Raw genomic sequence first — 56,778 nt, 5'->3', positions numbered from 1 at the left:
GAGTTCCGCCGCTGGGATCTGGTGAAGATATTGACTGTTGAGCCAATCCAGTTTGTCCCAGTCAAACTTCGCGCCCGCTTTGTTGACGCGATCGAAGCTAAATTTCTCAGCGGCCACAGGTAGCGTAAACACCTCTTCCCCATCGGGAGCTGACCAGCCTAAGAGAGTCATATAGTTCGCCAACGCCTCAGCCGTAAAGCCTAGCTTTTGAAAGTCCGAAATCGAGGTGACGCCATCCCGCTTCGAGAGCTTAGCGCCCTTTTCATTCAGAATCAGGGGCGTATGGGCAAACTCGGGCACCTGACCGCCTAGCGCTTCGTACAGCAAAATTTGCTTGGCAGTATTCGCAATGTGGTCTTCACCGCGAATGACGTGGGTGATTTGCATATCCATATCGTCTACCACCACGGCCAAGTTATACAGCGGCTGGCCAATGCTATCGACCGATGAGGCGCGAGCGATCACCATGTCGCCACCCAGGTCACTACCCTGCCAGGTCATGGTGCCGCGCACCAAATCCTGCCATTGGATGGTGCGATCGTCATCAATTTTGAAACGAATCACCGCTTGCCGACCTTCCGCTTCAAAGGCTCGCTGCTGCGCTTCGGTCAGGTCGCGATGGCGATTGTCGTAGCGGGGCGCTTGATTCTTGGCTTTTTGCGCCGTCCGCATGGCGTCTAGTTCTTCGGGCGTATCGTAAGCCCGATAGGCTAACCCTTTGTCCAATAAAGTTTGAATGGCTTGGCGATACAAATCGAGCCGTTCGGACTGAAAGAAGGGGCCTTCATCCCAGTTGAGCCCTAGCCACTGCAAGCCTGCGGTGATGTTTTGGGTAAATTCGGGGCGCGATCGCTCGGTATCGGTATCTTCCACCCGCAGAATAAATTGACCGCCGTGATGACGAGCAAACAGCCAGTTAAAAACAGCGGTGCGGGCGGTGCCAATGTGTAGGTTGCCCGTGGGGCTGGGCGCGATGCGAACGCGGACAGTCATGAAATCCGTGGGTAAAAACGACAGTCTTTTATTTTAGGGGGTGAGGTTGGTCATTGGGAGCGATCGCGAGGAGTTCCCCAGAAAAAATCGCCGCTGCGACCTTCCCCCATTCAACCGAGAGCCTCTTTGCAATGGCTGCGGACATCTAATCGCAGTTGACTTACGACAGCAGCGCCCTGGATGCTGAACTCTACAGAGTGATGAGTTCTGCCCACTGTGCCATTATTTCAGCACCGCTTGATATCTGTGCTCAAGCTGATCCGTCGCCGGTTTTGGCTCGCGGCGACGACCTGGCCCAGCCGCCAAGACGGCATTTTGATAATCCAGCTATTGGGACTCTACGCATTGGTGTCCACGCCAGTGGCGTTGCTGAGCGACTTAACGACGCTGGAATTAGCCCAGTTAACCTGGCAGCAGCAGGGACTCATTATGCTCCGGGTATTCTTGTTTCCTGCGTTGATTGAAGAGGGTTTTTGGCGGGTGCTATTACTGCCTCACAAGACGGAACGAGTCAGCGATCGCCGCCGTTGGCTCATCGGCCTGCCCAGCCTGATACTATTCGTGGCAATGCATCCCCTGAATGGCCTGACCCTTTACACCGATGCAGAAAGCACGTTTACCAATCCGTTTTTTCTGTCTTTAACGACGCTCCTGGGACTCATGTGCATGGTGTCTTATTGGCGATCGGGGTCATGGTGGGTGCCGACCATCATTCACTGGGTGATCGTAGCGGCCTGGCTGTTAGTCTTTGGCGGCTATGGACAACTTCACGCTTCGTAACCGCAGGCATCCAGTCATAAAAAAAGAGGCCCATATGGACCTCTTTCCAAGTTATTTCAAGCAATCAGAGACTAAACCAGCGGGGCCATTCTCACGGGGTTTGTGGTGAGCAGTTCCTGCAATTCTTCAGAATCCACAGTCTCTTTCTCCACCAACATGCCAGCGAGCTTATCGAGAATCGCGCGATTCTCAACCAGCACTTGCTTGGCGCGATCGTAAGCTTGGTCTACCAAAGAGCGCACTTCAGCATCAATGATGGCTGCCGTTTCTTCCGAGAAATCACGCTCAGCGGTAATATCACGACCGAGAAACATGTTGCCTTGTTGGCGACCTAATGCCACCGGACCCAGCTCACCGCTCATACCGAAGCGCGTAATCATTTGGCGGGCCACGCGAGCCACCTGCTGCAAGTCATTGGAAGCACCCGTCGTGACTTCTTCGTTGCCGTAGACGATTTCTTCCGCAATGCGGCCACCCAGTGCTACTGCCATCTGGTTTTGCAAGTAAGCACGGGAATACAGCCCCGATTCCAGACGCTCTTCGCTGGGAGTAAACCAGGTCAAACCACCGGCACGACCACGAGGAATGATGCTAATTTTCTGCACCGGGTCGTAGTCAGGCATCAAGGCACCCACTAGCGCGTGACCCGCTTCGTGGTAAGCCACTAGCTCTTTGCGGCGCTCGCTCATGACGCGATCCTTCTTCTCAGGACCCGCCAGCACCCGGTCAATGGCGTCGTTCACCTCGTCCATTGAAATCTCGGTGAGATTACGACGGGCCGCGAGAATGGCAGCTTCGTTCAACAGGTTGGACAGGTCAGCACCCGTAAAGCCAGGCGTCCGACGAGCGATTTTGTCGAGGTCAACGTCTTTGGCAAAGGTTTTGCCGCGGGCGTGAACTTGCAGAATTTCCGAACGACCCGCAAAGTCGGGGCGATCAACCACTACCTGACGGTCAAAACGACCGGGGCGAAGTAGAGCGGAATCTAGCACATCAGGACGGTTCGTAGCCGCAATGATGATAATGCCAGTGTTGCCCTCGAAACCGTCCATTTCGGTCAGCAACTGGTTCAGCGTTTGCTCACGCTCATCGTTACCGCCGCCGAGCCCAGCTCCCCGCTGACGCCCCACGGCGTCAATCTCGTCAATAAAGACGATACAAGGAGCATTGTTCTTGGCTTGTTCGAACAGGTCGCGGACACGAGACGCACCCACACCCACAAACATTTCCACAAACTCAGAGCCGGAGATGGAGAAGAAGGGCACGCCAGCTTCGCCCGCGACGGCTTTTGCCAACAGAGTCTTACCAGTACCGGGAGGGCCTACTAGCAAAACGCCTTTGGGAATCTTGGCACCAACCGCAGTAAAGCGATCGGCGTTCTTGAGGAAGTCCACGACTTCGGTCAGTTCCAATTTGGCTTGCTCAATGCCAGCCACATCGCCAAACGTCACCTGAGTTTGAGGCTCCATTTGTACGCGGGCTTTTGACTTGCCAAAGTTCATCGCCTGGTTGCCGGGGCCACTCTGAGCTCGCCGCAGCACAAAGAACAGGACAACTAGCAACAGCACCGGAATCAAAAGGGTGCTGAAGAGCCGAACGATGACGCTGTCATCATTTTGAGGAAACACAGCGATGTCAACGTTATTGGTTTCCAGAGTGCTGATTAACTCGGGGTCATTGGGCAAGTTGACCGTAATCTGACCGCCACCAGCGGGATCAGTAAAGCGAGCCTGACTGCGATCAGCACTGATACTGACGCGCTCAACTTGGTTATTTTCAACCGCATCCAAAAATTGGCTGTAGCGCCAAGTCTGCGATTCTTGACCCGAGTTATCGAAAATTGCAGTTGCCAGGGCAATTACGACTACGACCAGTAGTGCATATAGTCCTGCGTTTCTCCACCGTTTATTCACGGGGTCATGCCTCCAAACACTTCAGAAAGGTGAATCTTCTTATTGAAAGTCTTGCCCTTGTTGGGCTGTCGTCACTTCGAGATAAACAAATAATCCTTATGATTGTTTCGATTATTAACTTATGTTAACGCATCTTCAGGTTTCATGGGTCCCAGCCTGCCAAGCGTTCATGAGCTGCTGGGTTTGATCCTGATCAGGATTGTAGTTCACAGACGCAGTGCCTTGCAGGACGGTATGGATGGGGACGACAGGCATGACGCTATTGGTGTAAGCCAGGTAGGTAAATTGACTGACCTGGGTCGGAAGCCAGGGAGCTGTTTGCACGGTTTGATGCTGCGCCTGGAATCCTTGCATGACTAGCGATCGCATAATCCCTGGCAAAATCCCCTCGTCCAGCGGCGGGGTGAACCATTGCCCATTTGCCCAGCCCCAGAGATTACCCGTACTGGTTTCTAGCCAATCGCCTTGCCCAGTCAACAGAATGGCTTCTTGCGCCTGAGCCCGTTGGGCAGCCTGCAGGGCGAGCCAACAACCCAGGTAGTTGCCGGTTTTGTGGCCCGGTAGCGATCGCTGAAAGTCTGAACCTTCTGCCACCCAAGCGGTTATCCCTTGAGTCTGCCAGGTATGTAGATGAGAAGGGAGCGATCGCCCCAAAATCAGTTCTCGACCATCGGGAAAAATTGTCACCCGCAGCACCGGGAATGTGGGCGCAAGCTTTTCTGCACCTTGTCGGATGCGTGACCAGTCGGGTTCTGGCCAATGAAATGTCTGCAGCGATCGAGCAATTCGCTGGCAGTGGCGCGACCAAGCTGTCCAGGGATGGTCGAGAGCTTGCTCATAAACTCGCAGGGTGGTGAACACCGTGGCCCCAAACAACAGCCCTGGCTCATGCAGCGGCAACGACAGCCTATCGCCTGTCAGGAGTTGCCCAGCATACCAGTAGCAAGATTGGGCGGGCTGGGCAGACGGCCTTGACATCATTAACACCTATTTCTGGCCTGCGATTCCTCATTAAATTGACGGCTATGATGGCAGAACGGTAAATACGGCACCGCTTTTCTACTGGCTCATTCGTTACGCTGCCGAGCAGTGACTGCTTGCACTCATCAACTTAGGGAGCAGATATTATGCTACCGGATTACCTGAAGTCGGCTAAAGGATTGCTGCTCGACCTGAATGGCGTATTTTATGTGGGCAGCCGAGTGCTGCCCGGAGCCCAGGCGGCGATCGCGGCGTTGCAAAAAAGTGGGTTACCGTACCGATTTGTGACGAACAACACGACCCAGTGCACCCAGTCGATGAGCCAGAGTTTGGCGACCATGGGATTAGCGATCGCGCCAACCGAGATCATCACGACCGCTAGTGCAGCCGTCTTGCAGTTGCGGCAAATGGGCAATCCCAAGATTTATCCCCTCGTAGCGGCGGATGCTCAGCAAGAGTTTGCCGAGTTCACTTGGTCGGACATGGATGCCGATGTCATTGTGGTCGGTGATATCGGCGACGACTGGAACTATCGCATCATGAATCGAGTATTTCGCCTGTTGATGAAGGGTGCCCAGCTGATCGCGTTACATCGCGGCAAGTACTGGCAGTGGGAAGCAGGACTGCAATTAGATATTGGTGCATTTGTTGCTGGCTTGGAATATGCGACGGACCAAAAGGCGATCGTCAGCGGCAAGCCCGATCCTTTCTTCTATAAGATTGCGTTGGCAAACTTGGGCCTGCCCCCCGCCGAGGTCGTGATGATCGGGGATGATCTGGAAGCCGATGTGCAAGGTGCCCAGGCCATGGGCATGAAGGCAGTCGTTGTGCAAACGGGCAAGTATCGCCCTCATCTCGCCAGCAAAATGGGCATTACACCAGATGGTGAGTTGACAGGCATTGGAGCGATCGCCGATTGGTTTGCCTAAGAGCAGGTCCACTACCCCCAAACCTTGGAATACCTTCTCCACGCCTCTTAAATCATGGACTGTTGAGTGGCTCGATGCGTTGACGCGGCTTGCATCTCAATAATGCCCATCATGCCTTGATCTTCGTGGTCCAAAATATGGCAGTGGTAGACGGTTTTGCCCGCAAAGTCGTTAAACGGTACCAATAAATCGACGGACTCATAAGCGGGAATATTCACCACGTCTTGCCACATAGGGGTTGGTACAGGCTGGCCATTGCGGCGCACGATCTGAAAAGCGTTGGTATGCAGATGAAAGGGATGATCCATACCGGCCTTGTTAACGATATGCCATTCTTCGACGGTGCCGAGTTGCACTGTCGTATCAACGCGATCGTGGGCAAACCCGCGCCCATTGATCAAAAATGCCTGGTCACCATCAATCCCGTGATCCAGCACAAATTCACGGCGACGGCTTGGGGTAGGCAGTTCGGGCGAGGTCAGTAAGGTTTGGGGCAAGGGTACTTCGGTCGTCGCATCGCCATACTGCAATTGCGCGATCGCTCCGGTGGCAGCATCAACACTCGGCGCAGCGTCATCTTCCATGGCCGCCATCATGTCGCTAATGCCGCGATCGTAGGGCAGGCTCATGAGGGTATAGGCTCCGGGTTCGCGATCGCCCGCCACCAATACATCCGCCCGATTGCCGGGAGCCAGGATGAGGTCGTCTAACGCAAGCGGAGCGGCCAGAGTGCTGCCATCCATGCCGATTAAGTGCCAGGGATGATTTTCCAGTCGCAAACGATAGATGCGAGAGGGTGAGGCGTTCAACAATCGCAGTCGCAGCAAGCCTCGTTGAGGGATTGTGAGCCCTGGCGCGCGATCGCCGTTAACCGTAATTAAGTCGCCTTGACGGCCCCACCGGCGAAAGATCGGTGTTGGCTCTCGCCGCTGACCCCGCCACGTCAGATCAAAGTCTTGCAGTACCAAGATTTCTTCCGATGCCGCCTGAATTTCTGGAATGGCATCCACGGCACCACGCACAATTAACGGCCCGGCCAAACCGCCTGCCAGTTGCGCCGCAACCAAGCCATGGTGGTGGGGATGATACCAAAACAAGCCACCAGGATGCGTGGGAGCGATCGCAAATTCATACCGAAATTGCTCTCCTGACGGCACCGACACAAACACATTATCGGCCCTGTCCGTCGGTGGAATGTGCAACCCATGAAAATGGAGATTCGTTGGCTGAGTGAGGCCATTGGTAAAGTTAACCGCCAGCGTATCCCCCGCCTGCACTTCCCACAGCGGCCCAGGCATTTGACCGTTATAGGTAAGCAGCTGCGCGGAACGGCCCGCCAATGTCACCGTTTGCTCGGTCGCCGTCAGGTCAACGGTCAAAGCACCATCCACACTCACCAAGGGCGGACTCGGGCGCTGATGCTTAGCCGCTCTCGTGCATTGCACCAGGGCGATCGCGGCGATCGAACTGCCCGCATATTGTAAAAATTGACGACGTTCCATACTGTGCCGAAGGGAAATCAGCCCACGTGAGTAAGATCTAGTTTTACCGTATAAGCTCCAGTCTGCTGGAGAGACAACTTAATAGGCTTTACTCAAGCCTCATCCAGAGCTGGACGAAACGTTAAATAAGCCGTCAGACCCACCAGTGGCACAGCACTCACCAGCCCAAAAACGAGATTATTCTTGAAGCCGCGACGGGCCATATCGTCGCCCAGCAAGCTGGGCACCAGCAGCCAGAGCAGACAAAAATCGAGACTCATTACGTGAATAAACCGACTGGTCTGCCACTGAGCGATGAAATCGGCCCAGTCCCCGGCATAGGCGGCATACCCCATCAGGACGACCGAAGCGACCAGTAAACTGAGTCCTAACCAACGAGAATCCGCCAGCGCGATCATGCGCGACTTCGGTCCATCAAAAGTGGGATTCGGCTGCCGCAGCACTAGATAAGGCAAAAGCAGAAACGCCCCTAGACCAAAACTACCTGCCACAAACGGCCACGCTGGCACCGACTGTCCCTGGCCATCAATCAACGCTAGACAGGCATACGCCATCGGCCAGATGCCCATCAGGTTAAACAATGCCACGATCGCAGGGTTGATCTCGTCCCACTGACCGGTCGACAGATGCAGGATTAATTCGCCCGTGTCAACCTGATCAGGTGGCGCAAAGCCAAAGGCATAGACCACAAATGCCACCCAAAGGGTTGCCAACAAAGACCGACGCAGCATTTTCAACCATCCCTTCGCGACTACTAAGTTTTTCTCTGAATTATCAATCAAATTAACAAAATCTTCCAATTTAGGCGTTGGCCTCTTACCGTGAAGATGAGCACTTGATCTTTGCGCTCTTAGTCAGGCGATCGCAATTACCCCAACTGACACAACATTTGGTCATTGCTCGCCTGGTCGTCATTCGTTGCTCTCTGCAACGGCTCACTGTACTACCACACAGACATCCGCGTCGCCCATAAAACCCCTTATTTATGCCCACCTTTAGTACCTACTTTTAGTTACCAATACCTGCCATTCCTCAACAGGAGTCGGATGTGTCGCTCAACTTTTTAGATTGCACAGCCGAACACTGGCAAAGGGGCAATTCATCATGAATGCCAATTATTTGTTTGAACTGTATGAATCGGGGTACCGCGACTTTGCGGGCATTCACCTCAGTGGTGTCGATCTCAGACAGCGAATTCTTATCGACATTAACCTCCAACATGCGAGTTTAGTGCAGGCTAACCTCAGTCGGGCCTTCTTAACTAAAGCGAATCTCGCCAATACCAACCTGTACCGAGTCAACGCCAGTTTTGCCAAGCTGAGTGAAGTCAACCTGCAGCGTGCACAACTCAAGAAAGCTGACCTCAGGGGCACCTTCATGGTGAAGTCGGACTTATCCGATACCCAACTGAGTGGGGCCAATCTGAGTGGGGCCAATCTGCGCGGCGCCAGCCTCAGAGGCGCCAACCTCTGCGGCGCTAATCTTTGTGGCGCCAATTTACGCGGGGCCGATCTGCGCCATGCCAACCTCGCATGGGCTAACTTAAGCGGCGTGCGGCTGAGCGGTGCCGCCTTAGGACGCACCTTCCTCGACGATGTCAACTTAGAAGGCGCTTACCTCAATGGGCTAAACCTGACTGGCATGAACCTGAGTGGACTCAATTTACAAGAGGCCAAACTGAATGGCGCGCAATTGGATTACGCCAACCTCACCGCCGCCAACCTCAGTTTCGCGACCCTCAGAGAAGCCAGTCTCAATCAGGTAAATCTCACCGGCGCTAATATGACTGGCAGTATTTTGTGGCGAGCCAAAATGCTCGGCGTCAACCTTGATCGGGCCGATCTCTCTTGGGCCAACTTAGCTGGAGCCAAATTGGATGCCTGTTCGATCGAAGGCACCGAATTTACCGATGCGATTTTACCGCGAGGCTCTCAAGCCGACCTGCTTAATAAAGCCTGCGGCGATACTCGCTGGAGCCATCGGTCCACTCGAGAAACCTTAAGTGCATCACAATTTGTGGAATAAATACCGCCTACCTTGAACGTTCGGGCACTTACTATCCGGCTATTGAAGATCGTCCCTCAGACGATCTATCTCGCCCTAGTCTTGCACATGTCAACTCATTGAAGGAGGGCTGCAATCTTGGCAACATACGGCATTGTTTTAGTTACAGTAGATACCCAAGAATCAGCCCAGGAAATTGCCCAAGCGCTCGTGGGCGATCGCCTGGCAGCTTGCGTCAATCTTTATCCCATTCACTCGGTCTACACCTGGGAAGGAAAAGTCGAACAAGCGGCCGAATGGCAACTGATCATCAAGACCGATCTCGCTTTATTTCCCAAAATTGAGACAGCACTGGGCATGTTGCATCCATACGATGTGCCTGAGATTTTGGCGATCCCCATTCACCAAGGCAGTGAACCCTATATGGCTTGGCTGGCTCACAATACCCAATCGTCTGGCTAGGCGAGATTCAAAGTTTTGCTCGCGATCGCTCCGATCCCCTTAATTTCCAGTGTCCAAATCAGCTTCAGCATCTTCGGTCGCTTGCACCTGCTCTGCTTTGGCAAGCGCCTGATCGCTATTTTGCTGATAGCTCATCACGCGATCTTGGGCGATCGTGTAATTTTCATTTTCGGGCGGCACTTCCGCCATGAGGTCCGCTGCCCGCTGCCAACGCGCCGCCAGGTCCAGCCACTCTGCCGAGGTTTCCGCCGCTTGACCATCGTCAACAGCTTGTTGCGCTAATCGCACGGCCTGGGCAAACGACGCCTGGGCCGGTGCTGCCGCATCTGATGTAGCAGTCTCTTCCGCCACAGGAGTAGACGTACTGTCGATCTGGGCCCAAGAAATGCCTAGACGATGCTTAAGCACCCAGCCCAGCAGTACCAGCAATAGACATAGACTAGCGCCCCCGACAAGGCCACGCACAAAATACTTCTGGCTGAGTTGCTGATTTTTAGTGTTGGATACGACGATCTCCTGGCGACCTTTAGGGACTTGACGATCGCGCCAAAACCGCGTCACTGGATTCGGCTGCTTCAGCTTAATCAGTTCCGACCAGAGGAGTTGATTTTCGGGATCGCGAGTAATCTCTTCAAACCAGAGGAGTTGCTGCTCGCGAACGATCCGACTATTGATGTTGACTTTGCGAATGCCGCGAGGTGACAAATCTTCGAGAATGCTGCGGACGCGATCGACTACAGTATTTTGCTCTAACTGCTCAGGTTTGGGCGCTTCGCATAACAGCTGTAAAATGCCGTCGGCTAAGATTGCCCGCGTCCTAATTTGCACATCGGCCAGCCGCTCATTCAATATCTGAATGATCGCGGCAACGCTGCCTTGGCGCGCTTGGCCCAAAATATCGTTCACGGCTGAATTAGTTTGAGCAGTTTGCATAGCTGGTAGGCACACACTATACGAAGTAAAAAACAGTTTAGCTCTATTTACGGGGATCTCCATAATCTGCTAATAACAGCGCAGCTCGTCACGACCCCGCGACGACGTTGTGGGGTCGTGACAGCTATGGCTCCAAGGCATTCACTCTTCGGCGATCCCAAAGCAAACAAACGTGAACCAATGAAACGGAACAGCGGACATCGCGACCGCTGATTGGCCTGGCTCAATCTTGTTGATGGGAAAATTGATAAGCCCCGACATAGGCCAGTGCGATCGCCACCGCAAGGAGAATCGGAAAACTATACCAGGGAAACTCTGACAAGGGCTGGTAAGCCGCTGCTCGCAAACCGATCGTGGTGTAGGTCAGCGGCAGTAGATAAACAATTCCTTTCAACACGGGGGGCAAGGTGGCGGGATCAAAAAATGTGCCCCCTAAAAACGACATCGGCACAATCAAAAAGTTATTAAATAGGCCGACGCTTTCTAACGATTTGACATTTAGGCCCACAATCACGCCGAGCCCAGCAAACACGGCGCAGTTGAGTACCAAGAGACCCAGAAACAGCGGGTTGATGAAACTCCACAGCTTGCCAGTAAACAGCACTGCCACCAAAATTACCGACGCCGCCGTCATCATGCCCCGCACAATTCCGGCCATCATCTTGCCAAGGTGCAGCGCCAGGGGATGCACTGGATACAGCAGCATCTCTTCAAAGGTTTTGGTGAACAAGCGATCACCACAAATGGAGAAAGTCGTTCCCCCAAAGCTAATGACCATCGAAGACAGCGCTACCATTCCCGGCAAAATGAATTCCAGATAGGTCTCGCCAACGGTGGGTTGCGTGACGCGATCGAGAGAGCTGCCGAGCCCTAAACCAAACGCCAAAATATAGATCAGCGGTGACACCAAACCAGAAGCTGCCACCTGCGGAATTCGCACCCGCAGATCTAGCCAATCGCCCCAAAAGACTGTCAGGCTATCATCCACAAGCGCTTTCAAAAAGTTAACGGGGGCAGATCGACGAATTTTGATCGAGGCGTCAGCGTCCATATAGTGCCAGCTTTACAGTTATTCACACAGCTCCACTCTACCCTGAGAACTGATGGTTTGGCGCAGTTGTACCTGCGGGTTGCGATCGCCTACGATGCTGACGCAAACCGGATCTTTAGATAATCTTCCTCCATCTTGGCTCCAGCCGGATTCAGCGCGGCTAACGCCTGCGGCAATACCAGGTTACGGCGATGATTGCCGATGCGAATATTGAGCTCATCGGCCGATTTGCTCAGTTCGACCTGACTTTTGGGAATGCCGGGGAGGTAGACCTCAAGGCTGTAGTCGTTGCCCTGCTGAATCACCCGCAGCGTATTTTCTTTGTAAAACACCTGAGCTGGATCATCATCTCCGTAGAGGGTTTCCTTTAACCGCTCTAACGCGGCAATGCCGCACATTTCTTCGGAATATAAGGGGATTTCGCGAACGGGCAACGGGCGAAAATTTTCATGAATTTCATGGCGATATTGTTGCTGCTGATCCTTCCAACGCTGGAAAAATGGATCCTGCACAGAGTCAGGAATAATGCGATTAGCAATCACCAAATCTGTCCCCACGTTGTAAAGGCTCAGATAGGCATGAGCCCGCAAAGACTCCTTAATTACCATCTTTTCTGGATTCGTGACGAGGCGAACTGAGGTAGTAGCCGTGTCAGTTAGCACTTTCTCCAACTCGACCAGTTGCTCATAAAACTCGTAGGGCGCGTCCATCACCTCTTTCGTCGGCAAGGAAAAGCCGGCAACTGGACGAAACAGTGGCTCTACCAGGGGACGCAGGGCGGCGGAAACTGCCTCAAACGGCTTGTAAAAACGGCGCATGTACCAGCCAGCGACCTCGGGCAAACTGAGTAGTCGCAACGCCGTCCCAGTCGGCGCGGAGTCGATAATCAGAACGTCATACTCGCCCTCGTCATAATGACGCTTCATGCGGACCAGGCTAAAAATCTCGTCCATGCCCGGCAAAATGGCCAGTTCTTCTGCTTCAACGCCTTCTAAACCACGGGCTTGTAACACCTCAGTGATGTAGCGCTTGACCGCTCCCCAGTTACCTTCTAGTTCTAACAGGGCATCGAGTTCCGCCCCCCACAAGTTGGGGCGCACCGGCTTGGGATTGTGCTCTAGCTCCATATCAAAGCTATCAGCCAGGGAATGAGCCGGGTCAGTGCTGAGGACCAGCGTTTTGTAACCCAGTTCGGCGCAACGCAAACCGGTCGCCGCAGCAACAGAGGTCTTACCGACTCCGCCTTTACCGGTCATTAAAATTACGCGCATAATCTCGTCGCCTCTGCCTTAGTCAAAAAATGTAACGGTTTTTTATACTGTATCGGTTTTAACGGCTTTTCGCCGCTGCGGGCCACATTTCACCGTTGCCAGCGTGAGCTCTGATGGCCCTCGTCAGACCGTGACATTCCAAGCCGCGATCGCGGGCAACCTCTGCCTAAATAGGATGGTGCTGACTAAATAGAATGGTGCTGAGTTGTCAGCAACTTGTAACCCAGGCTCATGGAGCCGAAGGCCAGACAAAATTGCCACAAGCTGGTGGGGCTCAATACGATGCGACTGTTGAAAAAGATAAACACTATGCCAAAGCCGATCGCAATGCCGCCAGCAACGCGAGCCTCGCCTCGGAACCAAATTGCCATAAACAGACCGACACAGAGGCACACCCCTGACAAATCAGCCGCCATGCCCCGCCACCAGGAATACGGATGGGTGGTGAGCAGAATATTGCGGCTAAGCAGATACGTGCCCACCCCCATGAGTCCGACACCCAGAAACCAGTAAAGCGATCGCATGTGCGCCTTTTCCTGCTGCGAGAGTTAATTAACTCGGTTACCAGGGTTGACACGCGATCGCCCAGCTTATAACTCCGCTAGTTTCCATGCAGTCTGCCCAAAAGCCGCTGAGGCTAACTAAAGTCCCTAGCCTCAGCGGCCCTTAAAGGCGTTGTCACTGCCATGCCTCAACGGGCAGTGTGCTTAAACTCGGGCACGACTCATCGCTGCAGCAACTACATGAGACCCCTTAGAGGCGATCGCCGCTGTACTCACATCAAAACCAGCGACGTTAACTCCTTCGATGCAGGTACCGTCCAGGTTTGCCTGGTGCAGATTGGCCCGGTATAGGTTGGCATCCGACAAGTTTGCCCCTTGCAGGTCCGCTTGCGTAAAGTCGGCTAATTGCAGATCGGCCCGTATGAGACTTGTGCCATCGAGCTTGGCCCCGGTCAAAACGGCCCCCGCCAAATTCACTTCCTCTAATTGAGCGCCGCTGAGTACGGCCTGGGTCAAATCGGCCTTGGCAAGATTGGCATAACGGAGATTGGCCTGACTAAGATCAGCCCCTCTCAAATTAGCGCCACTCAGGTCTGCCTGCCTCAAATCAATGTCACTCAATTGGCAATGGCTGAGATCAGTGCCATGCAGGATCACCCCAGCAAAATTGCGATCGCCTCGACTGTATTCGCGCAAAAACTCTCGAACGTTCATGGTGGTGGCCTCAAAATGTGTTTTCTTACATTTCTTTAAAGTTGATTTTTGATATTTTCTTGCTGGAAAATCTTGACGCCAAGGAAAGACACCATTTGAAATTCAGCAGGGATCCACAAAAAATGGTTGAAAACCAATCTCAACACTTGTATCGTGGCAAATTCAAAGATACTCGTGGGCATTTATTCACACACTGAAAAGAAGCCACTGCAGTGAAGCATATTCTTCTCATCAGAGTATTTTAGCTGCACTCAAAATCCGAAGCTACTAACCGGACTAGGCGACATTGCAAAGTCGCTGTATCGCGTGAGCCACCACTCAGAATTTGGCCGCAGCGAGTAAAGAATTTGGCCACAGCAAGCAAATGGCCCACAACGTAAAGCAGCGGCTCCGTCAAGATGGAGTCGCTCAGGAGCTGGGGTGTTCTGGTGCACCATTGAGTGACCAACGGTAGTCAACCTTTAGACCCAAACGATGGCAATTTTCTTCGAGCTGGCGCTGTTGCGAAAGGGCTTTGCGCAGCGTAATGATGAGCTCATTGACATCACCCTTGAGACTGGGATGCTCATAAGCCGCGAAAAAAGTTTGCTGCTCTAGCAGTTGCAGCAGCAGCTCGTAGTGAACGTGAGACGGTAAGGGAAGCGGCTCTGTCATTGAGATGAAAAGGCTGTGGCCTTGTGAAAGGAGACAAATAATCAGCCGATTAAGCGTATAGGGCGGCGATCGCCTGTGTGACGTCAGCTTGTCGCATCAGCGACTCACCGACCAAAATGCCCTGGGCTCCAGCACTTTGTACCGCTGCGATATCCGCTGGCTTTTGAATGCCAGATTCGCTAATGATGAACAACTGCTTTGCCTGAATTTGTTCGCGCCGCTGGGCTAAGAGCTGAGCGGTGGTATCTAAGGAGGTGACAAATGTTTCCAAGTTGCGGTTGTTAATGCCGACCAGATGAATCGGCTCAATCGCCAAGACGCGATCCAATTCTTCTAAGGTGTGCACCTCTACCAAGGCACGCATTCCCAACGCTTGAGCAATTTTGGTGAAATAGCGCAAATCTTCATCACTCAAAATAGCCGCAATGAGCAATACCGCGTCGGCCCCTTGGACTCGCGCCAGATACATTTGATAGGGGTAAACGATGAACTCTTTGCAGAGAATCGGCAGTTCCGTCGCCGTCCGGATCGCTTTGAGGTAGTCAAAGCTGCCCTGAAAAAAGGTTTCGTCGGTCAACACCGAGAGACAAGCAGCGCCAGCCGCTTGATACGCTTGGGCGATCGCGACCGGATCAAAGTCTTCGCGAATCACGCCCCGACTGGGAGAGGCTTTTTTGACCTCAGCAATCAAAGCGGGCTGGCGATCGCTCTCCTGGAGAGCCGCCAAAAAATCACGGGCTGGCGGGGCACTCAGGACTTCACGTTGCAAATCAGCGAGGGGAACTTGCTGCCGCAGCCGAGTGACTTCCTTTTCCTTCTGCCAAACAATTTTTTCCAGAATGTTTTGGGGTTCGGCACCCGGTGCCTTGATTCGGTAAGTCAGACTTTGCACAGATACCTCAGGATACGGAGAGCGGCGGCGAATTTCCATAGAACCAGTCTTATGCACTAACGACAGCACGCTTAAAGGCCTCATCCATCACCTCTGAAAGTGTGGGATGAGTATGAACACAATAGGACAAAGCTGTGACAGTTTGCCCTTGAGCGATCGCATTAGCCGCTTCTTGAATCAGGTCGGAAGCGTGCAGACCGATGATGTGAGCGCCCAAAATTTCACCCGTATCTTTGCGATAAATTACTTTGGCCAAACCGTCAGATTCGCCCTCGGCCAGCGCTTTGGAATTGCCTTTGAAATAGGTTTTAACTGTCGCAATGGCAAAGCCTTGTTCATCGGCATACGCTTTGGCTTGGGGCTCAGTCATGCCGACAAAGCTCACCTCAGGGTGAGTAAATGCGGCCGCCGGGATGCTGCGATAGTTAACGGTGCGTGACTCGCCGCAGATGTTATCAACGGCGACAACGCCCTGGGCCGAAGCCGCATGGGCGAGCATCATCTTGCCTGTAGCGTCACCAATTGCCCACAGATGAGGCACAGGCTCACCATCGCGTACCACCCGCAGCTCGTCATCGACAGTAATGAAGCCGCGACGATCAGGCTCGACGCCCACACGCTCTAGCCCTAAATCCTTAGTGGCAGGAATACGACCCGTTGCCACGAGACAAGCATCCACTTCCAAAACGTCAACCACTTCTTTAGTTTCGCGATCCGCCAGTTCAATGACAACGGGGGATCCAGGAGTCACCTTCATGGCCAGCACCCCAGCCCGTGTTTCCACCGGACGTGGCTTGATCAGGACGCGCTCGGCGATTTTGGCAATGTCAGGATCAAAGGTCGGCATGATTTTATCGAGCGCTTCGATAATAGTGACCTCAGAGCCCAAAGCGGTGTAAACATCGCAAAACTCTAAGCCAATGTAACCACTACCGATGATGGCAATCCATTCGGGGAGCCATTCCAACTTGACGGCAGCGTCGCTGGTAAACACGGTTTTGTTATCGATTTCAATGCCCGGCGGCACAAAGGGCACAGAACCGGGAGATAGCATGATGTCTTTAGCCGTAATTGTTTGGTCGCCCGCTGCGGTGGTGACGACGACTTTTTGTTCGCCCGCGACACGCCCCCAACCGCGAATCGTGTCGACGCCCAAGCGCGTCAGGCTGTTGGTCAGGTCACCTTGGATTTTGCTGACAAGGTTATTGGCATGCCCCGCGATCGCTTCTCGATCAAAGGAAACGCCACCGACTTGAATGCCGAGGGATTCTAAATGATGAGTATCTTGTATCTCACGGACGCGACCGGACGCTGCGAGCAAAGCTTTGGAGGGAATGCAGCCGCGATTGACACAGGTGCCGCCCATGTCGGCAGCCTCAATAATGGCGGTTTTGAGCCCCCGACGCACCGCATGAATGGCCGCCCCATGGCCCCCAACACCGGCACCAATAATCACCAAATCGTAGTCAAAGGCTTGACTCACAGCTTTCTCCTCAGCAATCGTAGCGAACTCTAAAGTATCGTTTTGCAGGCTCTCTATGCGAGATTTCGCCATCGCGCGAAACTGCCCTTACCTATCTTGACGAAGGAGGGGAGTTAAGACAAGTTCTCAGAATTTTCCACATCTGGGTAACCTAAAAACAGTTTCATGCCGCAATGCGAGCTTGATGCATGACATCAACCCATTGCGGCTCATGGGTACAAGTGCGATCGCGCTGCGCCAAGTTTGTGTAGACACAGTCAGATGTCAGTAGCGGTAGCATCGCCTTGCCATCGATGACTGAACCCGCATTGTTTGACTTCCAGCTGGGGCCTACAGCCATGAATCATCAGCCACAAAACAGACGTCATCAGGCCGCGCGCAAGTTCGTGACCGCCCTAGATGAACTAGAGACCGTGCTGAACTCCAAATCTCGAGAATCGGGCGCTCATGAGGCTACCAAAGGTGATCAGCCGTCAGCTCCGTCAGAGTCTGAGATGGCAGCCCACAACACTGAGGACTTCGATCAACTGCTTGACGAGGCTGTGCAGGATATCGAACACTTCATGGCCGAGGTAGACCCCGTACAGGATGATGCCTGAATAACGGCAGCCACGAGATCACCACAAGAACGTCATCCCGCTGCCTGACGCTGGCGCAATGCCTCAAACAAAATGACCGCAGCGGCGACGCCCACATTCAAAGATTCGACATCATTCATCATGGGAATCGCGACCGTGTGGTCAGCAGCAGCGATCGCGCTCGCAGACAATCCCGCCCCTTCATTACCGACCACTAACACCATCGGGTGCGTCAAGTCGAGCTGCCAGTAAGGCACCGCCCCAGTGGCCGCCGTCGCCAAAATCTGGCAGCCCTGGTCGCGCCACGTCGACATTTGTGCCAACAGATTATCACCCACTTGCTTGGGCAGCCGAAACCACTGCCCTGCTGAAGCTCGCAAAACTTTAGGGTGGGTCAAATCCACGCTATTCTGACTCAGCCAGATGCCATCACTGCCAGCGGCTGCAGCCGTCCGCATGAGCGTCCCCACGTTGCCAGGATCTTGAATGTCTTCTAGCGCCAGCCCCAAGGTGGGGGCATCAACGGTCGTGGTTATGGTGTCACTGGGGGCGATCGCGACCACTCCATCCGGCGTCTCCGTCGTGGCGATCGCCCCCAGCACCTCTGGACTCACCGTCTCTTGCCGCGCCGTGCACTGACTCAACTGCTGCCATAAGGCTGGATGTCGAACCTGCCACGCCTCCGTCGCACACGCTGCCTGCAGCGGATATTGTGTTGCGATCGCCACTTGTACCAAATGCGTGCCTTCTAACAAAAACTGCTGCTGTTGCCGCCGATACTTCGCTAGATGCAGCTTACGCAGAGTTTTGATCCAGGGATTTTTCAGACTCGTCAGCACGGCAGCTCCCTCGGCAATTGGCCATGGCTTACAGAAAACTAATCACTCCGCCAGGCATTCATCAAATATTACAAATTTATGGTCATCACGATAAAACCACAGACAGTCTGACACACTATCCCAATCAGGTCGTGAGTTACATTTTGAGTTGAAATATGCGGAACCCGGGACTTGAACCCGGAAGTTCTTGCGAACACTAGAACCTGAATCTAGCGCGTCTACCAATTCCGCCAGTTCCGCTAACTGGAATGCAGTATTTCGAGACTTTATCAGCCCTTTTTCTACCGCAGTCTTATACAGTGCCCTAAAAAGCGTCTTTTCGTCAACTCCCCTCGCCAAAGATCAATCTTCTTCGCCCCATACCTACCGTAAGGATTATCAATTTCAGGAGCGCAAAAATTTCAGAAAAATGGTTGAATCAAGTAGAATTTAGACGAAAATTTACATCTGAGTTGTTCCGCTCAGGTTTTGGAGGATAAGCCCATCGTTACAGCCACTGGTATAAAACAGATGTCCAATTCCCCTGAAGCAGACAATTCGGTTTTAGAAATCTACGGTCAGCACCCGCTGTCGGGTCATGTTTCTATCAGCGGGGCGAAAAACTCCGCACTCGTCGTTATGGCCGGTATCCTGCTATGTTCTCAGCCCTGCCGACTGCGCAACATTCCCAACCTTGTTGATGTTGATCGCATGGCGGCTGTGTTGACGGCTCTCGGCGTCAAAATCAAACGAGAAGATGACTTTTGGGAACTGGATCCCAGTGACATCAGCCACACCCGGGCACCGTACGAAATCGTCAGCAAGCTGCGCGCCAGCTTCTTTGTGATTGGGCCGCTGCTGGCCCGCATGGGCGTGGCTCGCATTCCTCTACCAGGGGGCTGTGCGATCGGGGCCCGCCCCGTCGAGCTGCACGTTCGTGGCTTGCAGGCGATGGGGGCAAATGTACAGATTGAGCATGGCACCGTTCACGCCTGCATTCCTGGCATACGCAAGCGGCTACAAGGGGCCAATATTTATCTGGATTACCCCAGTGTGGGGGCCACCGAAACGCTGATGATGGCCGCCACGCTAGCGGAAGGTGACACCGTTATCGACAATGCCGCCCAAGAGCCGGAAGTCGCTGACCTGGCAAACTTTTGTCGGGCCATGGGGGCTCGCATTCGCGGCGTTGGGACAAAGACTTTGACGATTTCTGGAGTTCCCAGTCTCCACAGTACTGATTACGCGATCGTGCCCGATCGCATTGAGGCAGGCACCTTTTTGATTGCGGGCGCCATCACGCGATCGCCCATTAGCCTCTCGCCCATCGTGCCCGAGCAGTTAGGGGCGGTCATTGCCAAGCTGCAAGAAGCCGGCTCGCAAGTCGTTGTGGAATCACCCAACCGCATTTCTCTCATTCCAGGGGATGAAATTCTGGCCACGGATATCCAAACCCTGCCCTATCCCGGCTTTCCCACCGATATGCAGGCCCAGTTTATGGCGCTCATGACCCTGAGCAACGGCAACAGCATGGTGACTGAAACGGTCTTTGAAAATCGCTTACGCCACGTGGCTGAGTTCAGTCGCATGGGGGCCAATATTCGAGTGAATGGCAACTGCGCCATCATTCAAGGGGTGCCGATGCTCTCTGGTGCCCCCGTCATGGCAACCGACCTGCGAGCATCCGCTGCGTTGGTGTTGGCTGGACTGGGTGCCCAAGGCAAAACCGTCATGAGTGGTCTGCAACACTTAGATCGGGGCTACGAGCAGCTAGAACGTAAGCTGACAAAATTGGGCGCCAAAATCACTCGCATCGACGGTACGACTGGTGAAGTCATCGCCGACAGCGCAGAGCTCTCAACCTCTCGTTCGTCACTGTAAGCCACAACGAAGCGTACTCAGATTCAAGAACCCAGTTCAGCGACCATGACTGAACTGGGTTCTTGCTAGATAGGCAAATTTCCTGTGCCCAGCAACGGGCTATGAGCCGTCGAGGGAAGTTTTTCAGCGATCGCGTCACTGTTTCATCCAGCTATTTTGCCGAGACGATCGATGAATAATCTGGGGCTATCTGCTGCGTTGCCATTCCGGCCTCGAGGGCTTCCACAAAGTGCCGCACCCGAATCGGATCAATCGGCTGCTGAATATCACCCTTGCGTTTCAAAGAACTGGCAACAATGACGCCGTCAGCCGATTGCATCAGCTTGCCAATGTTTTCCCAACTCGCGCCACTGCCGATGAAGACGGGAATTTCCCTGGCAGCCGCTTTCGCCAATTCCAAATCTTCCAAACTCGGGGGGCTGCCCGTCGCCCAGCCCGAGAGAATGATGCCGTCAGCCAAACCACGATCGATCGTCTCTTGCACTGCCGTGGTGAGATTTGGGGACCCCAGCGGACGCGCATGTTTGACTAACACGTCGGCCAAAATCTTGACTTCACTACCCAGTTCACGGCGATAGCGCAGCAGTTCATACGCACACCCTTCGATCAGTCCCTGATCGGTGGCCATGACGCCCGTCAGCACATTGACTCGAATAAATTGGGCATTCACACAGGTGGCGATCGCTAACGCGCTGCGAGCGTCATTACGCAAAACATTGATACCGACAGGAACCGCCACCAACTGCTGCAAGCGCTGCACAATCAGGCTCATGGCACTGACCACCGCCGGATCAACTTGACCTTTCGTAAACGGGGCATCAAAAAAGTTTTCCACAATGATGCCACTCACCCCGCCGGAGGCTAACGCAGTGGCCTCTTGCTCAGCCCGCGCCATGACTTGTTGCAAATCGCCTCCCCACTGAGGAGACGTGGGTAAGGGCAGTAAATGGACAACCCCAATGACTGGCGTTGCGGTCTTAAAAATTGTCGTTAAGCTCACGTGAAGTTGATCTCGAATGCGAAAACAAAGTCGCTAAACAGCCAAGATGGCACAACCACCACCTTACACCTTGTGCCTTCCCCAATTTACCCTAAGCGCTCTCATTCTTGAGTGAGCAATTTGGCTGTGTTCTGACTTTAACGTTAGAGATTTTCCTAAAGTCTGATTCAGGTCTTATGATGAAGGTTTGCATAGATCAACGTCATCCGTTCGCTGCCCCGAGAACTGAGCTGCAGCGAAGATAGCCTGACGCCAAATCTACGTCGTATACACGAGTGTTATCACCGCCTTATGACTGCCGCTGCTACCCAACCCACGATCGCCGTTACCCATTTGGGCTGTGAAAAAAATCGGGTCGATACCGAGCACATGTTGGGCTTGCTGGTGCAGGCTGGATATGGGGTTGATGCCAATGAAGAATTGGCGGATTACGTCATCGTCAACACCTGTAGCTTTATCGAAGAGGCACGGGCGGAATCGGTGCGGACGCTGGTAGAACTGGCCGAAGCTAAGAAAAAAATCGTCATTACCGGATGTCTAGCGCAGCATTTCAAAGATGAGTTGCTGGAAGAAATTCCGGAAGCCGTCGCGCTGGTGGGCACGGGCGACTACAACAAAATCGTGGATGTCATTCAGCGGGCAGAAGCCGGCGAGCGGGTGAAGGAAGTCTCGGCAGAGCCCACCTATATTGCGGATGAAACCGTCCCCCGTTACCGCACGACGGCGGAGGGCACCGCCTATTTGCGAGTGGCCGAAGGCTGCAACTATCGCTGCGCGTTCTGCATTATTCCTCACCTGCGGGGTGATCAGCGATCGCGCTCCATCGAGTCCATCGTGGCGGAGGCCCAGCAACTCGCGGCAGAAGGTGTGCAAGAGCTGGTACTGATTTCTCAAATCACGACTAACTACGGTGTGGATCTTTACGGTCAGCCTCAACTCGCGGAACTGCTCTATGCCTTAGGCGAGGTGGATATTCCCTGGATTCGGATGCATTACGCCTATCCCACGGGACTGACGCCAAAAGTGATTCAGGCTATCAAAGATGTGCCGAATGTGTTGCCGTATTTAGATTTGCCGCTCCAGCATTCTCATCCTGAGGTGCTGCGGGCGATGAATCGTCCCTGGCAAGGGCGCGTCAACGATGACATTATTCATCAAATTAAAGACGCACTACCAGAAGCTGTGATGCGCACCACCTTTATCGTGGGCTTCCCCGGTGAAACGGAAGAGCATTTTGAACATTTGGTGGAATTTGTGCAGCGCCACGAATTTGATCACGTCGGCGTCTTTACCTATTCCGCTGAGGAAGGCACTCCGGGCGCGACGATGCCGAACCAAATTCCCCAGGCGGTGATGGATGCCCGTCGCGATCGCCTGATGCAAGTCCAGCAACCCATCTCTCTCAAGCGGAACGAAGCCGAAGTCGGCAAAGTAGTTGACGTGCTCATTGAGCAGGTCAATCCGGGCACTGGCGAGATGATCGGGCGATCGCTCCGATATGCCCCCGATGTCGATGGCCTCGTTTACGTCAAAGGAACAGCCGCCCTCGGACAACTCGCTAAAGTCCATATTGACGCCGCCGATTTCTATGATTTATTTGGCCATGTTTGCTAGCTTTCTCTGAGACTTGTAGACAAATCACAACTTGGAGGTTTTAGCTGCAATCTCTCGCAAACTTTCATAACGTATCACGCCTGCCTCTATGCTGGTCACCTGACCTACAAAGGCTTTTCCTCCGTACTGCATGAAAAATTCGCCAACTTTATTGAGATATTCATAATCAACATTCGCCTGCAAAAGTGAGAGTAGCTCCTGGCCAATAGCTGTGAACTTCCAAATCGGAAGACGGATCTCTTTTTCAATCTCATGGCGCTTCACAAGCAATAATTTATCTTGATAGATAAATGGCAATTCTTCTGGCTGGGGCTCATCAAATACCGGCTTGGCGAGTTCTGATGGATATAAAAAACCTATTTCACTCAATTCCACAAAGAGCCCAAAAGTAATATTTCGATTTTCATCTAACCATTCCTTGTTGTGAGTGACAACAACAAAACTCTCACCAATTTGTATCGCCATATTGCCTATAAGAATGAACTTTTCTGCTTCTTTTTGACTTAGGTTTCTAACAAGTTCAAGTGTTCGAAGCGAGTAACTGCCTGGTTTACGGATTTCTCCTGCAAGAATGCGTCCCCACAAACTTTGCATCTGTTCAGATGAGACATCCTGGGCTGATCCAAAAAATCTTGCAACCCAGTCTTCACTTGGTTTTTCCTCAGGTATGAACTTCTCACCGGCAAGTTCTGCAGCTGCGACAGATGTCACATTTTCGAGATTAGTTTGTCGCTTACGCTCTTGATAATCGAGGCGAAGGTTCGAACGTTCATCAATTGAACCAGAATTAAGAATTAGGTTGCTATCATCAGGTTTTTGCCATACTTTAATTTCTCCGTGCTTGTAAGCAACTGGAAGATTATTCTGTTCAGACGCTTCCTGGAGAGCAGCTGATATAACTCGTATTTCATAAGCTCTGGCATCAGCATTTCGACGAATTAAATAAGAGCTTGATACAGCTCCGACACCTTGAGAGATCACCTCAATCAGTCGTGTTAGTGGTTCACTGATACCAGCTAAATCTTTAATCTCCATACTTAAATATTGTATGTGGTGAGAGTTCGTCAAATTTAAGGAGCGAGGCGGGCTTTTTTGAGGCGGTTTTCTTCGTACCAGGCAGCGATCGCGGGTACCCAAGCTTGGAAGTGAGGCCAGATTTCCTCGCACATTTTCTGCGCTTCAAGCTGGGCATCTGCTTTCCAACGCAGATCGAGTAGGTGCATCAGCGATCGCGGGTTGGCCGACATCACCCAATGCTGCCGCACATCAAAGGGAATCAAGCCCCGCGCGTGTTCTTCCGCAAATCCAGCCTCAATTTTGGCCTGATAGCGATGGCAAGCTTCGAGGCACCATTCGATATCTTGCTGACGCTCTTCAGCGGTGTACTCATATTTTTTGCCCTGGCGATCGCTATACATGCCCACTGGGCGGAGATAAAACACCTCTTCGACCTCGCGCTTGCCACTCACCACATCTAAAATGCGGCTGCCCGTATAGCGAAAGCTCTGCACATCGAAGCTAACGCCGACCCGGTGAGTGCGAATCTGTTGCATCGTACTGTGGGGAAACCAGCCAACATTCAACACAATTTGCGGATGTTCCAGCGGCCCATAGTGGCCACGGCCCCCTTTCAGTAAATTTTTGATCACCACTTCTCCCGCTTTTTCTTCGCTGGGCCAGGTGTCGCGCTCGTGGGCCACAAAGCCCTCGGCGTAGTCCTGGTGCATGGCAGCGTAGATGGTTTGCTGAGGATTGGGGGTTTGCGAAATGACCTCAACGGTAAAACGATCCATGGGGCTCTGGGGAAGGTGAACAACAGCGTCGAAAGAACCGACCGCGATCGCAGTCAGTTCTAAATGCCTCGCTAGGCTACCCCGATCCGGTTCATTTTGGGATCGTTTCCAGGTTCTTTTAAGGCTCGACGTATTCAACCGATCGCTGCCGTACCGGAGTTTGAACGGTTTGCGGTTTGGACTTCAGAGGCGCGATCGCCGGTTGCCCAGCAGGTAACTGAGGTTTGGGTTGCAGCGCCTTCAACCCTTCTACCAGGGCAGCCCGCACAATCGGTTCTGACTCGTGGGTCAGCATGACGCGAAAGCAATCCACCAGATGCGATCGCACAGTGACGTCTGTGCCCGGCAAATACGTTTTCGTGCCTGCGTCCGAACTCAAACACCAGTGGAGCAGCGATCGCACCGCCCGCAGACGCTTCAGCGGGTCAGCCGCCGACAGCTCGTCCCAAGTAGGCCCAAAGCTTTCTGCAGTTGACCCTGGCATTGCCGTCTCAGACCCTACCGTAGACTGAGCATTCACCTCTTTGAGAAAAAAGAGCAGATTACCCGCTCCCAAACCCAGCAGCGTCATCGCCGCCCAACTGCCCCCAAGTTGTGACCACGCGGCAGCAAATCCGTACGTCGTGGCAAAGGCCAAGGTGCTCGCCAGCAGAGGCGTTTGTCCCAGTCGAGATAATCGGGTGCAACATTGCTGATACAGCGGCTCCACCGTTTCCCAGGGCAGGCGATCTCCGGATGCTAGGAACTGATAGGTGAGCGTGCTGGTGGCGATCGCCAAAAAAATCTTGCTGTCGGCCATGGCTCCCAACCAAGCCACCAAGAACCAACGGCCATAGCGATTCACCGTTGCACTATTTTGTTGATAGAGAGCGATGGGCAACGCACTGAGCTGGCGGCTCCAAGGCTTCACGGGTGCAAGCATTGACTGGTTGGAAAATCGCTGGGCCACGGCGGATACACAGAATAAACACGGTCAAACGGTAAAGACGATGCTCAGTCTAACGCCTGACTGGGAAAACAGCGCTAAACCGTCACCTCAACAGTATTAAACACCCTGGGCGGGATTGCAGTCGCCAATCGAGCATTCATACAAAATGCAAACTCTACCCGGCTGCAAATCTGGTCTTAGCGATGACGAGAGCGCCCGGATTGCAACATCCATCATGCTGTGAAGCAGCGTCGCGTGCCTCACCCCGGTCCACGATCGCCAGTCTTCAGAGACTAACCACAATGGGGAGCAACAGCCTAGCCACATAGAAGCATGAGCATCCCAGTTTCGCCTTCAAGGCTCAACACAACAAGTGGCGTTATCATCCTGCACGGCTTGATTTGGCCACCAACCCACCAACCGGGATGACAAAATTATATTTTTCTGGACAGGGGTGTATTACACGTGTAGTATTGACCCAGATACGCAACTGTGTAAGTGCATTCCCTTGAGAATGCTTCATAGGGAGACTGATGCCATGCTTAATCAGTTCATTCAGATTTGCATCCAAATTCGCAACGTTGGCCATGCCGCCTTCGGATGCCTGATTGATGGGCTGATTGATGTGGTAGACGGCTTCTTTGGGCTTACCCTGCGGCCAATGAATCGATATCTGACGCTCCAGCGGCTGCCCCAGTATCGCCATACGAGCGAGAGGGCATGGCTGCTGGGTCATCGAGGTCGATTATTGCGACTCCAAACGAGTGACTTGCCACGAACTGGTGAGCTTTGGTTGCAAGGATAACTCCTCTTATTCCAATCAGCGGCTGCTGAAGCTGCCGTTCTCACAGCAACGGAGAACGTTAGCTATCAGTCGCACGGTATATGGCAATGGGCGATCGCAGCCTGGGGTTCTGACCATGCGTCAGGCTCAGCGCGATCGCCACCAGCCGTTTTTCCCGTCTTGGGAAAGACCGTGGTCATGGCCATTGCGCGCTCAGCATCGAGGCTGAGAGTGGGCATAGGCTGGACGCGAGTCACACCGGATTGGGTTGGCCTAAAAGATTTCGTCGATTTTTGTTTCTTTATGATTTGGGTGTCTCCATGTTGAAAGTGACTTACACCGAAACTGGATTGCATTTGGAATATAGTCCTGAACCGTTAAGCCAAGTGCTAAGTGATCGGGTGTATACCTATGCGCGGGCGCAGCGACCGATGACCATGCAGCCGATCACGGCCAACATTCCCCTGTCGGCGGTCCTGATACAGGCGCTAGCGTGGACACAGCTGCAAGACTTTGAGCTGACCCGTTGCGATCGCGACTGGTTTGAGGTGACCTTATCGGGCCTCTGGCTCACCGAAGAACCGGAGGCCGAGCACGGTATCTTTGTTACCGAGCTCGATCTGCGGCTGGAGCAGCGATTGCTGAGTCTCTGGCAATGGTCGCATCAATGTCAGGCGCAAAAGCTGAGGGTCTAATTTGAACAATGGCAGGATGAACTGGTTTCCGGGTGGGCGATCGCGGCGGCTATTCGTCGCGAGTCAGCTCACTTGCCTGGTGGCGGGCACGGTGGGGCTCACAGCCTGTGTTGAAGGAGCACCGTCAACACCGCTGTCGTCACCCTCGGTGACCGATGGCACATCATCCGCTGCGGTGATCGAGGCGGCAGTGCCGGCTGCAGCAGCGGTGGAACATCGCACCTACGAGCTGCCGAATAGCGTGGTGCAGGTAGTGACGGTGCCGCCGCAGAGCGACCATACCCTGGCGGTGGTCTGGTCAGTCGATTTGGCCACCCTATCGCAGCAAGCCCAGGCGGCCGGGGCGATCGCCGCCATTAACGCGGGCTTTTTTGACCCGCAAAATGGACTGACGACTTCATTCGTGATTGTGGACGGGGCGATCATGGCCGATCCGAGACAAAATCCTCGATTGATTGAGAATCCCGACCTGCAAACCATATTGCCCGCGATCCTCAATCGCTCAGAATTTCGGATCTACAACTGTGCTGACGGTGTGGAGTACGACATCGCCACTCACGGTGCGCCCATCCCAGCCCCCTGCACACTGGTCGATGTAGTCGGGGCCGGACCACAACTGCTGCCCGCTCTGACGGGTTACGAAGAGGGCTTCATGGCCGACAACAATGCTGGGGAAAGGGTGCGGGATGCCTTAGGGAGTCAGTGGCCTAATGCTCGCTCTGCCGTGGGCCTCAAGGCGGATGGCACGGTGGTGTTGGCGATCGCCACCCAACTGCGAGACGCTGACAGGGCCACCGGACTGACACTGGCCCAGATGGCCGAGTTTTTAGCCAGCCTGGGGGTAACAAAAGCGCTGAATCTGGATGGCGGCAGTTCCACCGCTCTGTATTTTGACGGCCACACCGACTTCGGCAAACTTGACGCCGAGGGAGCGCCCATAGAACGACCGATCAAATCGGTATTAGTGGTCCGCTAAATCTCATGAGCAGCGGCAAACTGACCGCTAGCAGGAGCAATGCGAACCATCACTCAATCCTGCGCATAGACATTCCGCTCACCTGCACCACAGGACGAAAGGCTGCGGGTTATAGTGTTAAGAACTGTTGCTACAACAGTGTTTGACGTGCTGGGTTTTTCACTATGCCTCGGTCTTCCTCCTCCACTGAAGCTGATTCTCAAGCAGATGTGAATAGCCAAAATGGCCATCACGCAGATGCGGCAATCGACGATGACCGAATTCGCGTGCGAGGTGCTCGCCAGCACAACCTCAAAGACATTGATCTCGAACTGCCGCGCAATCAACTGATTGTGTTTACCGGGGTTTCGGGTTCTGGGAAATCTTCCCTGGCCTTTGATACCATCTTCGCTGAAGGCCAGCGGCGCTACGTGGAGTCGCTGAGTGCCTATGCCCGCCAGTTCCTCGGCCAGGTGGATAAGCCCGATGTGGATGCGATCGAGGGCCTCAGTCCCGCCATTTCCATCGACCAAAAATCCACTTCCCACAACCCGCGCTCCACGGTGGGCACAGTTACCGAGATTTACGACTATCTGCGATTACTCTTCGGACGGGCGGGGGAACCCCACTGTCCCCATTGCGATCGCTCTATTTCGCCCCAGACCCTCGACCAAATGCTGGATTTGGTGATGGAGTTGCCGGAGCGTACCCGCTTTCAAATTCTCGCTCCGGTGGTGCGGGGCAAAAAAGGCACCCACCAAAAGCTGCTGTCAGCTTTAGCAGCGGAAGGTTTTGTGCGGGTACGCATCGACGGCGACATTCGTGACCTGAACGACAATATTGAACTGAACAAAAACCACGCCCACACCATCGAAGTGGTGGTCGATCGCTTGGTCATGAAAGCGGGACTGCAAGAGCGTTTAGCCGATTCGCTCACGACTTGTCTGAAGCGATCTGGTGGCATTGCCGTAATCGATGTGCTGCCCGATCGCAAAGCCGATGCTGAGAACAAAGTCGTGCCCATTGGGGCAGCAAAGAATTTGTCCGATCGTTTGCCCACAGCGGCAGAAAAAGGCGGCAGCTACGGCGTTCAACAGCAGGAGCCAGCCGCCCCCCCGAGAGAACTCGTCTTTTCCGAAAACTTTGCCTGTCCCGAACACGGGGCCGTCATGGAAGAGTTGTCGCCCCGCCTGTTTTCCTTCAACTCGCCCTACGGCGCCTGTCCCCACTGTCACGGCCTGGGCAGCTTGCGCACCTTCACGGCAGAACTGGTGGTGCCCGATCCGACCTTGCCGGTCTACGCCGCGATCGCTCCCTGGTCAGAAAAAGATAACACCTATTACTTTTCGCTGCTCTACAGCGTCGGGCAGGCGTTTGGGTTTGAAATTCAAGACCGCTGGGAAACCCTGACCCCCGAACAGCAAGACATCATTTTGCACGGTTCTCAAGAGAAGATTTACATCGAAACGGACTCGCGCTATCGCGACAAGAAAGGCTATCACCGCGCCTATGAAGGCGTGCTGCCCATGCTGGAGCGGCAATATCGGGAAGCGTCGTCCGAAACCTACAAACAAAAGCTCGAAAAATACTTGATTGATCAGCCCTGTGAAGTGTGCCACGGGGCGCGGCTGAAGCCCGAGTCTTTAGCGGTGCGCATGGGGCCGTACGGCATCGACGACCTGACTGATGTTTCGGTCCGCGAGTGTTTGGAGCGCATTAAGCAATTGGTGGGCGAAGCCGACGGCACGCCGCTGTTATCGTCCCGGCAGCGGCAAATTGGCGAGTTGGTGCTGAAAGAAATTCGCGCGCGCCTCCAGTTCATGCTGGATGTGGGGTTGGACTACTTGACGCTGCACCGCACCGCTATGACCCTCTCGGGGGGCGAGGCTCAGCGTATTCGTCTCGCAACGCAAATCGGCTCGGGCCTGACGGGGGTGCTGTATGTGTTGGACGAGCCGAGCATTGGCCTCCACCAGCGCGATAATGACCGCCTGCTCAATACCCTGCGCCACCTGCGCGACATCGGCAATACGCTCATTGTCGTCGAGCATGATGAAGACACCATCCGCGCTGCCGATCACTTAGTGGATATTGGCCCAGGAGCAGGCGTCCACGGCGGCAACATTGTGGCCGAGGGTGACTTAGCGGCGCTGTTAGCGGCGGAAGACTCCCTCACTGGAGCTTATTTGTCGGGGCGACGCACCATTGAAACGCCCAAAGAACGGCGCAAGGGCAATAAGCGATCGCTTAAACTCATCAACGCCCACCGCAACAACCTGAAAAATATTGACGTCGAGATTCCCCTCGGCAAGCTGGTGTGTGTCACGGGTGTGTCGGGATCAGGCAAATCCACCTTGGTGAATGACCTGCTGCACAAAGCCCTGATGCACAACTTCGGCAGCAAAATTCCCTTCCCCAATCAGTTGGAGAAAATTGCCGGACTGAAATCCATCGATAAGGCGATCGTGATTGATCAGTCGCCCATTGGTCGCACGCCGCGATCGAATCCAGCCACTTATACGGGCGTCTTTGACGTGATTCGCGATCTGTTCGCCACCACCGTCGAAGCCAAAGCACGGGGCTACAAAGCGGGACAATTCTCCTTCAATGTGAAGGGGGGCCGCTGTGAGGCCTGCGGCGGGCAGGGCGTCAATGTCATTGAGATGAACTTTTTGCCTGATGTGTACGTGCAGTGCGAGGTGTGTAAAGGGGCTCGCTATAACCGCGAAACCTTGCAGGTGAAGTACAAAGGCAAAACCATCGCCGACGTATTAGGCATGACGGCTGAGGAAGCCCTAGCGTTCTTTGAAAACATTCCCAAGGCGGCGACGCGCTTGCAAACCATGGTAGACGTGGGCTTGGGTTACGTGCGCTTGGGCCAAACCGCGCCCACCCTGTCAGGGGGTGAAGCGCAGCGAATGAAACTCGCGTCGGAGCTGGCCCGACGGGCAACGGGCAAAACCCTATATCTGATTGACGAGCCGACGACGGGCCTGTCTTTTTATGATGTCCACAAGCTGCTGGATGTGGTGCAGCGGTTGGTAGATAAGGGCAACTCGGTGCTGATGATTGAGCATAATTTAGACGTAATTCGCTGCTCGGATTGGATTATTGACTTGGGGCCAGAGGGGGGCGATCGCGGCGGCGAAGTCATCGCGACCGGCACCCCCGAGCAGGTGGCTCAAAATCCCAATTCCTACACGGGTAAGTATTTGGCAAGAGTGCTGGAACAACATGCCAAGTAGGTGTTTTTGGGATGGTTTCTGCTGTCTGTAAGGAGCGTGGGGCTAAGGGCGCAGGGGAGCGAGGGCGCAGGGGGGCAGATATTCTGCTTAGAGGCTAGTTTCTGAGTGTGACTACCCAGCCACCCAATCACCCAGCCACCTAACTACTCAGCCACCCAGCCACCCAATCCCCCTTCCTTCAGGAGTCTGGGCCAAAAGGTTTCAACCATTGCTGGGCAAAGGCCAGGTTGAGGGCGATCGCACAGCCGCCAAACAAGATGAAACTCTCGCCACAGGCCGTGAGGAATGGCCAAAAATTTTGGGCAATGGCCGAACTGGCGTCGACTTCCGCCAGACCGCGCACCAGGGTGAAGGCGAGCACGACTCCGCCGCGAAGCTGCGGATTATCGTCTTGGCGAATGGCATAGCGGTAGGTTAAGGCAAATAGGCTGCCGGAAAGGGCAGAGATCGCGCCATTCACCAGCAATGTCAGGTTCGCTAAGTTCCACCCGCTCAGGAGTCCCGCCCAGATCATCTCTCCCTGTACATAACGGCTAAACAACAGCCAAGCGAGGCCAATGAAGCCAGCAATGAAACCACCGGCAATCGCGACTTTGGCAGACTCGATACGCTCGGCAGGGGTAAATGGCGAAGGATGTTGCATTGTTCAAATTGCGATAATTCCGTCGGGGCTTTGTCCTATGATGGTTTATGCACTGTGAATTCTTGCTTTAAGACGACTATGGATATTTTGACGCTGGGTTGGGTTTCGCTGCTGGTGGTCTTCACCTTTTCTTTGTCGATGGTGGTTTGGGGCCGCAATGGCTTCTAAGGAATCAGGATTTTATAAAATCCAAGTTTTGTCGGGCAGGCATCTTGCCTGCTCTTGAACAGCCGAGACGGCTGTTCACACTTAATTTAATTCCAATTCCTAAGCAACCTGCTCAATGTGTATTTGTAACTAATGCTGTGTGATGGAGACCGCGCTTAACAACCAGACTTTTGTCATTTTGGCGGTGCTCGCTGCCGCGCTAATGGTCGTCGTGACTGGGGGGGTGGTGTATTTAACTGCTGCTGAGTGGCGCGATCGCCGTCGCCGCAAGCGTGATCAAGAAGCCACGGCCCCCACCATCAAAAAGACCCAACGGAAAAAGAAGAAGTAGGTAGCCTGCGGGCCAACTGAATTTGTGACCACTCCATCATCATCTAACGCGCAATCGCCAGCCCGAAGGTTGGCGTTTGACGCTTTAAAGGAAATTTATCGCGGCGGCTATGCCGATGTCGTGCTGCATCGGTTACTTGCCAAGGTCAAACTCAGTGCGGTCGATCGCGCCTTTGCGACCGAGTTAGTCTACGGCACAGTGCGACGGCAGCGCACCCTGGACGCTCTGATTGACCAACTCGGCAAAAAGCCCGCCCACCAGCAATTACCGGAACTGCGCGTAATTTTGCATTTGGGCTTTTATCAACTGCGATTTTTGACCCAAGTACCGGAGTCGGCAGCGGTCAATACCAGTGTGGAGCTAACCAAAGCGCTGGGCAAAGGCAAGCTCTCGGGAGTGGTGAACGGCATTTTGCGCCAGTACATTCGCCGTCGCCAAACAGGAGTGGATCCCCTCACGTTGCCCAGCGATCGCGTGACGGCTTTGGGCATTCAGCACAGCTTCCCCGATTGGATGGTGGAGCTATGGCTGGAGCAACTCGGTGAGACCGACGCCATTGCCTTGTGTGACTGGTTTAACCAGCCACCTGCCATTGACCTCCGGGTAAATGTGCTGCAACAGTCCCGTGAGGCGGTGCAACAAAGCTTGGCGGCGGCAGGTATTACGGTGACAGCGTTGCCGCATTTGTCCCAAGCACTCCGGCTGCCGCCCTCTGCGGGGGCGATTCAGGCGCTGCCAGGCTACGCCGAGGGTCACTGGACCGTGCAAGATGCTAGTGCGCAACTCGTCAGTACTCTCGTTGCCCCGCAACCGGGAAACTTGGTAGTTGATGCCTGCGCTGCCCCCGGCGGCAAAACCACCCATTTAGCCGAATTAATGGGCGATCAAGGACTGATCTGGGCCTGCGATCGCACCCCATCCCGCCTGAAAAAGATTTCGCAAAACGTCCGCCGCTTACAGCTAAACTGCATCCAAACCTGCCAGGGCGATAGCACTGAGATCACCAAATTTGAAGGTGAGGGCGATCGCGTGCTGGTAGATGCCCCGTGTTCAGGATTGGGCACCCTGCACCGTCATGCCGATGCTCGCTGGCGACAGACACCGGCATCAGTCCAAGAATTAGCCGCTCTACAGTTGCGCCTGCTCAACCGTGCGGCCACTTGGGTAAAACCCACAGGCACTTTGGTTTACGCCACTTGCACCCTGCACCCGATGGAAAACGAAGCGGTCATTGAGCAGTTCCTATCCACTCACCCCGATTGGCAAATTTTGCCGCCGCAAACTGGGGAACCCACCGCTGCATTTGCCACGCCGGAAGGCTGGGTCAAGGTCTGGCCGCATCAAGCCAACATGGATGGATTCTTTATGGTGCGGTTGGGACGCAGGATGTGATACATTTTCAGCTTTAAAATGTCCCATATACACATTCAGCTAGTGGCAGTGCATAGCCTAACAAGCTTCAAGGCCCTAGACTGAGGTCATGAAAAAACGTCAAGCCAATGTCAAGCCGCTACAACGCCTTTCTAAGGCCAAGTTCTGGCTAGGTAGCCTGGGTGTTGTCCTACTGGCTGTCGTTACTGTAGGCTGGCTCCCTAATTGGCAAGTGTCGCAGACGCAGATAAGTGGTAAAGACAAAGCCGCTCTAGAGAATGAGTATCGAAAGACAGCGATTCAGGCTCTAGGTGGCCTGTTCTTTCTAGTGACAGCTGGATTGACGCTAAAAAATATTCGCTTGACTGAAGATAAGAATGTCACAGACCGCTTTGCCAAAGCTGTAGAGATGCTGGCCGATGAGAAGTTAGAGGTCAGACTTGGAGGGGTCTATTCACTTGAGCGCATCGCCAGAGATTCGAGGAAGGATCATCCAGTCGTGATGGAGGTGCTGACAGCATTTATAAGGAAGAAAACACAATCTGGCGAATATGGAAAGCCCAATAAACCAAGGCAAGAGGTTCAGAGCGCATTAACCGTTATTGGACGACGCGAAACTACATTTGATAGCCACCCCTTGGTCTTGAGTGGAGCCTACTTAAAAGGGGCTGAACTTCGAAAAGCACGCCTGGAAGGAGCTGATCTGGAATGGGTTAACTTGGAAAATGCCACACTTAGCTACGCTCGCCTGGAAGGGACCAGATTTAGGTACGCTCACCTACAAGGGGCTATTCTTCAGGGAGCCTACTTACAAGGAGCTGACCTTCAAGAAGCACGCCTGGAAGGAGCCAACCTATCGCAAACGATTTTGGAAAGTGCTTTACTTTGTTCCGCTAACCTGGAAGGTGCCAGCCTATCGCAAACCATCTTGGAGGGCACCTTCCTTTGTTCCGCCAATTTGGAAGGTGCTGTTGACTTTACAGAGAAACAGCTAGCCCAGGCGAAACTCTGCTGTACTTTTCTGCCTGAAGGAGTTGATCTACGTCTGCGAAACCGTAACTGCAAAGAGATGAGTATCAATCCTGAAGAAAGCGGCAATATACTCCTTGTACCAAGCGTAGAAGGGAAGACCTTTTATGTACTCAGAAAGCTGGCCAATGGCCAAGTAATCTTCAATCGGGACAATTGGTTTAATCTCTAACTGTCATACGAATTTAGTTTTGATACAGTTTTAGATTTGAAATGTCCCATATCCAAAGTTCAGCAAGTTCAACGGGTTCCATCGCAGCCTCCGAGTCCGGTGAATCCCTGACAGAAGCTATGTGGGACATTTCAAAAGGAAATTGGTATGAGGGTAGCTGGATAGCAGGGTGGCGGCCCGTAATAGTTTTAGCGATCGCTTAACATCGCAGTCTCCTGCAGTTAGAACTGCAATCCACTCAGCCACGATCATCGCCAGAATTGTCGTGACCTCACAGGTTTAGGCGGCGAATTCTAGAGTGTCCATCAGGCGGTTTTCCAGGTAGGCGTAGAGTCCTTCGCTGGCCTCGAAATGGATGTGTAAGCGATCGCCCACTTGCTCAGACGAGATGATGTCAACGCGATAGTGAGGCGTCACCAAAAAGTTCAGCCAATCAGCAACTTGAGCTAAAGGCACTTGCAAACAGCCCAGGCGAAAACCATCGACGACGTTAATTTGAAACGTAGCGGCAGGAGGTATCATCGGCTCAACCTCAAAATAGTACAAATAAACTATATTCATTTTCCATAAATTACCTAGATTGCGCAAGGCGATCGCACAACCCGTTACAAGGAAGCTGGTATGTCGATGCCAGGCTAATACTTTTGCCGCATCAGCTTGAGAAAATTGCCATCGGGATCGCGAAAGATGACTAAGTGGCCGAAGCTTTCATCAATCTCGCCAACGATTTCAACACCCTGATTTTGGAGCATCGCCTTATCGGTAGCCACGTCATCAGACCGAAAGGTGATCGTCGCTCCCGCATGGGGGCCGTGTTCATCAAAGGGGACGGCGGGCACCGCATCACCCCCAGTCCAGTGCAGGCCGATTTTGAGGCCATGGGCATCGAGCGAACACCAATGCTCGTCTTGATACAGCACAGAGCAGCCCAAGAGGTCGGTATAAAACGCGATCGCCCGCTGCATATCTGCAACATTGACGTACACATCTTGAATGCCGTTGATCACTAGATGGCTCCTGATTCAAACCTTCGGGGTGGAGGGGGCTTATCGGAGTCGCCCGGAACGTAAAATACTGACCACTAGCCACAATCCTAAGAAAGTGGCCGCTGCGAACAAGATATTACTGAGAATAATGCCTTGCGAACTTTGCTGATTAGTGGAGACGATCGCCGCCCCGATGATCAATGCCGCGACGACGGTGCTGTAGGCGCGACGGTTGGCAGCGTCGTCAATGCTGCGGCGCATCCCCTCTAGTCCGCTCAGTCGGACGTTCCAGCGCAGGGTTTCGGCGCTGAGGCGATCGAGCAAAAAGGCGAACTGCCGAGGCGATTCCAGCGAGAGGTTACGAAACTCCAAGCCAGTGCGGAGCAGCGTTTGCACCAAATCTTCGCCTGCCAGTTGATAGCGAAACAGATCGGCCATGAGGGGCCGCACTTCTGACAGCAGATTGACGTGGGGATTGAACTGCCGTGCCGCCCCCTCCAGATTCGCCAGAGATTTAGTGAACAGCCCCACATTGGCAGGCCAGCGCAAGTCATTTTGCGTGCCCGCTTCCAAAATTTCGCCAAAGACTTCTGCCGTGTTGACCTTTTCCAGGCTGAGGCCATAGTAGCGCCCCATCAATCGCGCAAAGTCGCTTTCGAGTTTGGCGATGTCGGTGGGTTGTAGGGGTTCTGTGAGTTTTAACGCAATTTGGGTGCAGCGTTGGGCGTCGGAGCTGGCGATCGCGAGCACCATTTCGGTCATGGTGGCGCGGGTGCGGGGGTCCAGACGTCCCATCATGCCGCAATCCAACAGGGCGACCCGTCCATCTTTAAGAAAAAAGATATTGCCAGGATGGGGATCCGCATGGAAGAAGCCATCCACAAAGTATTGTTTGAAGAACGCGCGAAATAGCAGCGTCGTAATTTGTTCACGCTTGCGAGCCGCTTTCTCGTTGTCATCCTTTGCGACAGGGGTTGTGAGAATGGGCGCACCGTCTAACCATTCCATCACCATGAGTTTGGAATTGGTCAGGTCCCAAAAGATTTCTGGCACCACCAGTTGCTTGGGGTCGTACCAGGGACTGTCTTGCAGGTTGCGACGCAGCAGGTCGGTATATTCCGCCTCAGTGGTGAAATCGAGTTCGGAGCGTATCGCTTCACTAAATTCGTACGCCAAGTCCACTACGTTGTAACGCTGGCCAAACTGGCTGGCCGAGACCAGGCGGGCGACATCGCGGATCAGGGCCATGTCGTGCTCAACGAGCTTTTCAATGCCGGGGCGCTGGACTTTGATGGCAACCTGGCGACCATCTTTGAGAATGGCGCGGTGCGTTTGACCGATCGAGCCTGCCGCGATCGCCGAATATTCAATACTTTGAAAATAGTTCTCCACCGGACCAGGTAAATTTTGCCGGATAAACGGCTCCATCTGGCTGGCTGGCACCGGCTTGACCGTCGATTGCAGGCTACTGAGGGCTTCGATATAGCGGGCAGGTAAGAGATCAGGGCGCGTGCTGAGCAGCTGCCCAAATTTCACATATACCGGCCCCAACTCGGTCAAAATGTTGCGCAAGACTTCCGGCGTGGGAATGTCGGGCTCATCGGCTTTGCCACCGCTGAGCAATCGCCGCATATAATCCCAACCATTGCGGAAAACGACTTCAACAATTTCGCCCTGACGGGACATTCGCGACGATGCAAGCATTGAGCCTCCAAAGGGGGGGTATTTTGATGCTAACGAAGTTTGTATCAAACCATTGAGGTTTCTTGGGGGAGGTGCTTCAGCGTTTCCACAATTTTGTGGGCGATCGCGTCAGAGCCACCGGGGCCACCTACCCGCTCTTGGCCATTCCTTCGACACCGCTCGAGATATGGCTCATCTTTGAGCATGGCATCGATTTTGGCAGCGGCTTCGACCAGGGTTTTGGTGGTCGCGGGTCGCGTGCCAATCGTGGTAATCGATGCCCCCAGCAGGCGCATCTGCGCTTCGGCAAACAGATAGGTAAATTGCGGCCCCGGCCCCGGAATTTGGATGACGGGTTTGCCGAGCCCGACGGCTTGCTCGACAGCCGTCCCGGCCATGCCCACGACCAAATCACACTGGTGCAAAATGTCGGCGAATGCGTCGTAGTGATAATGCACCGTGACTGCCGCTTTCTGCAAGTAGCCGGGATGCAGTGTCCAGCCGTGGTCGCGGGCTAACGTGGCGAGATAGTCTTGCGTAAAGCTGGACACCAAGGCGGCTCGAAACTGAGCCGGGCGTAGCTGAGCGATCGCGGCACACAGTTCCAGCATGAGCCCCAAGTTGATTTGTGCTTCTGGCAGGCGACTCCCTGGCAATAAGGCGATCAGGGGCATGTGGGGTTCATTGAGCGCCTGCCCACTGGGGACTAACACATCCATGATGGGGTAGCCGAGAAACTGCGTCTGAGCAAATCCACGCCCAAGAAGGTCTTGAGCAGTGTAGCGATCGCGGGTCAAAATCGCCAAACACTGGGGCGATCGCATTCCCCATTGAGCCAGCCACGGCAGCTTGACCTTGCCCTCGTAATAGCTAGAGGTGCTGACTAAAAAGACGAAAAAGGGACGCCCCGTCAGCCTTGCAAACAAAATCGGCACAATGTCGCCGCAGGCAAACAGCAAATCACACGCTGGACTGTAGCGTTGAACGGCCCGCAGCTGTCCGATCGTCAACCCAATCAGTCCCGACAAGACATCTTTGACTAAACTAACGGGGTTGGTATCGCGCCACCAGTTCACCGGATTCAAGAACCGCGCAAAATTGATGTAGTTAAACCCGCCCGACGGGAGCTGCTGGGTTGGCCCAATAATCTCGACGCCCAATTTGCGGTAAGCACTACCCTCGCCCACAATCGGCATGGCCGCGACTTCCAGCTCTGGCGCGATCGCTCCCAAAGCTTTGAGCACCAGGCTAGCGTTCAGATCTTCGCCATGTCCGTTGCTTAAAAAAAGTACCCGCTGGGCCATCACGCCTTCTGCCGTAGCTCCTCAATAAGCCTACAAGAAACAGAAACCGACGTCGGCAAAATGTTGGCTCGCCAAACAATGCCATGCTGTGATTCGCTCAATCGCCTGACGTCAGCAGTGAACCGGAGTCCCCTCAGTCCTGCCTCTAATGACCAGACGAGGACGACCTGTCCTTGTGCCGACCATCGTGGTGCAGCGAATTCACCGCGATCGCGGCAGAGCGATGCCGACTGTGGTCACCATTGCAGCAACTGACTCAACCAAGTCCCGATAGGTCTCACCCGACCAAGCGGCCATCATGAGACACGCCCTGCCACTCTTGACCCCCAGCCACCCGCTTACCGCCACACTTTTTATTGTTGAGATTTATTAAAACAGTATCGAATGCTACAGTTTTGGCGGCAGCCTTTAAATATCCCTTGCTGGTTCTTGAAAGCTGATTGAACGGTTAGCGATCTCGCGATCAGGGTTCTGCAAGCGATGAAGTAGTTAGGGCACAGGCCAAAGTTGAGTTTTTAAAATGAGATATAACGATCGCGAACAAAAGCGGCTAAAGCAGCAAAAAATCGATGAATTGCGTCATCAGTTGCGCTACGCCAACGACTATCGAGAACGTGACTACATCGCGATGCAAATTGCTGCCATGCGTCGGCATGGTTAGGGCTAGCAGCCAAATATCCCCCACTCCGGGTCGCAACGGTTGCGACCCGGAGCCTCGCAATCACCCTGCAACGCTCCCTGAGCGCTTTGAGCTGATAGACCAGTACAACGTCAAGCCTCAATTGAAGCCCTGTAGCGTGGTGACACAATGACCACACCCACGGTTGCAACGGCTCACGGGGGGCGTCCTTCACTTCACCCAAGCGGCAAGTTTCGCCCCTTTTCAAGGTTGTCAAAGCACTCAGCCGTCCTCTGATCGCCGTCATTGATCAGCCACCAACGCGAGCCAGTGCGATCGCACACTGATTTCGCCTCAGTCAAGCTGGAGTGCGAGACTCGCTTGGATGGCCTGACTCGCCACCCCACTCAGGCAACCTTGATGCCAGGCTAACGCTGCCATGACTTTGCTTGGCGCTGTTTCGGAATCCACGCGGTGCGGCAACCGTAAACGCCCGGACGTAGCGCAGTACTTTTGAGTTCACTAGCATCTTTCGCATAGCCATGGGCGTCAGCCTGGCGAGTCGGAGGATGTGGGACTGCCGCAGCCAATGCCTGAGCCACACTTTGGGCCGGATAGGCTTGAGAACGCTGATATTGAGCTAGCACCGTAAGGGCTTTGTCCCAAGTCAAGTCAGGCGCTTTTAACCACTGCTGCAACATCGCCAGAGCAACTTCAGCTTGTTGCTGTGGGGCTTCAATTTGCAGGGGCTGAGCCGCCCGCAACGGATCTCCTTGCACAGCCGCCAAAGCCTGGCGCACTGCTCGAGTGATTTGCCCCTGTAGCTCTTGTTGCGCCTTAGCTTGCTGATACTCCAAGCCCCGCTCACTCGCGGCATACAGCGCGGGCAAACGATTGAGCGCAAAAGTCTCGATTTCGCTCCGTTTCAGATATTTGGCTAAGCGTGGCGGTAAGTCTTGCAGTTGGCGATCGACTTCGTCGGCGACCAATAATTCCATCACGTTGAAGTGGGTGGTGGATGGAGTGAGTTGCAGCTGGCTGACCATAATTGCACCGATTAACAATATGAAAAGCAATAAAGAACGGGCATCCCAGCTTTTGGATTAATCCTGAACTAGAGCGAGCCCTTAATATCAGTATATTCTCGTAGAAAGCCTTGCATAAAAGAAAACACGCAATCTTAAAATTGCGGCCAGCACATCAGAAAATCGCGACCAGAGTTTTTAGGCAATGTGATCTGAAACACGATTGATCAGTGTTTTCGATCACTCGCAATGACTAAAGCCAGGAGAGAGCAGGGTCTATCTTTAAACGTGCTTGATATTACTCAGAGTGCGGACGAGCCGATGGGCTAATAGTCTTGGCAGACCCATTGGCTAAACAGCTCGATCGATCAAATGAAGTTGCTAGCACCTGACTGTTAACGGCGCATATTGTCAGATAGCACTCGCAAGTATATGGAGATCACGACCGTTATGACCTGGGCCGCGATCGCTCAGTCAGCCCATATCGCCGCCATAATCAACCCACGAAAACCGGCCCGGCGTGGCTCAATCGTCAACTTCGTCGGGCAGCCAGACATAGGGATCACCAGCGACGCGCACACCAGAGTCTTTGCCATAGCGAATGACCACAACGTTGGCATCATTGCGTCCGACATCCAGATAACCAGCAGCCCAGCGATCAAAGCTCGTCACCCCAGTAACTTCTAAATAATATGCACCAGGATCCAGCTGAACGATATGATCGCGGCGAGTATTATTCGCTCGAAACAACAGCCGACCATCTAGGTAAATGCTGGCCCAGTCATCGCCCTCAGCCACAAAGCGTACTGTCACCGATGGTTCGACCTCGCGCCGGGGCACCACAATCACGGGATAACCAGGAATCACCACGGGCACCTGAATCGTGATGTCAGCCAGGTGCAGCGATCGCGCCGGTATGGGTGTTGCAGTGGGTAGAGTCGCCCCTGTAGTAAGCCAAGCGGTGCTCATCGCTAGCAGTGCCCCTGCACACGATCGCCCCCAGCACGGGGATCGCCATTGTTGAAACATGATGAAATCTCCCACAGACCAACCGGGATGTTTCCAGCATAGTGGGTTGGTCTGTGGGAGCGATCGCGCTTAGTCCAGTTTGCGCGTTAGCTGACTTTTGGCCCCATGCCGACAGTCCCGGCATAGACGGCTTGGTCGCCCAGTTCGTCTTCAATGCGCAACAAACGGTTGTATTTGGCGATGCGCTCACTGCGGCTGAGAGAACCCGTTTTGATTTGTCCAGCCCGAGTGGCGACGGCAAGATCGGCGATCGTGGTGTCTTCAGTTTCGCCAGAACGATGACTAATCACCGAGGTGAAACGGTTACGAGTCGCCAGGTCAATGGTTTCCAGCGTTTCAGTCAAGCTGCCAATCTGATTCAGCTTGATCAAGATGGAATTACCCGTGCCCTCATCAATCCCCTTTTGCAAACGGGTGGCATTGGTGACAAATAAGTCATCGCCAACGAGTTGCGTTTTACTGCCCAGCTTTTGGGTCAGGGCCGCCCAGTTACTCCAATCTTCTTCATGCAGCCCATCCTCAATAGAGACGATGGGAAATTTTTGCGTCAGATCGGTTAAATAATCGATCAGCGTGGCCGGAGAGTGGGTCGCGCCATCGTAAGTGTATTGCCCGTCTTTATAAAATTCACTGGCGGCCACATCCAGTGCCAGAGCCACTTGCTCACCAGGGGTATACCCAGCCTGCTCGATCGCTTGAATCAATAGCTCCAGCGCTTCTTGATTCGAGCCCAAGTTAGGCGCAAAGCCGCCTTCATCGCCTACGCCCGTGAGCAAGCCTTTGCCCTTTAGCACTTTGCTGAGACTATCGAACACTTCTGCCCCCCAGCGCAACGCTTCACCAAAGGTGGGCGCGCCCACGGGCACAATCATAAATTCTTGAATGTCGACATTATTGTCAGCATGAGCCCCGCCGTTGACCACGTTCATCAGCGGTACTGGCAAAAGATTAGCGAGGGGACCACCCAGATAACGATAGAGGGGCAAGCCGACCGCCGCCGCTGCTGCTTTCGCATTGGCTAGAGAAACGGCCAAGATGGCGTTGGCACCGATTTTTGATTTGTTCTCAGTGCCGTCAATTTCCATCATGATGGTATCGACGACGGATTGCTCCAGCGCATTGACGCCAATGAGTTCGGGAGCGATCGCTTCTTCAACGTTTTCGACCGCTTTGAGCACACCCTTGCCGCCATAACGGTTCGAGTCACCATCCCGCAGTTCATGAGCTTCAAATGTGCCCGTTGACGCGCCGCTGGGCACCTGCGCGAGCCCGGCAGCGCCCCCCGCCAGATAAACTTCGGCTTCGATCGTGGGCCGACCGCGAGAATCCAGAATTTCGCGGGCTCGAATATCTTCAATTGAGGTGTCTAGTTCGTCAAACATCATCGCCGGATGCTCCATAGGTGTTGCACAGGAGAAGCGCTACTCGCTGACCGCGACAGCGCCTGAGCGATCGCGTCGCTAGGGTTGGCGAACCCTGGTGCTCGCCCCAGCACGTACCACTCCCGAGCAGTAAGCATACGCTGTTCTCACGCCGTCTCAACACCGACGGCGTAATTTTTTCCAAATTGGAGGATGAATCCCGGACACATCACAGCTTTTGTCAAAGCTCGTTGACATCTGTCGAGGCCTGCCTGCCGCAGTTATAGTCCAGTTGGTAAACCGGTGGGTTTGCCATTAACGCTAGTGACCACGCGGCCCCAACCCGCCTCGTTACCCATATCCCAAAAGATGCGTTGCATCACATCGTAGGAGTAGGGGTCAAACGCCGCCCAAGCATTGATGTCGTAAGAGTCGCTGGCACCGTAGCGAATGCCGTAGGGATCGTGTACCAAAAACTTACGATTGACAGGGTCATGGCCCACAATCACGCAGATATGGCCACTGCTTTTATACGCAAACCCCACCACCATCGGAATGCCATAGCTGAGGGACAGCATGACATCTTTAGAAGAAATCGAACGACTGAAATAGGAATTGATGCCGATTTCCTGCAGCGCCTTCGTTTGGGCCGGATGATCGATCGTGTCCCCATACTTCGACACAATCCGCATAAATACCGACTCTGGTTCCGGATAGCCCTTCTGCTTGGCGGCTTTGGTCAGCGCGCCCTGCAAGAGATAATCGGCCAACATACAGTTACTGGTGGTGTTGCACTGTCGCCAACCCGCCCCAAAGACCCGTGAGTCGTTGTCGTTTTGCTGAAAGTAAGGCACCTGGAGCTTGATTAGCTTCGTCGTGTCTAGGGGCAGCTTACTATCGGGGACGTTATCTTTTTCCCCCTCAATCTCAATGTGAGGATCGTAGGCGTAAACCTTTTGGAGCTTAGTCTCGCGATCTAAGGTCGGAAACGGGGACGCGAGCTCCATAAATACGTGCTGGTTGCGGTCTGGCGCATAGCGATAAATGAAAAATTCATGCCCTTCGGGAACATAGATTTTTTCTTTATCGCTTAAGTCACTAGAGGGAATCGGCTCTGCCTTCAAAAAGGTATTTCCCAGCGCTTTAGCCTTCGGCATCTTCAACGTCTCCTTTTGACCGGGGTAGATCGCCACACCCAGTGTGGATCAGATTTTCAGAAACCGATCCGCAAGATTGCAAGGACTTAACCTTTTACCAGCGCGAGGATGTTCCGTCACAGGATTTCAGGGCGATCGCGTTAGCTAAGAGCGACCCGCCACCGGATTCAGCACACTCTTAGGATAGGCAATGCGCTTGTGGTTATATTGCTGCCAAACCTGCACAAACACTTGGGCGATGATGCTCATGTGCTCTCGCGTTAAGCCCGAGTCAACCAGTTGCCCATCGCGCCAGCGGGCTTTGAGAATGCGGTTGACCATGGCCAACGCTTCCGAAGGCGTGGCATCTTTGAGCGATCGCAGGGCCGCTTCACAAGAGTCGGCCAGCATCACAATGCCCGTTTCGGGTGATTGCGGAATCGGGCCGTCATAGCGGAAATTCAATTCTTCAACAGTGATGTTGGGATCGTCCTTCGCCAACTCCATCGCCCGATGGTGAAAATAACTGATCAGCATCGTGCCCTGGTGCTCAGGAATAAAGGCCCGCACAGCCCGGGGCAAGCGACAGCGACGCGCCATCACTAAACCTTGACTCACATGCTTTTTGATAATGTCGGCACTCACCCAGGGGTCGTCAATTTCGTCGTGTTTGTTAGGGCCACCCATCTGATTTTCAATGAACCCTTCCGGGTCATGCATCTTGCCGATGTCGTGGTACAAGGTGCCAGCCCGCACGAGTTCAACGTTGCAGCGGAGCGATCGCGCGGCGGCTTCTGCTAACGAGGCCACAAATAGCGTGTGCTGAAAGGTGCCCGGCGCTTCGGAAGCCAGACGTTGTAACATCGGTCGGTTAGGACTCGATAGCTCCGCCAGGCGAATCGGCGTCACCAGGTCAAACACATGCTCTAAATAAGGGCTGAGCCCCAGGGCAACGACACTCGAAACGACGCCGTAAATCCCTTGCAGAATGGCCCCGGTCAGCGGCAAATACCAGGTGGTCAACGCGACAGGACTAATCATCCACGTAAGCACCAGATAGACCGCCCCTTGAATGATGCCGACGACCCCACCGAGCAGCGCCAGCTCTTCTCGCGATCGCAGACGGGGCGCAATGAGGCTACAGACTAAACCGCCAGCCGCACTGGCCAGCAACGGCACCGGGCTCACTCGGGTACCCACTGGCAACAACAGCGCTGTGAGCCCGACCAACGTCGCTCCGAGGGCCGTGCCATAAAAACTGCTCGCCAATAAGCCCACAGCCGGCAAACTGTAGACGGCAAAGCCCAAGATACTCAGGCCGGAAACCCCCAAAATCATACACAGCACTAAGACATAATCGGGGCCTCGGAGGCCAGGGCGACGGGTGCGTTCCACCACGAGAAAGATGGCGACCCCACCGGCCATCAAAACGCCAAAGCCTAACAGTCCCGTTACATTCAACCGCCGCTGACTGAGGGCAAAATAATCCAACAGCACGAACGTCGGCTGATCAATCTCCTGCCCTTGACGCACGATAATGTCACCCGCTTGCACTCTGACCGTCACGGGTTCAACCTTTTCAGCAGCAGCTTCGGCTTGGGCTCGGGTTTTTTCAGGATCTTGGATTAAGTTTGGCCCCAAGACCGTCATGATCAACGCTTGGCCTAAATCTTGGGCTGATGAGGGAATTTGGCTCTGCAAGTGTTCGTTAACGGCGATCGCCAGCTGATCTGACTGGACGCCTTCTGGAATCCCCTGTAGCAACATCAAATCTAGCGTCCGCCGGACCTGCTGACGGACGGTGCGCCATTCAGCATCGGACAGGCGTAATAACACCGGCATCTGGGGAATCGCGCGATCAACTTCGGCTAGGCGAGTCAGCCCCTCTTTAGCCCGACGAAAATTGTTGCGGGATGTTTCAAAAATCAGTTGCAAGGCTTCCAGGTCTAACGCCGCAGACCGCTGTTGGTAACGGACCAAGTCGCGAGCAACTTTTTGTTGGGTGGCCGTTAAGTCAGCATATTCTGGCTGTTGGATGAGGAGCGTGAGCGGCGGCGTGGTGTTGTCAGTGCCTTGCAAATCACTCGCCACCGCGATGACGACAGACCAAACCGGCTCCCACTCAGCCGTGGGGGCTTCGCGAATGTAAGTTTGGGTAGCTGTCGGCAATTGACGTCCGTCAATTAAGGGAAAGTCGCCTGCCTGCTCTCGCACGATTTCCGCCTGCTTCAGCAGATTATCAAGGGAATTTTTAATGCTTTGATTGGCTTCCAGGTTAGGCACCAAAACCGGCACTGCACCATTACGGGCGGCGGTTCTTTGGGCTTCTGTGGTTTCTTCGTCAACGACCGAGGCACTATCAGGCGCAATCACCGTTTTGGGCGATAGCGTGCCGACTTGGAGTTCCGGTTGGCGATAGTAGCGCTGTCCCATGGCGGCAGTGAGCGCCAGCACCGAGAGACTCAGCGCGATCGCCGGACGCACCCGATGAGTGCGGCGGCGATCGCAAGGGCGCGATCGGGGCACACTCGGCGGGGGCGGCAGCGTCGGAATCAGCAACCCTTCGACCCGGCGTCGGGACCAGAAGCGTCGTGCCGGTCCCCGTAGAGATAAGGAGCGTGGGGTGGGCGAACGGTGATCGGCAGCTTCACCCACCGAATCTTCTCCTGAGGCATGTGCCTTAGGGGTTGACCCGAGCGGTGTCTGCTGCAACCATCGCCAAATTTTGTTCATGGTCATCTCAATTAGGGGTGACCGATCCGTGTAAAAGTATCGATAAGCAGCAGCGCTGACACATCTTTTTAACCATTAACGTATGCCTCTATGCCTCGGTTGAAAGCTTGTTCACACCAGTCAAAAGTCGTATAACCACAGGGCACTTTGCAAGTCGGCCGTTCTTTCATTGATCGTTCTTTCACTTTAAAGAGTTCGGAACCTGATCGAACGCGGAGGATATGACAGCAGTGCTCAGGGCCACGCAGTCGTTAGTGGGTAGATGTCATCGCTGGGGCCACAGCCAACCAGTACTCAAACGCCTAGTCGTTTCATCATGCTCTTATGAGTCACTATTTCGACATTATAGACGCCATAAAGTTGGGTTACCGATAGGCGCTGTGAGCCGCCGGAACCAGAGGTTGAATTGCAACCAGGGGCGATCGCACTGACCTCTCACCATATTGTCCAGACCAACGTTGCCATAGGGTTTCAGCCCATAGCGCCAGTTGCGTGGCGGTGGCAATCTGCCAGCGTTGTTGCAGCCAGTTTTGTAGAAACGGACTCGGTTGTTGAAGCCAGTGTCGATGGCGGATCGGCAGGCTCGGCAAATCACCCCACCCCGCACTGAGAATCGCCGTCAACAGCACACTGCCAGAGGGAGCCGTGGGTGACTGCAAACCCTGTCCCACGGCGAGCTGAAAGTCACCTTGGGCTGTTAATAGCAATTCCAATGCCCCCCTGAGTGCTGCCATCGGTGGCGACGGCTTTGCCCCCAAGCTGTCGGGCGATATCTGCTGCCTTAAGGCACCCAGGGCGACCACATCTTGTCGAAGGCTGGCTTGCAAACAATCGTAAAAAAGGGCTGAGAGAGTTGTCTGAGAAGCGTCTCCGCAAGCAGTCCGAGATGGCGGACGGTCAAGCATGCTGAGCAATCGCGGGAGGTCGGCCAGCAAGTCCACCACAGTCTCAGGCTCAGCCCCGATCGCTCCAGCCTCGGATATTGGAGAAGGGGTTGACCGCGTGAGGGTAGCGGCGATCGCGTGGCACCAATCAGCCTGGGCGATCGCACCCTCTGACCAGCGCTGGGCCGCTGCCCCCGCCCCCTCTCCAACAGTGCCCCAAGGCAACTGCCCCTGACTGATGGCATCGGCCATCACCATGCCGACCAAAATTGCCTGAAACTGGCTATTGCGAAAAGAAACCATAGGAATCCGTTGACCGTCTAGCACTCTACGGTACCCTATGGGAAATTTGTGGGTATAGTTTATGCCTAACTGGCCGATAGCGGCCCCCACAACGGCCTCGAGGACTCTGTTGTTGACTTTATTTACCCCGCTCGTGAAATCTATGAATTGCGCTCGTCTCCGCCCTCGTTTAGTTAGCTCTGGATTATTGCTGGGTTTGGCCGCGACGACCGTAGTCATGATGCCGACTGCGACGATCGCGATCGCCCCAGCCACCGTAGAACTGGCTCAAACCTCTAGCAGTCGCCCGACCTTACGACTGGGCAGCAGCGGCAACACCGTCACTGAACTGCAAGGCATGTTGACCCTGCTCGGCTATTTCGAAGCGCCGATTGACGGTCGTTACGAGCTCACCACCGAAGCCGCTGTCAAAGCCTTCCAAGTTGATGCGGGCTTAACCGACGACGGCATTGTCGGGCCAGCGACCTGGGCCAAGCTGTTACCCAATCCATCGACGGAGTTTACGCCGCCTGCTGTGCCTGCAACGCCCCCCGCCGCCAGCGATCCGCCCTCCGAAACAGAAGATAATGCCCCTGTCGCCTTACCCATCTTGCGAGAGGGCATGGTCGGGCCAGCGGTCGCCCGTGTGCAAGAAAACTTACAGATGCGGGGATTTTATGAAGGGGCGATCGACGGTATTTTTGGCCCCGGCACAGAAGCCGCAGTCATGAACTTTCAAAGCAGTGCGCAACTCGCGGAGGATGGCATTGTCGGCCCTGCGACATGGCAAGCCCTCTTTCAATAGCCCTATCGTCATGGGGGCAGTCGCGATCGCGGGCGGGGATGTGTTGAGCCTTGAGCGACGATCGCGCCCCCGCAGCTGCCCTCCACAACCTGTCGAGCTGCGTAGGCTAGCGACCAAGCTATCGCAATCCGTAGTCAGGTGCCGAGAGACCAAAAGTTTAAAGCATGGAGATTGAATCGAAGTGTGGACAGCTGTCTCGGCTATCCCGGGGCAATCGAAGTGTGGACAGCCGACGTCACAAACCGCCAAAAGTCAGGATTACCCCGCCGTTTGTGAGGTTTGCTCCTGGCACTCAACCCAACATTAACAGCCCAGATTAACAAAGACAGTCCCGAGCTGATTGACTTTTGTCCCGATTGGTCAAATTGACACCTATGGCTACTGCACACCAGTCCCGTAGGCAATCACTTCAATCGAGACGACACCGTTGCCATTGTTGCCGCCGAGTTCCGCCGTTTCCAAGCGCACATTGACAACCTGACGGGCTCCCCATTGCATCGCGTCTTCCTTCATCCGGAGAATGGCTTCGCGGCGACCCCGTTCAACTAACGACTCAAAGACACTGATGCGGCCACCGAAAAAATTCATCCACCCCGCTACAAAAGTTTTAAAATAATCGGACGAAATCACCACGCTCCCCACAAAGAGCTTGGAGCGATCGACTTCTTTCAATCGCGTTTTGGCGCCAATGTTGACCAATTTAATTTGCCGAGTGCGATACTCGCGATCGTGCAAATCTTGCAGATGTTTCTTCTCGGTATAAGACCCGGCAAAGAACCCGACTGCCAACAGGATGAGAAAAACCCCTAAAACATCCATAGCTTTAGTCAATCTGTACGGCGGTGCCGTAGACGAACAATTCCGCCGCTCCCTGAGTCAGCGATGAAGTCGCAAAGCGTATGTTGACCACTGCATTTGCCCCCATTTTGCTGGCCTCTTGCATCATGCGCTGGGTCGCTTCTTGACGCGCTTCTTGCAGCAACTCGGTATAACCTTTCAGTTCTCCACCGACAATATTTTTGAGCCCAGCAGCGATATCACGCCCGACATTTTTGGCCCGCACGGTACTGCCTTGCACAAGTCCCAAATGCTTGACCGTTTTATGGCCGGGCACGCTTTCCAGGGTCGTCAACAGCATGCGGCTAGAGCGAGCTAGGGGAGGTCGGTCGTTCATAGTCAGGTTCCTTTTCAGCGTAGCGATCGCTGCCTGCATGGTAGTCATTTGCCAGGCAGAGACGACCGTTCTATAAGAATTTCTTCCCAACCGACAGTATTCCGGAAACTGTGATTTCCCGTGTCCAGAGTCAGCTATGCATGGCTCTAGAGCTATGATTTGGTGAAGCCATTGGGGGTAAATTGCCGATCCAACTGGCCGATGTTGATCGGGGTTTACCAGATGCCAAATTGCATTGCGCTCATCGCCCACGACAGTAAAAAAGATGACATGGTGACGTTTGTCGCCCAGCATCGTGCAGTGCTCGCCAAATATCATTTGCTGGCCACTGGCACCACCGGACAGCGCATCAACCAAGCGACCGAACTGACCGTTGAACGCATGGCCTCAGGCCCCCTGGGGGGCGACACCCAAATTGCGGCCCAGGTCGTGGCCGGCAATGTTGTAGCGGTGATTTTTTTAGTCGATCCGCTCTATGCGCAACCCCATGAACCTGATATTCGGGCATTACTCCGAGTCTGCGAAGTTTACAACGTGCCCCTTGCTACCAACTTGGCAACCGCAGATGCGGTGTTAGCCACGCTGCAAAAATCACAGGTTGCTCATCTCATCTTTAACCCAGTGTCGGGACAGAGCAATCCCGATCAAGATCTGGCGCTCATTCGCAGCTTGTTAGAACCCCAAATCCACCTCAAGGTCGTGTTTACCAGCGCTGAGGCGAACCCGGCAGAGCAAGCCCAACAGGCGATCGCCGCCGGAGCCGACATCGTGCTCGCCTCGGGGGGCGACGGTACCGTTTCCGCAGTCGCCAGCAGCTTAGTCAACACCGACATTCCCCTCGGCATCATTCCCCGCGGCACCGCCAATGCGTTTGCCGGGGCACTCGGCATTGCTAACGGCATTCGGGGCGCCTGCGACACGATTTTGGCCGGCACGACCCGAGTCGTCGACGTCGCTCGCTGTAATGGTCAGCCCTATGTGCTCTTAGCGGGTATTGGCTTTGAGGCCGAAATGGTCGATCGCGCCAACCGCGAACTCAAAAATCGCCTAGGGGTCTTAGCCTACCTGTTGGCGGGAGTCCAGCAATTTCAAGAACAAACCGCCTTCAAAGCGATTATCGATCTGGATGGCGAAAAAACCGAGGTGCAAACCGGCACCATTACCGTAGCGAACGCCGCCCCAGCGACTTCAGTGCTAGCCCAAGGCTTTGGTCAAGTCATTGTGGATGACGGCTTGTTAGATGTCACGATCGCCACACCACAGACCCGCTTGCAAGGTCTCAATACCCTGACCAGTCTATTTGCGTCGGCCCTGGTAAATACGCCGACCCAGCGAGAAGACATCATTCGCCTGCGCACCGAGCGCGTCAAAATTACCACCGAGCCGCCGCAAAAAGTGGTGATTGATGGCGAAATTGTGACCGCCGAAGCAACCGAGTTTGAGTGTTTGCCCAAAGCCTTAACGGTGCTGGCTCCGCTCGCCAACTGAACTGCCGTCCACAGACTGGAAGTCCAAATCGGCATCACATCGGCAAAAACTGCTGGCTGTCGGCCCTCAAAAGACTCATACTACCGCTCTGACCCAATATCCACGCATCGCACCGTTGACCCAACTGTTAGGCATAGCGGGTCAAGATATCGTGAAACCAGTGCTCGTATCTCTGGGCGAGAGCATCAAGGGAATATTCAGCCTCGGCCTGTTGACGACAGGCAGACCGATCCAGTTGAGCAATTTGGGCGATCGCGTCCACCAATCCCACGACGCTATCGGGTTCAACCAACCATCCAGTTTTGCCTGGACGCACGATTTCGGTCGGCCCCCCGCGTCGATAAGCAATCACCGGCACCCCGCAAGCCATCGCCTCGATCGCCACATTGCCAAACGCCTCGACCCATTTAGGTGTCATCAAGAGGGCGCGGCAGTCGCGAATGGCGGCCTGCAGCCCGTGCGTATCCAAAAAGCCTAAATACTGGATGGGAGCCTCAGGATAGTTTTTTTGCAAATGCTCCCAATAAGCCTGATCTTCTAACTTTCCGAGAATTTTGAGCGGCGTTTGGGTCGCCTGCGCGGCGGCGATCGCATCTTCCAACCCTTTTTCAGGAGAAATACGCCCCATCCAGCCCAGAGCTGCTCCTGGCTCCGCACAAAAATCGTACAGAGCCAAATCCACCGCGCTGCCAATGGGCCGATAGGTCTCAGCGTGGGGCAACGTCGCCGCTTGTGCCTGAGTACACACCCCCACCGTGCCCGGAAACTGGGTTGTTACTTGCGCAATCACCGCGTCCATCGCGTCGGTCAACGACCCCATGCTGACATAGTGGGCGATCGGGATTTGCAAAAATGGGGCGAGATAAAACGGCAGCCAGTCATAGCAAAAATGCAGCAGCACGTCATAGTCCGACTGCACCTGCTGGGCATACGCCATCATGGCCGATAGCACCGATGACTTGGGCATCACAATCGGTGTCTGGCGATCGCTGGTGTGGGCCGTCGGCTGCAATTGCCCCTCTACGGGCACTAAGCGATCGCAGTTCTCCAGTTGCGAACCAGCTGGTGCCACCACCGTCACTCGATGCCCCCGTTGCTGCAATCCCTGCACAGCATTTTTCACAAAAAGTTCTACACCACCGCCGAGGCCAGTCCCCAGAGGCGCAACCGCTGTAGAAATCAGCAAAATTCGATACTTCGGAGCCGCGTCCATAACACCCAGACAATCGTGAGTCAGTTAGCCTCATGATCGTAGCGAACAGCGACTCCCCCTAACCGTTGCCGCTGGTGTCATCACAAAATATCCGGCTTAACTGATGGATCCTCTAGCCCGTGAGGTCACAACTCCTCACTAGACAATCAGCGTCATTTCAGAATTATTTCGACGAATGCCCATCATCCGTTAAGCGTCTCTGGGGCTGATCGCTTTCTCCCAAAAAACCCGCCGCTTTCGACGAACTCGGCTTCATTTTGTTCAACTGATCCAGAGCCCAATCAGCCGTTTGTTTCACATCCGGGTCTTCATCTAGAGCGGCATGTCCCAACATTTTGCCAGACTGCTTAAACGAATCAAAAATCTTAGTGAGATCGCGAATCGCATTTTTGCGCACCTCCGCATCTTCACTCTGCAACGCAATCATCACTGCCCGGTTCATGGGCTTTAGCGTTTGGCTCGTGATCTCAGCCAGCGCCGCAAGAATCAAACTCTGCTCTCGTGAATCCACCTGAGTCAATAGACTTACCAGAGGCTGCATGGCAGCTGAATTACCGCGCTGCCCCAACTCCCAAATGGCTCGCCGTCGCACTTCAGCATCAGGTTGTTCCAGATCCTGAATTAACTCATCAATGATATTGATTTTCGTGACCCGGGATTCCGTCACATTGTCCAACGGAGAGGTGGGTTTTGGCTGAACGTTTAGGCCCGCCGCAACTGGGTTTTGAGGGTTAACAGTTCCCTGAGTCGCAGATGACTGGGGCTGATGAGGCGGTGCGGCTGAAGAACTCGATGGCGGCGACGGGGCGGCCGAGTTGGGAGAGTCAGCCGCACCACTCTGGGCGGCTTTTTGGCCTTGCCGCTTGCCTAGCCAGAGGGCTACGCCGCCTGCCAGGCCACCCACCACCAAGATGACGGCCCCTAGTAAAATCAGCAGCGGGAAACTACTGCCTTCAGGAGCAGCACTGTCCTCAGCAGGATTCGCCGTTTCACCTGCGGGCGCACCACCAGTGGCATTCTCGTCGTTGCCCTGAGCAGCCGCTTCCGCAGGCTCGTCAGCCGGTGCAGCCTCGGGTTCAAGCGCCTCACCGTTTTCAGACACGGGGGGTAAATCAAGCGTTGGGGCGGCTTCTGAGGCTTCCGGAGCAGCAGCGTCAGGCTCAGCAGTTTGTGCCCCAGTCGGGTCAGCAAGTCTTTGTTGGGTCAGGGGATCTAAAATGCCGGTGCCCACTAACCCCTGGTCTTGCTGAAACTGTGACAACGCCTCTCGAGTAGCATCATCAAAAATGCCGGTGACGGAGCCTTCGTAATAACCCAACTCTAACAAGCGGCTCTGCAAAGACTGAATGGCTGCTGAAGGCTGTTGGGAGCCCTCATTTTGATTACCAGTTGCCTGGCTGATCAGTGCGCCGGAAGGCCATGCTACGGAGCTGCTGGCTGTGGACTCTTGAGCGATCGCGGCTACCTGCCAGCCACAAGTCGCCGCCGATGTCAGCATGATTAGTAAAACACGATTAAGCATGTGTATTAGTTACCCAGCTGCTTGCCAGTTCTGCATGACATAAAGGCTTGCCTAAAATCCATCGCCCAACTCGAACTCTCAGGCCGCCCTTTACCCAGGACAGCAAAACCCTGACTTTTAGAATACTTTACCGAACAGTTTTGCATTATCGGGATGCTAACCGGCCAAAGACAACATCACAACGTTGGTGATTGGGTCGGTAATTTAATCAAACGGCCAAATCTCACGCTGATGAGTTGATGGGTAACGCCTGACGTCTAGTTGCGCAACTAGACTACACCCTCGAATCCATTCCAGAATACCCAACTCAATTGTAAACAACTTCTACAGATGGAAATATTCATCGTAAAGGTAAGCTGAGGCCACAAGCGCACAGACACAAACGGCCAGTTCAGTCACTCAGTGAGGGACTAGGGTCGGCACCGGAGAAGGCTTTAGTTCGGGAAAATTCCACGACAGCCATAACTATCAGCGTCCTCGCCTCTCAATACAACGCGCTGAGCCTCTCCAATTTTTTGGAGGTCAGGAATTTGGAGGGGCTCAGGTACACATAGCTGGGGCAATCAGTGAGCGCCCTACAACTCGCCCCGAATTTCTTCGATCACGCCATCCCGCAGTAGAATTTCAACCTGCATTTTTTTGATGAGGTTATCGCCTTGACTGACGGTGAACAGGCTTTCTGCCTGGCCTTGATTGACCTCTTGGTCCAGTTCCAAAGTTTGCACCGACTGGAGCTGCTGTAGCAACTGATTTTTTTGCTGCAGCATTTTGCTCTTATCTTGATTGAGCTTGTTTTGGACGGAAGCAATTTGTTGCTTGACGGCTGGATCTTCAGGATCAGCCGCTTGCTTTTGCACTTCTGCGACCACGCGCTGGCTCTGCATTTCAAGCTGCTGTAGGCGACTGTCGGTTTGATTAATTTGACTCTGTAGTTGTTTTTGTGCTTCCTCTTTCCATAGAGGCGTCACGATCGCTTTGATGGTGATATTGCGTTTGAGCTGAAGTTGAGACACGTCCATACTCTCTAGCTAGTGGTCTGAGATGCAGAATGCACTGCTTCAAATTGGCAGAGGATGTAGCGGAAAGCAAGTCTGAAAGCTTAAAGTTTCGACGAAATTTAAACTGGCAGACAGATCTAGGCAAACATCCCGTCAATCATATCGCGATAGCGAGCGGTGACCACCGGGCGTTTAATTTTCAGGGTTTGAGTCATGGTGCCATCTTCGATTGAGAAGGGGGTGGCAATTAATCGGAAGGGGCCAACGCGATCGTCGGGACGATAGCCCGGTCGGTCTTTGACGCGGCGGTTGAGTTCTTCACGAAAGAGCTTTTGCACGCGATCATCATCCAGGGTGACGCTCGGCAAATTAGCGCTATTTTCGGTCTCTTGGCCGGGTGCATCGAGATACAAAGATTGGGTTGCCGCCCAGGTTTGCAAGGCATCCAGATTTGGCACGATGAGCGCCCCTAGCGATCGCTGGTCTTGGCCCACCAGCATCATCTGGTCGATGTAAGGACTCTGGACGCAGACATCCTCAATCGGCTGCGGCTCGATGTTTTCACCGTTGGTTAGCACAATGGTGTCTTTGGCGCGTCCGGTCAGCACGATATTGTAGTCAGCGGTCAGGTAGCCCAGGTCGCCCGTGTCAAACCAGCCCTCAGCGTCGATCGCTTTTTGGGTCGCCTCCGGATTTTTGTAATAGCCCTGCATGATTTGGGGGCCGCGCACCAGCACCAGCCCTTTTTGTGCCAGCGGCAGGGGCGCTTTTGTTTCGGGATCGACGATCTTGAATTCTGTACCGGGAATGGGCTGGCCCGATGCGCCCCGCAAGTTGGCCCAAATGCGCCGCGCGGAAACGACTGGAGACGTTTCCGTCAGACCATAGCCCACCAAAATGGTGACATCGACAATCTCAAAAAACAGGTCAATATGCTGGGCCAGAGAGCCGCCGCCGCTGATGAGTTGTTTGACCTGCCCGCCGGTCGCGTCGCGCACCTTGCTGTAAACAAGCTTTTCTCCCAGCATATGTAGGGGCCATGCTAAACCCTGTAATAGCCGCGATTTAAATCGCTGAATGCTTGACACATGGGGATGGTCGAGGCTCAGGCCATTGGCGGTGCGACGATTTTGCACATATTTTTTGCTGCACCACAGCAACGTATTCACCAGCTTTTGCTTGCTGGCGGGCTGGTCGCGGAAGTTTTTCTGGGCGCCTTCATAAATCGACTCCCAAATGCGGGGTACGCCGACCATGTACTGGGGTTTGCTGTTCCGAAAATCCGCCTTGATGTGACGAATACTGGTGTAGGTCTGCGTACAGCCGTTGGCATAGAGGAAGTATTCTGCTGTACGGCCAAAGGTATGCCAGGTGGGCAGTAGCCCCAAGACACGATCGCCCGGTTGGGGCTGCACCACTGCGCTCAGCGTCGTGATTTGATGCAGCAAATTGGCGTGGCTAATCAT

The 56,778-nt window shown here is 54.1% G+C and carries 56 protein-coding genes and 1 tRNA gene (2 of these 57 running past the window's edge); 17 read left to right on the top strand and 40 right to left on the bottom strand.

Annotation, left to right across the window (positions count from 1 at the left end; all coding sequences use genetic code 11):
- A protein-coding gene (gene gltX, locus DYY88_RS16290) for a glutamate--tRNA ligase (RefSeq protein WP_039726379.1) crosses the window boundary here: on the bottom strand, nt 1–993 show its 5' portion. Its footprint begins 459 nt before the window's first position; the window shows 993 of its 1,452 coding nt (coding positions 1–993); its start codon is at nt 991–993; its stop codon lies beyond the left edge, outside the window.
- A gap of 216 nt (nt 994–1,209) precedes the next feature.
- Between gltX and DYY88_RS16285 the strand changes: the two genes are divergently transcribed.
- Nucleotides 1,210–1,773, top strand: coding sequence for a CPBP family glutamic-type intramembrane protease (locus tag DYY88_RS16285; RefSeq protein ID WP_052456682.1), 564 nt, complete (start codon nt 1,210–1,212; stop codon nt 1,771–1,773).
- Nucleotides 1,774–1,844: 71 nt separating this feature from the next.
- Here the strand turns inward: DYY88_RS16285 and ftsH3 are convergent, their stop codons facing one another.
- Both ftsH3 and DYY88_RS16275 read right to left on the bottom strand, forming a co-directional pair.
- Entirely contained in the window at nt 1,845–3,686 is a 1,842-nt protein-coding gene (gene ftsH3 / locus DYY88_RS16280; protein ID WP_039726378.1) for an ATP-dependent zinc metalloprotease FtsH3, read from the bottom strand.
- A gap of 135 nt (nt 3,687–3,821) precedes the next feature.
- A complete protein-coding gene (locus tag DYY88_RS16275) occupies nt 3,822–4,664 on the bottom strand; it encodes an aminotransferase class IV (RefSeq protein ID WP_044151536.1) in 843 nt (280 codons plus the stop codon).
- A gap of 149 nt (nt 4,665–4,813) precedes the next feature.
- Here DYY88_RS16275 and DYY88_RS16270 point away from each other — a divergent pair, with 149 nt between their 5' ends.
- Nucleotides 4,814–5,596 carry a TIGR01458 family HAD-type hydrolase gene (locus tag DYY88_RS16270; protein ID WP_039726377.1) on the top strand — a complete coding sequence of 261 codons (783 nt, stop codon included), beginning with the start codon at nt 4,814–4,816 and terminating at the stop codon, nt 5,594–5,596.
- A 47-nt stretch (nt 5,597–5,643) separates the two neighbouring features.
- Here DYY88_RS16270 and DYY88_RS16265 read toward each other — a convergent pair whose 3' ends face one another.
- Together DYY88_RS16265 and DYY88_RS16260 are read right to left on the bottom strand one after the other, a co-directional pair.
- Entirely contained in the window at nt 5,644–7,098 is a 1,455-nt protein-coding gene (locus DYY88_RS16265; RefSeq protein ID WP_039726376.1) for a multicopper oxidase family protein, read from the bottom strand.
- A gap of 92 nt (nt 7,099–7,190) precedes the next feature.
- A complete protein-coding gene (locus DYY88_RS16260) occupies nt 7,191–7,829 on the bottom strand; it encodes a hypothetical protein (RefSeq protein WP_039729720.1) in 639 nt (212 codons plus the stop codon).
- A 373-nt stretch (nt 7,830–8,202) separates the two neighbouring features.
- Here DYY88_RS16260 and DYY88_RS16255 point away from each other — a divergent pair, with 373 nt between their 5' ends.
- Nucleotides 8,203–9,123 carry a pentapeptide repeat-containing protein gene (locus tag DYY88_RS16255; protein WP_039726375.1) on the top strand — a complete coding sequence of 307 codons (921 nt, stop codon included), beginning with the start codon at nt 8,203–8,205 and terminating at the stop codon, nt 9,121–9,123.
- A 117-nt stretch (nt 9,124–9,240) separates the two neighbouring features.
- Complete coding sequence (cutA, locus tag DYY88_RS16250; RefSeq protein ID WP_039726373.1) at nt 9,241–9,564, top strand: divalent-cation tolerance protein CutA; 324 nt, start codon at nt 9,241–9,243, stop codon at nt 9,562–9,564.
- Between the two features lie 39 nt (nt 9,565–9,603).
- Here the strand turns inward: cutA and DYY88_RS16245 are convergent, their stop codons facing one another.
- The 9 genes from DYY88_RS16245 to DYY88_RS24265 all read right to left on the bottom strand — a co-directional run bounded on the left by DYY88_RS16245 (nt 9,604) and on the right by DYY88_RS24265 (nt 17,405).
- On the bottom strand, nt 9,604–10,497 hold the full coding sequence (locus tag DYY88_RS16245) for a hypothetical protein (RefSeq protein WP_044151148.1): 894 nt from the start codon (nt 10,495–10,497) through the stop codon (nt 9,604–9,606).
- Between the two features lie 223 nt (nt 10,498–10,720).
- Nucleotides 10,721–11,497, bottom strand: a complete 777-nt coding sequence (locus tag DYY88_RS16240; RefSeq protein ID WP_367889302.1) for an ABC transporter permease — start codon at nt 11,495–11,497, stop codon at nt 10,721–10,723.
- Between the two features lie 140 nt (nt 11,498–11,637).
- Nucleotides 11,638–12,819, bottom strand: coding sequence for a TRC40/GET3/ArsA family transport-energizing ATPase (locus tag DYY88_RS16235; RefSeq protein ID WP_039726371.1), 1,182 nt, complete (start codon nt 12,817–12,819; stop codon nt 11,638–11,640).
- Between the two features lie 185 nt (nt 12,820–13,004).
- Nucleotides 13,005–13,343: a hypothetical protein gene (locus DYY88_RS16230; RefSeq protein WP_039726370.1), complete on the bottom strand. Its 339-nt coding sequence runs from the start codon at nt 13,341–13,343 to the stop codon at nt 13,005–13,007.
- Nucleotides 13,344–13,526: 183 nt separating this feature from the next.
- Nucleotides 13,527–14,036 (bottom strand): pentapeptide repeat-containing protein, encoded by a 510-nt coding sequence (locus DYY88_RS16225; RefSeq protein WP_044151147.1) that lies wholly within the window; start codon nt 14,034–14,036, stop codon nt 13,527–13,529.
- Between the two features lie 408 nt (nt 14,037–14,444).
- Nucleotides 14,445–14,690 (bottom strand): DUF5340 domain-containing protein, encoded by a 246-nt coding sequence (locus DYY88_RS16220; protein ID WP_039726369.1) that lies wholly within the window; start codon nt 14,688–14,690, stop codon nt 14,445–14,447.
- Between the two features lie 49 nt (nt 14,691–14,739).
- Entirely contained in the window at nt 14,740–15,666 is a 927-nt protein-coding gene (gene trpC / locus DYY88_RS16215) for an indole-3-glycerol phosphate synthase TrpC (protein WP_367889301.1), read from the bottom strand.
- A complete protein-coding gene (gene lpdA / locus DYY88_RS16210; RefSeq protein ID WP_039729715.1) occupies nt 15,632–17,065 on the bottom strand; it encodes a dihydrolipoyl dehydrogenase in 1,434 nt (477 codons plus the stop codon). Before lpdA ends, trpC begins: the two co-directional genes overlap by 35 nt.
- A gap of 163 nt (nt 17,066–17,228) precedes the next feature.
- The gene (locus DYY88_RS24265; RefSeq protein ID WP_160299533.1) at nt 17,229–17,405 is read right to left on the bottom strand and encodes a hypothetical protein; all 177 of its coding nucleotides are present in this window, start codon (nt 17,403–17,405) and stop codon (nt 17,229–17,231) included.
- On the opposite strand from DYY88_RS24265, the gene DYY88_RS16205 reads away from it, so the two are divergent.
- A complete protein-coding gene (locus DYY88_RS16205) occupies nt 17,404–17,664 on the top strand; it encodes a hypothetical protein (protein ID WP_039726367.1) in 261 nt (86 codons plus the stop codon). The genes DYY88_RS24265 and DYY88_RS16205 overlap by 2 nt on opposite strands.
- A 32-nt stretch (nt 17,665–17,696) precedes the next feature.
- Here DYY88_RS16205 and DYY88_RS16200 read toward each other — a convergent pair whose 3' ends face one another.
- On the bottom strand, nt 17,697–18,482 hold the full coding sequence (locus DYY88_RS16200; RefSeq protein WP_039726365.1) for a TrmH family RNA methyltransferase: 786 nt from the start codon (nt 18,480–18,482) through the stop codon (nt 17,697–17,699).
- Between the two features lie 156 nt (nt 18,483–18,638).
- Nucleotides 18,639–18,722, bottom strand: a tRNA-Leu gene (locus DYY88_RS16195).
- 270 nt (nt 18,723–18,992) lie between these two features.
- Here DYY88_RS16195 and murA point away from each other — a divergent pair.
- Nucleotides 18,993–20,342: a UDP-N-acetylglucosamine 1-carboxyvinyltransferase gene (murA, locus tag DYY88_RS16190; RefSeq protein WP_044151145.1), complete on the top strand. Its 1,350-nt coding sequence runs from the start codon at nt 18,993–18,995 to the stop codon at nt 20,340–20,342.
- Between the two features lie 151 nt (nt 20,343–20,493).
- Here murA and btpA read toward each other — a convergent pair whose 3' ends face one another.
- Nucleotides 20,494–21,342, bottom strand: coding sequence for a photosystem I biogenesis protein BtpA (gene btpA / locus DYY88_RS16185; protein ID WP_039726364.1), 849 nt, complete (start codon nt 21,340–21,342; stop codon nt 20,494–20,496).
- 291 nt (nt 21,343–21,633) lie between these two features.
- On the opposite strand from btpA, the gene rimO reads away from it, so the two are divergent.
- Nucleotides 21,634–22,956 carry a 30S ribosomal protein S12 methylthiotransferase RimO gene (gene rimO, locus DYY88_RS16180; RefSeq protein WP_039726363.1) on the top strand — a complete coding sequence of 441 codons (1,323 nt, stop codon included), beginning with the start codon at nt 21,634–21,636 and terminating at the stop codon, nt 22,954–22,956.
- 24 nt (nt 22,957–22,980) lie between these two features.
- Here rimO and DYY88_RS16175 read toward each other — a convergent pair whose 3' ends face one another.
- The 5 genes from DYY88_RS16175 to DYY88_RS24260 form a co-directional block, all read right to left on the bottom strand.
- Nucleotides 22,981–23,991, bottom strand: a complete 1,011-nt coding sequence (locus tag DYY88_RS16175) for a DUF2806 domain-containing protein (protein WP_039726362.1) — start codon at nt 23,989–23,991, stop codon at nt 22,981–22,983.
- 35 nt (nt 23,992–24,026) lie between these two features.
- The gene (gene thyX, locus DYY88_RS16170; protein WP_039726361.1) at nt 24,027–24,749 is read right to left on the bottom strand and encodes an FAD-dependent thymidylate synthase; all 723 of its coding nucleotides are present in this window, start codon (nt 24,747–24,749) and stop codon (nt 24,027–24,029) included.
- Nucleotides 24,750–24,867: 118 nt separating this feature from the next.
- Nucleotides 24,868–25,698 (bottom strand): hypothetical protein, encoded by an 831-nt coding sequence (locus DYY88_RS16165; RefSeq protein WP_130199483.1) that lies wholly within the window; start codon nt 25,696–25,698, stop codon nt 24,868–24,870.
- 361 nt (nt 25,699–26,059) lie between these two features.
- Nucleotides 26,060–26,413: a hypothetical protein gene (locus DYY88_RS16160; RefSeq protein ID WP_130199482.1), complete on the bottom strand. Its 354-nt coding sequence runs from the start codon at nt 26,411–26,413 to the stop codon at nt 26,060–26,062.
- Nucleotides 26,414–26,547: 134 nt separating this feature from the next.
- Complete coding sequence (locus tag DYY88_RS24260; protein WP_160299532.1) at nt 26,548–26,700, bottom strand: hypothetical protein; 153 nt, start codon at nt 26,698–26,700, stop codon at nt 26,548–26,550.
- 81 nt (nt 26,701–26,781) lie between these two features.
- On the opposite strand from DYY88_RS24260, the gene DYY88_RS16155 reads away from it, so the two are divergent.
- From DYY88_RS16155 to uvrA, 3 genes are all read left to right on the top strand, one after another.
- Nucleotides 26,782–27,156 carry an alr0857 family protein gene (locus tag DYY88_RS16155; protein ID WP_039726357.1) on the top strand — a complete coding sequence of 125 codons (375 nt, stop codon included), beginning with the start codon at nt 26,782–26,784 and terminating at the stop codon, nt 27,154–27,156.
- A 16-nt stretch (nt 27,157–27,172) separates the two neighbouring features.
- A complete protein-coding gene (locus DYY88_RS16150; RefSeq protein WP_084607030.1) occupies nt 27,173–28,132 on the top strand; it encodes a phosphodiester glycosidase family protein in 960 nt (319 codons plus the stop codon).
- A 164-nt stretch (nt 28,133–28,296) separates the two neighbouring features.
- Nucleotides 28,297–31,356 (top strand): excinuclease ABC subunit UvrA, encoded by a 3,060-nt coding sequence (gene uvrA, locus DYY88_RS16145; protein WP_039726355.1) that lies wholly within the window; start codon nt 28,297–28,299, stop codon nt 31,354–31,356.
- Between the two features lie 178 nt (nt 31,357–31,534).
- Here the strand turns inward: uvrA and DYY88_RS16140 are convergent, their stop codons facing one another.
- The gene (locus tag DYY88_RS16140) at nt 31,535–31,999 is read right to left on the bottom strand and encodes a hypothetical protein (protein WP_039726354.1); all 465 of its coding nucleotides are present in this window, start codon (nt 31,997–31,999) and stop codon (nt 31,535–31,537) included.
- A gap of 78 nt (nt 32,000–32,077) precedes the next feature.
- On the opposite strand from DYY88_RS16140, the gene petN reads away from it, so the two are divergent.
- From petN to DYY88_RS16120, 4 genes are all read left to right on the top strand, one after another.
- Nucleotides 32,078–32,167 carry a cytochrome b6-f complex subunit PetN gene (gene petN / locus DYY88_RS16135; protein ID WP_039726352.1) on the top strand — a complete coding sequence of 30 codons (90 nt, stop codon included), beginning with the start codon at nt 32,078–32,080 and terminating at the stop codon, nt 32,165–32,167.
- A 142-nt stretch (nt 32,168–32,309) separates the two neighbouring features.
- Nucleotides 32,310–32,498: a hypothetical protein gene (locus tag DYY88_RS16130; protein WP_039726351.1), complete on the top strand. Its 189-nt coding sequence runs from the start codon at nt 32,310–32,312 to the stop codon at nt 32,496–32,498.
- A gap of 24 nt (nt 32,499–32,522) precedes the next feature.
- A complete protein-coding gene (locus DYY88_RS16125; protein WP_044151144.1) occupies nt 32,523–33,890 on the top strand; it encodes a 16S rRNA (cytosine(967)-C(5))-methyltransferase in 1,368 nt (455 codons plus the stop codon).
- An 88-nt stretch (nt 33,891–33,978) separates the two neighbouring features.
- Nucleotides 33,979–35,070 (top strand): pentapeptide repeat-containing protein, encoded by a 1,092-nt coding sequence (locus DYY88_RS16120; protein WP_052288344.1) that lies wholly within the window; start codon nt 33,979–33,981, stop codon nt 35,068–35,070.
- A 279-nt stretch (nt 35,071–35,349) separates the two neighbouring features.
- Here the strand turns inward: DYY88_RS16120 and DYY88_RS16115 are convergent, their stop codons facing one another.
- The 4 genes from DYY88_RS16115 to DYY88_RS16100 form a co-directional block, all read right to left on the bottom strand.
- The gene (locus DYY88_RS16115) at nt 35,350–35,592 is read right to left on the bottom strand and encodes a hypothetical protein (protein WP_130199481.1); all 243 of its coding nucleotides are present in this window, start codon (nt 35,590–35,592) and stop codon (nt 35,350–35,352) included.
- 113 nt (nt 35,593–35,705) lie between these two features.
- Nucleotides 35,706–36,077: a VOC family protein gene (locus tag DYY88_RS16110; RefSeq protein ID WP_039726348.1), complete on the bottom strand. Its 372-nt coding sequence runs from the start codon at nt 36,075–36,077 to the stop codon at nt 35,706–35,708.
- 39 nt (nt 36,078–36,116) lie between these two features.
- Nucleotides 36,117–37,760, bottom strand: coding sequence for an ABC1 kinase family protein (locus tag DYY88_RS16105; RefSeq protein ID WP_039726347.1), 1,644 nt, complete (start codon nt 37,758–37,760; stop codon nt 36,117–36,119).
- A 44-nt stretch (nt 37,761–37,804) separates the two neighbouring features.
- Nucleotides 37,805–39,043, bottom strand: coding sequence for a lipid-A-disaccharide synthase-related protein (locus tag DYY88_RS16100; RefSeq protein WP_039726346.1), 1,239 nt, complete (start codon nt 39,041–39,043; stop codon nt 37,805–37,807).
- A 520-nt stretch (nt 39,044–39,563) separates the two neighbouring features.
- Between DYY88_RS16100 and DYY88_RS24255 the strand changes: the two genes are divergently transcribed.
- Complete coding sequence (locus tag DYY88_RS24255) at nt 39,564–39,704, top strand: hypothetical protein (protein ID WP_160299531.1); 141 nt, start codon at nt 39,564–39,566, stop codon at nt 39,702–39,704.
- Between the two features lie 386 nt (nt 39,705–40,090).
- Here DYY88_RS24255 and DYY88_RS16095 read toward each other — a convergent pair whose 3' ends face one another.
- The 7 genes from DYY88_RS16095 to DYY88_RS16070 all read right to left on the bottom strand — a co-directional run bounded on the left by DYY88_RS16095 (nt 40,091) and on the right by DYY88_RS16070 (nt 48,133).
- Nucleotides 40,091–40,708, bottom strand: coding sequence for a late competence development ComFB family protein (locus DYY88_RS16095; protein WP_052288343.1), 618 nt, complete (start codon nt 40,706–40,708; stop codon nt 40,091–40,093).
- Nucleotides 40,709–41,212: 504 nt separating this feature from the next.
- On the bottom strand, nt 41,213–41,656 hold the full coding sequence (locus tag DYY88_RS16090) for a hypothetical protein (protein WP_039726345.1): 444 nt from the start codon (nt 41,654–41,656) through the stop codon (nt 41,213–41,215).
- A 146-nt stretch (nt 41,657–41,802) separates the two neighbouring features.
- The gene (eno, locus tag DYY88_RS16085; protein ID WP_437438587.1) at nt 41,803–43,116 is read right to left on the bottom strand and encodes a phosphopyruvate hydratase; all 1,314 of its coding nucleotides are present in this window, start codon (nt 43,114–43,116) and stop codon (nt 41,803–41,805) included.
- Nucleotides 43,098–43,235 carry a hypothetical protein gene (locus tag DYY88_RS24250; protein WP_165390127.1) on the bottom strand — a complete coding sequence of 46 codons (138 nt, stop codon included), beginning with the start codon at nt 43,233–43,235 and terminating at the stop codon, nt 43,098–43,100. Before DYY88_RS24250 ends, eno begins: the two co-directional genes overlap by 19 nt.
- A 123-nt stretch (nt 43,236–43,358) precedes the next feature.
- The gene (locus DYY88_RS16080; RefSeq protein ID WP_039729708.1) at nt 43,359–44,234 is read right to left on the bottom strand and encodes a C39 family peptidase; all 876 of its coding nucleotides are present in this window, start codon (nt 44,232–44,234) and stop codon (nt 43,359–43,361) included.
- A 144-nt stretch (nt 44,235–44,378) separates the two neighbouring features.
- Nucleotides 44,379–46,952 (bottom strand): HD family phosphohydrolase, encoded by a 2,574-nt coding sequence (locus DYY88_RS16075; RefSeq protein WP_201278979.1) that lies wholly within the window; start codon nt 46,950–46,952, stop codon nt 44,379–44,381.
- A gap of 359 nt (nt 46,953–47,311) precedes the next feature.
- The gene (locus DYY88_RS16070) at nt 47,312–48,133 is read right to left on the bottom strand and encodes a hypothetical protein (protein ID WP_039726344.1); all 822 of its coding nucleotides are present in this window, start codon (nt 48,131–48,133) and stop codon (nt 47,312–47,314) included.
- A 142-nt stretch (nt 48,134–48,275) separates the two neighbouring features.
- On the opposite strand from DYY88_RS16070, the gene DYY88_RS16065 reads away from it, so the two are divergent.
- The gene (locus tag DYY88_RS16065; RefSeq protein WP_052288342.1) at nt 48,276–48,917 is read left to right on the top strand and encodes a peptidoglycan-binding domain-containing protein; all 642 of its coding nucleotides are present in this window, start codon (nt 48,276–48,278) and stop codon (nt 48,915–48,917) included.
- A 378-nt stretch (nt 48,918–49,295) separates the two neighbouring features.
- On the opposite strand, the gene DYY88_RS16060 is transcribed toward DYY88_RS16065, so the two are convergent.
- Both DYY88_RS16060 and DYY88_RS16055 read right to left on the bottom strand, forming a co-directional pair.
- Nucleotides 49,296–49,736 (bottom strand): YbjQ family protein, encoded by a 441-nt coding sequence (locus tag DYY88_RS16060; protein WP_039726343.1) that lies wholly within the window; start codon nt 49,734–49,736, stop codon nt 49,296–49,298.
- Nucleotides 49,737–49,740: 4 nt separating this feature from the next.
- Nucleotides 49,741–50,091, bottom strand: coding sequence for a YbjQ family protein (locus tag DYY88_RS16055; RefSeq protein ID WP_236146338.1), 351 nt, complete (start codon nt 50,089–50,091; stop codon nt 49,741–49,743).
- Between the two features lie 222 nt (nt 50,092–50,313).
- Here DYY88_RS16055 and mgsA point away from each other — a divergent pair, with 222 nt between their 5' ends.
- Entirely contained in the window at nt 50,314–51,579 is a 1,266-nt protein-coding gene (mgsA, locus tag DYY88_RS16050) for a methylglyoxal synthase (protein ID WP_039729705.1), read from the top strand.
- A 127-nt stretch (nt 51,580–51,706) separates the two neighbouring features.
- Here the strand turns inward: mgsA and DYY88_RS16045 are convergent, their stop codons facing one another.
- The 4 genes from DYY88_RS16045 to DYY88_RS16030 all read right to left on the bottom strand — a co-directional run.
- On the bottom strand, nt 51,707–52,792 hold the full coding sequence (locus DYY88_RS16045; RefSeq protein ID WP_039726341.1) for a glycosyltransferase family 4 protein: 1,086 nt from the start codon (nt 52,790–52,792) through the stop codon (nt 51,707–51,709).
- Between the two features lie 163 nt (nt 52,793–52,955).
- Nucleotides 52,956–54,314 carry a peptidoglycan-binding protein gene (locus tag DYY88_RS16040; protein WP_039726340.1) on the bottom strand — a complete coding sequence of 453 codons (1,359 nt, stop codon included), beginning with the start codon at nt 54,312–54,314 and terminating at the stop codon, nt 52,956–52,958.
- Nucleotides 54,315–54,889: 575 nt separating this feature from the next.
- Nucleotides 54,890–55,333, bottom strand: coding sequence for a YlqD family protein (locus tag DYY88_RS16035; RefSeq protein ID WP_039726339.1), 444 nt, complete (start codon nt 55,331–55,333; stop codon nt 54,890–54,892).
- A gap of 116 nt (nt 55,334–55,449) precedes the next feature.
- Nucleotides 55,450–56,778: the 3' portion of a long-chain fatty acid--CoA ligase gene (locus DYY88_RS16030; protein ID WP_039726338.1), read on the bottom strand. The gene runs 645 nt beyond the window's last position; the window shows 1,329 of its 1,974 coding nt (coding positions 646–1,974); its start codon lies off the right edge, out of view; the stop codon is at nt 55,450–55,452.

The organism is Leptolyngbya iicbica LK (assembly GCF_004212215.1).
GTDB lineage: Bacteria > Cyanobacteriota > Cyanobacteriia > Phormidesmidales > Phormidesmidaceae > Halomicronema > Halomicronema iicbica.
The sequence above is the reverse complement of the archived record's forward strand: the minus strand, read 5'-3'. Positions and strand labels throughout refer to the sequence as shown.

Excerpts from the sequence above, each read along its gene's own strand:
- rimO (WP_039726363.1), top strand. The coding sequence starts at position 21,634 with ATGACTGCCGCTGCTACCCAACCCACGATCGCCGTTACCCATTTGGGC.
- DYY88_RS16060 (WP_039726343.1), bottom strand. The coding sequence starts at position 49,736 with ATGGATGTTTTAGGGGTTTTTCTCATCCTGTTGGCAGTCGGGTTCTTT.
- murA (WP_044151145.1), top strand. The coding sequence starts at position 18,993 with ATGTCCAATTCCCCTGAAGCAGACAATTCGGTTTTAGAAATCTACGGT.
- trpC (WP_367889301.1), bottom strand. The coding sequence starts at position 15,666 with ATGAGGCCTTTAAGCGTGCTGTCGTTAGTGCATAAGACTGGTTCTATG.
- DYY88_RS16105 (WP_039726347.1), bottom strand. The coding sequence starts at position 37,760 with ATGCTTGCATCGTCGCGAATGTCCCGTCAGGGCGAAATTGTTGAAGTC.
- DYY88_RS16205 (WP_039726367.1), top strand. The coding sequence starts at position 17,404 with ATGAATCATCAGCCACAAAACAGACGTCATCAGGCCGCGCGCAAGTTC.
- DYY88_RS16120 (WP_052288344.1), top strand. The coding sequence starts at position 33,979 with ATGAAAAAACGTCAAGCCAATGTCAAGCCGCTACAACGCCTTTCTAAG.
- DYY88_RS16045 (WP_039726341.1), bottom strand. The coding sequence starts at position 52,792 with ATGGACGCGGCTCCGAAGTATCGAATTTTGCTGATTTCTACAGCGGTT.
- DYY88_RS16255 (WP_039726375.1), top strand. The coding sequence starts at position 8,203 with ATGAATGCCAATTATTTGTTTGAACTGTATGAATCGGGGTACCGCGAC.
- DYY88_RS16150 (WP_084607030.1), top strand. The coding sequence starts at position 27,173 with ATGAACTGGTTTCCGGGTGGGCGATCGCGGCGGCTATTCGTCGCGAGT.
- DYY88_RS16260 (WP_039729720.1), bottom strand. The coding sequence starts at position 7,829 with ATGCTGCGTCGGTCTTTGTTGGCAACCCTTTGGGTGGCATTTGTGGTC.
- DYY88_RS16245 (WP_044151148.1), bottom strand. The coding sequence starts at position 10,497 with ATGCAAACTGCTCAAACTAATTCAGCCGTGAACGATATTTTGGGCCAA.
- DYY88_RS16270 (WP_039726377.1), top strand. The coding sequence starts at position 4,814 with ATGCTACCGGATTACCTGAAGTCGGCTAAAGGATTGCTGCTCGACCTG.
- DYY88_RS16160 (WP_130199482.1), bottom strand. The coding sequence starts at position 26,413 with ATGACCCAGCAGCCATGCCCTCTCGCTCGTATGGCGATACTGGGGCAG.
- DYY88_RS16225 (WP_044151147.1), bottom strand. The coding sequence starts at position 14,036 with ATGAACGTTCGAGAGTTTTTGCGCGAATACAGTCGAGGCGATCGCAAT.
- DYY88_RS16140 (WP_039726354.1), bottom strand. The coding sequence starts at position 31,999 with ATGCAACATCCTTCGCCATTTACCCCTGCCGAGCGTATCGAGTCTGCC.
- DYY88_RS16065 (WP_052288342.1), top strand. The coding sequence starts at position 48,276 with ATGAATTGCGCTCGTCTCCGCCCTCGTTTAGTTAGCTCTGGATTATTG.
- DYY88_RS16220 (WP_039726369.1), bottom strand. The coding sequence starts at position 14,690 with ATGACAGAGCCGCTTCCCTTACCGTCTCACGTTCACTACGAGCTGCTG.
- DYY88_RS16175 (WP_039726362.1), bottom strand. The coding sequence starts at position 23,991 with ATGGAGATTAAAGATTTAGCTGGTATCAGTGAACCACTAACACGACTG.
- DYY88_RS16235 (WP_039726371.1), bottom strand. The coding sequence starts at position 12,819 with ATGCGCGTAATTTTAATGACCGGTAAAGGCGGAGTCGGTAAGACCTCT.
- DYY88_RS16070 (WP_039726344.1), bottom strand. The coding sequence starts at position 48,133 with ATGGTTTCTTTTCGCAATAGCCAGTTTCAGGCAATTTTGGTCGGCATG.
- DYY88_RS16080 (WP_039729708.1), bottom strand. The coding sequence starts at position 44,234 with ATGCCGAAGGCTAAAGCGCTGGGAAATACCTTTTTGAAGGCAGAGCCG.
- DYY88_RS16130 (WP_039726351.1), top strand. The coding sequence starts at position 32,310 with ATGGAGACCGCGCTTAACAACCAGACTTTTGTCATTTTGGCGGTGCTC.
- DYY88_RS16115 (WP_130199481.1), bottom strand. The coding sequence starts at position 35,592 with ATGATACCTCCTGCCGCTACGTTTCAAATTAACGTCGTCGATGGTTTT.
- DYY88_RS24250 (WP_165390127.1), bottom strand. The coding sequence starts at position 43,235 with ATGCTTACTGCTCGGGAGTGGTACGTGCTGGGGCGAGCACCAGGGTTC.
- DYY88_RS16265 (WP_039726376.1), bottom strand. The coding sequence starts at position 7,098 with ATGGAACGTCGTCAATTTTTACAATATGCGGGCAGTTCGATCGCCGCG.
- DYY88_RS16155 (WP_039726357.1), top strand. The coding sequence starts at position 26,782 with ATGTTGAAAGTGACTTACACCGAAACTGGATTGCATTTGGAATATAGT.
- uvrA (WP_039726355.1), top strand. The coding sequence starts at position 28,297 with ATGCCTCGGTCTTCCTCCTCCACTGAAGCTGATTCTCAAGCAGATGTG.
- DYY88_RS16230 (WP_039726370.1), bottom strand. The coding sequence starts at position 13,343 with ATGCGATCGCTTTACTGGTTTCTGGGTGTCGGACTCATGGGGGTGGGC.
- DYY88_RS24265 (WP_160299533.1), bottom strand. The coding sequence starts at position 17,405 with ATGGCTGTAGGCCCCAGCTGGAAGTCAAACAATGCGGGTTCAGTCATC.
- DYY88_RS24260 (WP_160299532.1), bottom strand. The coding sequence starts at position 26,700 with ATGCCCACTCTCAGCCTCGATGCTGAGCGCGCAATGGCCATGACCACG.
- mgsA (WP_039729705.1), top strand. The coding sequence starts at position 50,314 with ATGCCAAATTGCATTGCGCTCATCGCCCACGACAGTAAAAAAGATGAC.
- eno (WP_437438587.1), bottom strand. The coding sequence starts at position 43,116 with ATGGAGCATCCGGCGATGATGTTTGACGAACTAGACACCTCAATTGAA.
- DYY88_RS16095 (WP_052288343.1), bottom strand. The coding sequence starts at position 40,708 with ATGGTCAGCCAGCTGCAACTCACTCCATCCACCACCCACTTCAACGTG.
- DYY88_RS16100 (WP_039726346.1), bottom strand. The coding sequence starts at position 39,043 with ATGGCCCAGCGGGTACTTTTTTTAAGCAACGGACATGGCGAAGATCTG.
- DYY88_RS16040 (WP_039726340.1), bottom strand. The coding sequence starts at position 54,314 with ATGCTTAATCGTGTTTTACTAATCATGCTGACATCGGCGGCGACTTGT.
- petN (WP_039726352.1), top strand. The coding sequence starts at position 32,078 with ATGGATATTTTGACGCTGGGTTGGGTTTCGCTGCTGGTGGTCTTCACC.
- DYY88_RS16090 (WP_039726345.1), bottom strand. The coding sequence starts at position 41,656 with ATGAGCACCGCTTGGCTTACTACAGGGGCGACTCTACCCACTGCAACA.
- DYY88_RS24255 (WP_160299531.1), top strand. The coding sequence starts at position 39,564 with ATGAGATATAACGATCGCGAACAAAAGCGGCTAAAGCAGCAAAAAATC.
- DYY88_RS16035 (WP_039726339.1), bottom strand. The coding sequence starts at position 55,333 with ATGGACGTGTCTCAACTTCAGCTCAAACGCAATATCACCATCAAAGCG.
- thyX (WP_039726361.1), bottom strand. The coding sequence starts at position 24,749 with ATGGATCGTTTTACCGTTGAGGTCATTTCGCAAACCCCCAATCCTCAG.
- DYY88_RS16275 (WP_044151536.1), bottom strand. The coding sequence starts at position 4,664 with ATGTCAAGGCCGTCTGCCCAGCCCGCCCAATCTTGCTACTGGTATGCT.
- DYY88_RS16055 (WP_236146338.1), bottom strand. The coding sequence starts at position 50,091 with ATGAACGACCGACCTCCCCTAGCTCGCTCTAGCCGCATGCTGTTGACG.
- DYY88_RS16075 (WP_201278979.1), bottom strand. The coding sequence starts at position 46,952 with ATGACCATGAACAAAATTTGGCGATGGTTGCAGCAGACACCGCTCGGG.